Source organism: Vibrio agarivorans (assembly GCF_030409635.1).
Taxonomy (GTDB): domain Bacteria; phylum Pseudomonadota; class Gammaproteobacteria; order Enterobacterales; family Vibrionaceae; genus Vibrio; species Vibrio agarivorans.
The window spans coordinates 2,474,278-2,531,948 of sequence record NZ_JAUFQF010000004.1 but is presented as its reverse complement, the minus strand read 5'-3'; the positions used below and the strand labels follow the sequence as shown (position 1 = coordinate 2,531,948).

At 43.0% G+C, this 57,671-nt stretch carries 42 protein-coding genes, 3 tRNA genes and 4 pseudogenes (2 of these 49 only partly in view); 31 read left to right on the top strand and 18 right to left on the bottom strand.

Annotation, left to right across the window (positions count from 1 at the left end; genetic code table 11):
* From QWZ05_RS20135 to ssb, 20 genes and pseudogenes are all read left to right on the top strand, one after another.
* Nucleotides 1-920 carry the end of a chemotaxis protein gene (locus QWZ05_RS20135; protein ID WP_290300291.1) on the top strand. 1,147 nt of this gene lie to the left of the window's left edge, so only the last 920 of its 2,067 coding nucleotides appear in the window; its start codon lies off the left edge, out of view; the stop codon is at nucleotides 918-920.
* Nucleotides 920-1,576 carry an OmpA family protein gene (locus tag QWZ05_RS20130; protein ID WP_290300290.1) on the top strand — a complete coding sequence of 219 codons (657 nt, stop codon included), beginning with the start codon at nucleotides 920-922 and terminating at the stop codon, nucleotides 1,574-1,576. Before QWZ05_RS20135 ends, QWZ05_RS20130 begins: the two co-directional genes overlap by 1 nt.
* Nucleotides 1,569-3,590, top strand: a complete 2,022-nt coding sequence (locus QWZ05_RS20125) for an EH signature domain-containing protein (RefSeq protein ID WP_290300289.1) — start codon at nucleotides 1,569-1,571, stop codon at nucleotides 3,588-3,590. The genes QWZ05_RS20130 and QWZ05_RS20125 overlap by 8 nt, the downstream gene beginning before the upstream one ends.
* 82 nt (nucleotides 3,591-3,672) lie before the next feature.
* Nucleotides 3,673-4,821, top strand: a complete 1,149-nt coding sequence (csm6, locus tag QWZ05_RS20120; RefSeq protein WP_290300288.1) for a CRISPR-associated ring nuclease Csm6 — start codon at nucleotides 3,673-3,675, stop codon at nucleotides 4,819-4,821.
* Nucleotides 4,822-4,833: 12 nt separating this feature from the next.
* Nucleotides 4,834-5,067, top strand: a pseudogene (locus QWZ05_RS20115) (hypothetical protein); the annotation flags it as partial.
* Nucleotides 5,068-5,323: 256 nt separating this feature from the next.
* Nucleotides 5,324-5,662: a hypothetical protein gene (locus tag QWZ05_RS20110; protein WP_290300286.1), complete on the top strand. Its 339-nt coding sequence runs from the start codon at nucleotides 5,324-5,326 to the stop codon at nucleotides 5,660-5,662.
* Between the two features lie 57 nt (nucleotides 5,663-5,719).
* Entirely contained in the window at nucleotides 5,720-9,112 is a 3,393-nt protein-coding gene (locus tag QWZ05_RS20105) for an STY4851/ECs_5259 family protein (protein ID WP_290300285.1), read from the top strand.
* Nucleotides 9,113-9,127: 15 nt separating this feature from the next.
* Nucleotides 9,128-15,355 (top strand): DEAD/DEAH box helicase, encoded by a 6,228-nt coding sequence (locus tag QWZ05_RS20100; RefSeq protein ID WP_290300284.1) that lies wholly within the window; start codon nucleotides 9,128-9,130, stop codon nucleotides 15,353-15,355.
* A 287-nt stretch (nucleotides 15,356-15,642) separates the two neighbouring features.
* Nucleotides 15,643-16,767: pseudogene (locus tag QWZ05_RS20095) on the top strand (IS3 family transposase).
* A 472-nt stretch (nucleotides 16,768-17,239) separates the two neighbouring features.
* Complete coding sequence (locus tag QWZ05_RS20090) at nucleotides 17,240-17,416, top strand: hypothetical protein (RefSeq protein ID WP_290300283.1); 177 nt, start codon at nucleotides 17,240-17,242, stop codon at nucleotides 17,414-17,416.
* Nucleotides 17,417-17,473: 57 nt separating this feature from the next.
* Nucleotides 17,474-17,830 (top strand): hypothetical protein, encoded by a 357-nt coding sequence (locus QWZ05_RS20085; protein ID WP_290300282.1) that lies wholly within the window; start codon nucleotides 17,474-17,476, stop codon nucleotides 17,828-17,830.
* 472 nt (nucleotides 17,831-18,302) lie between these two features.
* Nucleotides 18,303-18,764, top strand: coding sequence for a GNAT family N-acetyltransferase (locus QWZ05_RS20080; protein WP_290300281.1), 462 nt, complete (start codon nucleotides 18,303-18,305; stop codon nucleotides 18,762-18,764).
* A 219-nt stretch (nucleotides 18,765-18,983) separates the two neighbouring features.
* Nucleotides 18,984-21,227, top strand: coding sequence for an McrB family protein (locus QWZ05_RS20075; protein WP_290300280.1), 2,244 nt, complete (start codon nucleotides 18,984-18,986; stop codon nucleotides 21,225-21,227).
* A 2-nt stretch (nucleotides 21,228-21,229) separates the two neighbouring features.
* On the top strand, nucleotides 21,230-23,791 hold the full coding sequence (locus tag QWZ05_RS20070) for a nuclease domain-containing protein (protein WP_290300279.1): 2,562 nt from the start codon (nucleotides 21,230-21,232) through the stop codon (nucleotides 23,789-23,791).
* Nucleotides 23,792-23,941: 150 nt separating this feature from the next.
* The gene (locus tag QWZ05_RS20065) at nucleotides 23,942-24,385 is read left to right on the top strand and encodes a hypothetical protein (RefSeq protein WP_290300276.1); all 444 of its coding nucleotides are present in this window, start codon (nucleotides 23,942-23,944) and stop codon (nucleotides 24,383-24,385) included.
* Nucleotides 24,382-24,660, top strand: a complete 279-nt coding sequence (locus QWZ05_RS20060; protein ID WP_290300274.1) for an RNA-dependent RNA polymerase family protein — start codon at nucleotides 24,382-24,384, stop codon at nucleotides 24,658-24,660. The genes QWZ05_RS20065 and QWZ05_RS20060 overlap by 4 nt, the downstream gene beginning before the upstream one ends.
* Nucleotides 24,661-24,828: 168 nt before the next feature.
* The gene (locus tag QWZ05_RS20055; protein ID WP_290300271.1) at nucleotides 24,829-25,545 is read left to right on the top strand and encodes a hypothetical protein; all 717 of its coding nucleotides are present in this window, start codon (nucleotides 24,829-24,831) and stop codon (nucleotides 25,543-25,545) included.
* An 81-nt stretch (nucleotides 25,546-25,626) separates the two neighbouring features.
* The gene (locus QWZ05_RS20050) at nucleotides 25,627-26,865 is read left to right on the top strand and encodes a hypothetical protein (RefSeq protein ID WP_290300270.1); all 1,239 of its coding nucleotides are present in this window, start codon (nucleotides 25,627-25,629) and stop codon (nucleotides 26,863-26,865) included.
* A 170-nt stretch (nucleotides 26,866-27,035) separates the two neighbouring features.
* Nucleotides 27,036-28,238, top strand: a complete 1,203-nt coding sequence (locus tag QWZ05_RS20045; RefSeq protein ID WP_290300268.1) for a PcfJ domain-containing protein — start codon at nucleotides 27,036-27,038, stop codon at nucleotides 28,236-28,238.
* A 4-nt stretch (nucleotides 28,239-28,242) separates the two neighbouring features.
* Nucleotides 28,243-28,770, top strand: a complete 528-nt coding sequence (gene ssb, locus QWZ05_RS20040; RefSeq protein ID WP_290300266.1) for a single-stranded DNA-binding protein — start codon at nucleotides 28,243-28,245, stop codon at nucleotides 28,768-28,770.
* 378 nt (nucleotides 28,771-29,148) lie between these two features.
* Here the strand turns inward: ssb and QWZ05_RS20035 are convergent.
* Nucleotides 29,149-29,337: pseudogene (locus QWZ05_RS20035) on the bottom strand (transposase domain-containing protein); the annotation flags it as partial.
* A 47-nt stretch (nucleotides 29,338-29,384) separates the two neighbouring features.
* On the opposite strand from QWZ05_RS20035, the pseudogene QWZ05_RS20030 reads away from it, so the two are divergent.
* Nucleotides 29,385-29,567 (top strand): annotated as a pseudogene (locus QWZ05_RS20030) (IS110 family transposase); the annotation flags it as partial.
* A 2-nt stretch (nucleotides 29,568-29,569) separates the two neighbouring features.
* Here the strand turns inward: QWZ05_RS20030 and QWZ05_RS20025 are convergent.
* Both QWZ05_RS20025 and QWZ05_RS20020 read right to left on the bottom strand, forming a co-directional pair.
* Nucleotides 29,570-30,747 (bottom strand): IS3 family transposase gene (locus QWZ05_RS20025; protein ID WP_290300264.1). Its coding sequence is split into 2 segments (ribosomal slippage): nucleotides 29,570-30,480 and nucleotides 30,480-30,747, totalling 1,179 coding nucleotides; the frame shifts between segments, so codons are not numbered across the junction.
* A 924-nt stretch (nucleotides 30,748-31,671) separates the two neighbouring features.
* Nucleotides 31,672-31,748, bottom strand: a tRNA-Val gene (locus QWZ05_RS20020).
* 491 nt (nucleotides 31,749-32,239) lie between these two features.
* On the opposite strand from QWZ05_RS20020, the gene QWZ05_RS20015 reads away from it, so the two are divergent.
* The 4 genes from QWZ05_RS20015 to QWZ05_RS20000 all read left to right on the top strand — a co-directional run bounded on the left by QWZ05_RS20015 (nucleotide 32,240) and on the right by QWZ05_RS20000 (nucleotide 36,123).
* Nucleotides 32,240-32,566 carry a hypothetical protein gene (locus tag QWZ05_RS20015; protein WP_264877519.1) on the top strand — a complete coding sequence of 109 codons (327 nt, stop codon included), beginning with the start codon at nucleotides 32,240-32,242 and terminating at the stop codon, nucleotides 32,564-32,566.
* A gap of 286 nt (nucleotides 32,567-32,852) precedes the next feature.
* Nucleotides 32,853-33,764: an HNH endonuclease gene (locus QWZ05_RS20010; protein ID WP_264877518.1), complete on the top strand. Its 912-nt coding sequence runs from the start codon at nucleotides 32,853-32,855 to the stop codon at nucleotides 33,762-33,764.
* Nucleotides 33,765-33,915: 151 nt separating this feature from the next.
* Complete coding sequence (locus tag QWZ05_RS20005; RefSeq protein WP_264877517.1) at nucleotides 33,916-34,749, top strand: hypothetical protein; 834 nt, start codon at nucleotides 33,916-33,918, stop codon at nucleotides 34,747-34,749.
* Nucleotides 34,750-34,953: 204 nt separating this feature from the next.
* Nucleotides 34,954-36,123, top strand: coding sequence for a hypothetical protein (locus QWZ05_RS20000; RefSeq protein WP_264877516.1), 1,170 nt, complete (start codon nucleotides 34,954-34,956; stop codon nucleotides 36,121-36,123).
* A gap of 204 nt (nucleotides 36,124-36,327) precedes the next feature.
* Here the strand turns inward: QWZ05_RS20000 and QWZ05_RS19995 are convergent, their stop codons facing one another.
* A complete protein-coding gene (locus QWZ05_RS19995; RefSeq protein ID WP_290300262.1) occupies nucleotides 36,328-37,485 on the bottom strand; it encodes a hypothetical protein in 1,158 nt (385 codons plus the stop codon).
* Between the two features lie 237 nt (nucleotides 37,486-37,722).
* Here QWZ05_RS19995 and QWZ05_RS19990 point away from each other — a divergent pair.
* A protein-coding gene (locus tag QWZ05_RS19990; protein WP_290296012.1) for an IS3 family transposase occupies nucleotides 37,723-38,900 on the top strand; the annotation gives its coding sequence in 2 pieces (ribosomal slippage) (nucleotides 37,723-37,990 and nucleotides 37,990-38,900; 1,179 coding nt in all).
* On the opposite strand, the gene QWZ05_RS19985 is transcribed toward QWZ05_RS19990, so the two are convergent.
* Entirely contained in the window at nucleotides 38,873-39,955 is a 1,083-nt protein-coding gene (locus tag QWZ05_RS19985) for a hypothetical protein (protein WP_290300260.1), read from the bottom strand. The two genes, QWZ05_RS19990 and QWZ05_RS19985, sit on opposite strands and share 28 nt — an antisense overlap.
* A 386-nt stretch (nucleotides 39,956-40,341) precedes the next feature.
* Entirely contained in the window at nucleotides 40,342-40,653 is a 312-nt protein-coding gene (locus QWZ05_RS19980; RefSeq protein WP_264877660.1) for a helix-turn-helix domain-containing protein, read from the bottom strand.
* A gap of 93 nt (nucleotides 40,654-40,746) precedes the next feature.
* Between QWZ05_RS19980 and QWZ05_RS19975 the strand changes: the two genes are divergently transcribed.
* The 3 genes from QWZ05_RS19975 to QWZ05_RS19965 all read left to right on the top strand — a co-directional run bounded on the left by QWZ05_RS19975 (nucleotide 40,747) and on the right by QWZ05_RS19965 (nucleotide 44,401).
* Nucleotides 40,747-41,352, top strand: a complete 606-nt coding sequence (locus QWZ05_RS19975; protein ID WP_307726636.1) for a capsular polysaccharide export protein, LipB/KpsS family — start codon at nucleotides 40,747-40,749, stop codon at nucleotides 41,350-41,352.
* Nucleotides 41,353-41,499: 147 nt separating this feature from the next.
* On the top strand, nucleotides 41,500-43,332 hold the full coding sequence (locus QWZ05_RS19970) for a GlyGly-CTERM sorting domain-containing protein (protein ID WP_290300258.1): 1,833 nt from the start codon (nucleotides 41,500-41,502) through the stop codon (nucleotides 43,330-43,332).
* Nucleotides 43,333-43,486: 154 nt separating this feature from the next.
* Nucleotides 43,487-44,401: a trypsin-like serine protease gene (locus QWZ05_RS19965; RefSeq protein ID WP_290300256.1), complete on the top strand. Its 915-nt coding sequence runs from the start codon at nucleotides 43,487-43,489 to the stop codon at nucleotides 44,399-44,401.
* A gap of 90 nt (nucleotides 44,402-44,491) precedes the next feature.
* On the opposite strand, the gene QWZ05_RS19960 is transcribed toward QWZ05_RS19965, so the two are convergent.
* Nucleotides 44,492-44,911: a hypothetical protein gene (locus tag QWZ05_RS19960; protein WP_264877512.1), complete on the bottom strand. Its 420-nt coding sequence runs from the start codon at nucleotides 44,909-44,911 to the stop codon at nucleotides 44,492-44,494.
* A gap of 1,320 nt (nucleotides 44,912-46,231) precedes the next feature.
* Here QWZ05_RS19960 and QWZ05_RS19955 point away from each other — a divergent pair.
* Nucleotides 46,232-47,164 carry an integrase domain-containing protein gene (locus tag QWZ05_RS19955; protein WP_290300253.1) on the top strand — a complete coding sequence of 311 codons (933 nt, stop codon included), beginning with the start codon at nucleotides 46,232-46,234 and terminating at the stop codon, nucleotides 47,162-47,164.
* A gap of 291 nt (nucleotides 47,165-47,455) precedes the next feature.
* On the opposite strand, the gene QWZ05_RS19950 is transcribed toward QWZ05_RS19955, so the two are convergent.
* The 6 genes from QWZ05_RS19950 to QWZ05_RS19925 form a co-directional block, all read right to left on the bottom strand.
* Nucleotides 47,456-48,160: a hypothetical protein gene (locus QWZ05_RS19950; protein ID WP_264877510.1), complete on the bottom strand. Its 705-nt coding sequence runs from the start codon at nucleotides 48,158-48,160 to the stop codon at nucleotides 47,456-47,458.
* Between the two features lie 240 nt (nucleotides 48,161-48,400).
* A complete protein-coding gene (locus QWZ05_RS19945) occupies nucleotides 48,401-49,702 on the bottom strand; it encodes a site-specific integrase (RefSeq protein ID WP_264877509.1) in 1,302 nt (433 codons plus the stop codon).
* A 3-nt stretch (nucleotides 49,703-49,705) separates the two neighbouring features.
* On the bottom strand, nucleotides 49,706-49,915 hold the full coding sequence (locus QWZ05_RS19940) for a hypothetical protein (protein ID WP_264877508.1): 210 nt from the start codon (nucleotides 49,913-49,915) through the stop codon (nucleotides 49,706-49,708).
* A 1,191-nt stretch (nucleotides 49,916-51,106) separates the two neighbouring features.
* A tRNA-Val gene (locus QWZ05_RS19935) sits at nucleotides 51,107-51,183 on the bottom strand.
* 36 nt (nucleotides 51,184-51,219) lie between these two features.
* A tRNA-Val gene (locus QWZ05_RS19930) sits at nucleotides 51,220-51,296 on the bottom strand.
* Nucleotides 51,297-51,534: 238 nt separating this feature from the next.
* Nucleotides 51,535-52,728, bottom strand: coding sequence for a class I SAM-dependent methyltransferase (locus QWZ05_RS19925; protein ID WP_290300250.1), 1,194 nt, complete (start codon nucleotides 52,726-52,728; stop codon nucleotides 51,535-51,537).
* Between the two features lie 170 nt (nucleotides 52,729-52,898).
* On the opposite strand from QWZ05_RS19925, the gene yccX reads away from it, so the two are divergent.
* Complete coding sequence (gene yccX, locus QWZ05_RS19920; RefSeq protein WP_264877506.1) at nucleotides 52,899-53,171, top strand: acylphosphatase; 273 nt, start codon at nucleotides 52,899-52,901, stop codon at nucleotides 53,169-53,171.
* An 85-nt stretch (nucleotides 53,172-53,256) separates the two neighbouring features.
* On the opposite strand, the gene QWZ05_RS19915 is transcribed toward yccX, so the two are convergent.
* The 5 genes from QWZ05_RS19915 to QWZ05_RS19895 form a co-directional block, all read right to left on the bottom strand.
* Entirely contained in the window at nucleotides 53,257-53,586 is a 330-nt protein-coding gene (locus QWZ05_RS19915; RefSeq protein ID WP_264877505.1) for a TusE/DsrC/DsvC family sulfur relay protein, read from the bottom strand.
* 112 nt (nucleotides 53,587-53,698) lie between these two features.
* On the bottom strand, nucleotides 53,699-54,361 hold the full coding sequence (locus QWZ05_RS19910; RefSeq protein ID WP_164648179.1) for a Bax inhibitor-1/YccA family protein: 663 nt from the start codon (nucleotides 54,359-54,361) through the stop codon (nucleotides 53,699-53,701).
* A gap of 299 nt (nucleotides 54,362-54,660) precedes the next feature.
* Nucleotides 54,661-55,407, bottom strand: coding sequence for an amino acid ABC transporter ATP-binding protein (locus QWZ05_RS19905; protein ID WP_264877504.1), 747 nt, complete (start codon nucleotides 55,405-55,407; stop codon nucleotides 54,661-54,663).
* 19 nt (nucleotides 55,408-55,426) lie between these two features.
* Entirely contained in the window at nucleotides 55,427-56,524 is a 1,098-nt protein-coding gene (locus tag QWZ05_RS19900; protein WP_264877503.1) for an amino acid ABC transporter permease, read from the bottom strand.
* A 1-nt stretch (nucleotide 56,525) separates the two neighbouring features.
* Nucleotides 56,526-57,671: the 3' portion of an amino acid ABC transporter permease gene (locus QWZ05_RS19895; protein ID WP_264877502.1), read on the bottom strand. It continues 60 nt past the right edge of the window; only the last 1,146 of its 1,206 coding nucleotides appear in the window; its start codon lies beyond the right edge, outside the window; it ends in the stop codon at nucleotides 56,526-56,528.

Genomic DNA, 57,671 nt, shown 5'->3' with positions numbered 1-57,671 from the left:
AAGGAGCGATGTCTACAATCGCGAAAGAAGTCCAAACATTGCTTGATGGCGCTTCGAAAGGTCTGGAAGAGCAGAGGGATGCCTTTGAACTCAGTGCGGGAAGAGCTTCTGCAGCTTTCGAAGGAATCAAAACGTCAATGGATGGAGCGCTAGACGAAAGGCAACAAAAAGAACATGCATTGTTCGACGGTGTGGAGACTCGAATCAATGCACTCATCGAAGGTTCAAGTGCTGCATTCAAACAACAAACAGATGTGTTGGAAGCTGTAGGTGACCAAGCAAGTAGTTTAATGACTTCAGCGAAGCAAGAGTTGGAGTCAGGCTTGGGCGACATTGATGAAAAAGTTAAGTCGATGTCGACAACTGTTCAAAAAGAACTAGAAGCTTTCCGACTGCAGTATCAACAGAATCTAACATCGTACTTCGAGCAGCAGAATTCGCTTCTAGAAGGCAGCTTGAGCAAGCAACGTAATGGTCTCAATGAAGTTGTAGAGAATTTCCGCAAAGTCTTTGAGAGCGAATACCAAGCCCGCCACAATCTGCTTCAAGAACTCACAGCACAGTATCAAAAGCTAGAAGCATCAGCTCAAACAGTTGAGCGTGTAGCGAAGGCTATTGGGTTAAATGAAGCGTCGAGAATGGCAGAGCTTCAAGATGCTGCGCAAACAATGGGAAGACAAATCGCACTATTGAAGAAAGAGTATGCAACGGCTTCTGCGTCGTTTACCGATGTGACAGAGAACCTGCCGAAAGCCATGGACGAATACTTCTCGCGAGCAAATGAGAGCTTTGAAACTTTCTTCAATGATTTCGACCAATCGGCAAGCACGATCCATAATAAACTGTCACAAGCAGCTGGCTACTTGATTAACGCTCAAGTTCAAAATCGAGAATTTGAAGCAGATAGAGCGGAGGCTTGATGAGGAGTTTATCCCACTCACCAAGAACTGCAGATGCAGAAGAGTCTGGTGTATGGCTCTCGGTCGGGGATTTAATGTCAGTCTTGCTGATGATCTTCGCCTTGCTGCTCATCAGCGCCTTGGTTCAAATTTCTGAGGTATATGAAGAGAGTCAAAATACTCGAATCGTGATTATCAAAGATATCAACGATAAGTTGAATGCCGAGGGAATTGGTGTCCAAGCTGATCCCGAAACAGGTGATATCTCAATTACGGATTCAATCTTATTTGACCTCAACGACTATAAATTGAAAGCGTCAGGGCAAGAGTTTTTGGAAAAGTTCATTCCAATATACTCTGATGCGATTTTTCAGTCTCAAGCTACCGCTGACGAAGTTAGCCGAGTTGTGATTGAGGGACATTCGAGTTCCGAAGGCGCGTTTGACAGGAATATGGAACTGAGTGTTTTACGCGCAAACAGTGTTATCGCTTTCGTTAACTCAATGGAATTTAGTAATAAACAGCGCTTCTTCGATAAGGCGGTAATTTCTGGACGAGGCCCCATTGAAGCTCGACAAGACGCAGCCGATGCGGCTGACCGTAAGGTGAAGTTCCGCTTTCAGTTCAAAGATGAAGAGTTTCTTGGCAATTTCTCAGAGGTGAAAAAAGTTGAGTAGTTCAGGTTTTTCGTTCTCACAGCCGAGATTACCTAGCTCAAATAAGTTAACCAGCCATTCATTCGATGAGTTTCTGGAACTAGGAATTACTGACGACAGGACACCGAGCTTTCCACCAAAAACACTCATGCAAATAGTGGCGCTCGTCTCTGCTCAAAGGTCAGACGAAGTTCATGTTTTCGAATGGTTAGAAGCGATTGAAAGCGAAGTCCAGTGGAAAAACTTAAACGAGCAAGAACGTGAGCGTGCTTGTGTTGCGGTCTGGACCGGTGTTGGTAGTCAGCTGGTGCTTGGAGATATTGCGCTGTTCAAGATGGGGCTAGCGTTAGATGGAAAAGCAACGAGTGTAGTTTCTGAACTTGTTGAATCGATAGATATAGCGAGAACCGTGCCTATCTGGAGTGCGATAGATCAAGCCAAATTGGATTGGCTGTTGGCGCTAAAAACAAAAGATTTTGATGAAATGGCATCGCTTTGCTACCAAGGTAAACAGACTTTAAGTGGCTATATTAAGTTTTTGAGGTTGCCTCAAGCTAACAGTTACAAGGCAGAGTTGGCTAATTGCCTGCTAAGTCCAATATCGGATGGGAATCTATCAGATTTTGATGATGTTTGGCTTGCCAACAACTTTTACGCATTAGACACCACTCAACAAAGAGTTGATTTTTGTGAGCGCTTTATAGGCAAGCTTGAACAATTCGATTACGGAGACCAGTGTGCTGAAATCATAGAAAATCACTGTTTTCCTCTAAAGAAAAACAGCTACTGGCCTCAACTTGGTGGCGCATCAAAAGCAGTGTTAAAAAAGAAATTTGGTTTAACAAGTTACTTTGATTTGCATGCAATTTCTGCTGCCCTCTACTCTGAAGAGGCGGCTATTCAGCTTGATTTTAACGATTACCAAACCCGCCAGATTAGAAGTCGTTCCAAGTTCTGGTCAAATTACAGTAGTCGATTTGAACGAGTCAGGGTTTTACTTCCGAGCGAGAGCTATAACTGGGTTGAGTCTCAAAATGGGGGCCTGCCCGAATTCGTACATGTGTTGCCAAACTCCACAAATACAGACAGTGAGATCTATATCTTTGAACTAGATAATTTGCTTGTTGTTGAGTTTCTTCGAGGAACCATTGCAGAAACGCGATTTTATAAAAAGAGTGACTGGAATACACAAAAGTTGTTTGATAGCGAAGCTCTGACAAGTGAAGACATTCGCACTATGACTCAGCTTGAAGTACATGACCACCTTGATTTTTGGCAACACTATTGTGAAAAGCTTCTTAGAACCAAGTTTAAAGTCCTTCCAAATAATGGCACTAAATCCTTCAAAGGTTTATCGAAAGCACTAGGCCAGTACTCCGAGAGCAGAGGTCTTCCAAAACCAGACGAAGGGATGGTTCAGAAACGTAAGGCGAGTTTAGAAACGTGGATTGAAAGATTTTGGGAAGCAGAGGTTAAAACCGGCAAGTTTGGTGAGTTGCGTGGGCTGGCTCAAAAAAGCACTTTGTATTTGTCAAAAGCGATCATGGCTAAGCAACTTGGGAACCAAGCAGATTACGAGTTATTCATAAAAAAAGCTGCCAATCAAGGAAACCCAGAAGCTATGTGGCAGCTAGGAAAAAATATGCTGTTAGGCACAAATAGTGACGCGAGAACTCGAAAGTATGGAGAGGATTGGGTGTCCAAAGCTGCTTCGTGCGGGCATCAAGAGGCAATGGAGACTGCTAATCGTTTCAGGATTTCTTTTCAGGACAGTATGAAAGGCTCTTCAAGAGATAGTAGTGCGTTCATTAACGGTGCTCGAGACAAAGCTGAGTGGGATGAAATGAACCGTGAACGAAGTCGCTATTTGAAAAGTAAACATCAAAAGGAAGAAAAAAATTATCAGGAAACTGTGGATGTTCTCGAAGAGGTCTATAAGCCTTCGTGGAATAATAGAGATAAAGAGGAATGGAGTTCTATTAATCGAGCCAGAGCCAAGCGACTGCGAGAAAAGTTCAAAGTGAACGAGAATTAGCTGAATCATACATAGTTTCGTTAATGAGGCTCTGAAAGTTCAGATTTCAAGGCCAGAGTAATTTCTCATTTGAGTGAATAACATGAAAAACATTTTGCTTTCAACTACAGGCGCAAGTCCTCAGGTATTAACAGAAACACTCTATGCCATAGCAAAGAGCGGGCGGCCATTTCCAGATGAAGTGTATGTCATCACCACACAAAGCAGTAAAGATGTTTTGCTCAATGGTCTAATTCGAGACGGTCATCTAGAAGCGCTGAAAAACGAATGTCAACTGCCAGAGTTCACCTTTGATGAAAGCCATGTTTGGTTGATAGAGGATGATAAAGGCGAGTATATCGACGACGCCAAATCCATCGAAGACCAAACCTTTATGGCTGATTTCATTACCAAAAAAGTGTTTGAGTTAACTCAATATGACCACACGGCAATTCATGCGTCGCTAGCTGGTGGACGAAAAACTATGGCATTCTATTTTGGTTATGCGATGTCCATGTTCGGGCGCTCGCAGGACACATTGAGCCACGTGTTTGTCGATGATGCTTACGAGTTTGTTAGAGATTTTTGGTATCCGACCAAGAATCAAAAGTGGGTTACGGGTAAAAATGGCCAAGGTGAAGTCGATGTAAGTCAGGCGACGGTAACATTGGCAGAAATTCCATTTGTTAGGATGAGAAATGCCGTTGACCCAACAGTGCTATCCACTATGGCTAATCTTTCTTTTAGTCAAACGGTGGGCATGTTGAACTCCTCTCGAGAGGGAGAGCTGTCCGTTACCATCGATGGCTCATCCAAATTGATTTCCACATTAGGCATAGATGTTTCACTGACAGCCAAAGAGCTGGCGTTCTATCTTTGGCTTTTAGACAAAGGTACTGAGGGTTTACTTGTTGATCGATACTTTGAAGATCAACAGACGCACAGCATCGATTTTCTAAACACTTACCGCCAGTTCGCACGTGACCCAAGGGTATTTGGCACCTTTGGCACCACACCTGAAGATTTTGCAGAGAGCGATTACTCATCATTATCTGGTATGAGCAAAGACTTCCTACAGCCCATTTGTTCGACCATAAATCGCAAGCTTAAGAAAGCCTTACCAACTCAAACAGCAGGTATGTTGGAGGTAACGTCGATTTCTGAAGGCGTAAACCAGCGTTATTCAGTTGCACTTTGTCGTCCAGATATCGAAGTGACTGTCATCAACAAGCATTGTGAATCTGAGAGTTAAAGGAAAGATACTATGGCTAAATCTAACTTTGAGTTCCTGAAAGGCGTTAACGATTTTCTATTTGCTATCGCTCGTGCCGCAGAAAAAAATTATCCTGATGACCCGAATACAACTCTGGTCAAACTCAGAATTTTCGGAGAGTCGACGGCAAAGCACCTAGCAAAACTGCTCGATATTGAGATTCTCGAAAATCAAAACGATCTACTACGCGAATTAGGCAAGATCCCTTTTGTAGATGACAGCATCAAGATGGAGCCGGTGATCTTGTGCTGATTTACCCACGACATGATGGATTTCAAGAGCCGATAGAGTTCTCATTTGAGTTTACTAAAGACCTGCGGTTGTGGGTTGTCCCGTTTGAAATAGAGCAGGGCGGACTTAGTCGATTGATTACCAGAGACTATCACCCATTTCACAAGCTTATGAAGAGTGAGCCCCCGCATTTGTGAGTTAAGCTCTGAGCTATTGTAATGCTCAGAATTGTAATAAGAATGAACCGCTAATGATTAGAGACAAACTATTAGACAGGCTTTTACTCGAATTTGGTGAACCAGCACGCGTCACTAAAAAGGTAAATGCATGGCATATCACAAGTCAGTTCGGCATCGTGATTGAGGTCGACACGCCAAAAGATGGGTCGTATGCCAATGTCTGGTTACCCGAACCATTTGGTGAAGTGACATTACCAGAGATCCCAACAACGCATTATTCCGAAGACAAAGGGCGCCACAGCAACACGTACAGCACGCCTGGTCTAACGCGAGGGGAGTCGGCGCTTAAAATCAAGGTACAGACCTTAGAGCATATTGAAATGTTTTTGGGGTATTTGTTGCCGCAGTAACGGCTCTGTTTTAGTCAATTAGAAAAGTAATAATAACGTCAGTTAGGTAGGGACAATATGAACACATTCAGACACTGTATTCGGTCAATTTTGTCTTTTAGAGATTTAGACAAAGTGACGGGACAACCACTTTATAGCTATAAGCTCAGCGATAACGAGTTTGAATTATTGAAACAATCACTGTCAGACAGTTTACGAAGCAATAGCATATCCAGTTACGTTCCGACGGCTATCAGTTCTGAATGGTCTGGGGCCTTTGTATTGTTTGCCTCGGAGTGGTGGCGCAGAGAGTTTTCAGGTGGACATTGGAGTTGGGAGCCTGTTTTTGGTGCTTTAGGTATTCATGAGTCAGAGCTTTCTCCAGCGCAGAGAAGTCGTATGGTAGCCGCTGGCTGCCGCTACTGGCGAAGGCCAATTCTAATGAATGCGCAAGGTCATATGTTTCTGGGAACAGTTGCTGTTGAAGGGGGACTGCCGCTGCAGTTGGTGACCGATTCAAACAGTAAACTCGCCTATTACTTTGAACAGGTGATTCAAGACTTTGGTAAATACACATTATCAAAGCCTGATTCATTGGCGATAGCAAAAGCACATGATCATCATATTGCGTCTTCATTTAGAAACGATGCGGTTTACTCAGTGGTCGGTAAGATCGCTGAAGCGATTTTTTCTTTGGCCGATCAGCATGACCTAGGTAAGCAGGAAGATCCCTTAATGTATCTTGACGTCGTTGAGCCCAACTGGGTAGATAGGCTGCCACTCAACATAGAGCATACGGTCGCTAAGAGCTTGTTAGACAGGGCGTTAGGTAAAGCGATTGTTGTTCAGCGTAAAATGCCGGAAACGATTCGTTTACTTCGCTCGTTAAAGCCACAGCACAACAGGCATGCTTTTACGGTCGATGATATAAGTGAGGTTGAAGTAAACTACGTTTGCTCGTTAGAACTAACGTTGCGTTCTCGCGTCAACACACTTTACATTCAGCAGCTATTTAACATGGCGAGCTTACCTGAACGTTTCAGTCTTTTCTCTGTAGGCAAAAAACCGCTTCTTGTGGCGAAGGCCTTTCGCCCCAAAAATACCCCGGATAGATACTTAGTAGATGTCCTTGAAAGCCAGCTGCCTGCAGATTGGTTTAGCTGTGAAATAGAGTTGATGGCCAGAGATGATCAAGGTGAGACGTGGTTTGCTCCTGTAATTGGAGGTAGCTCGGCATCTGATAAAGAACCTTGGGTATTCATCGAGAAAGAAGAGCAATGGGTGTTCTCGGGCGCAGGGGACGTTATCTGTGAGGCCAGCAAGGCAATCATTGCGACTCAACAAGGATATGTTGTCGAATCGGCTTCAGAGCAATGCGAGGTCATAGCCAGTTCTGCTTTGCAAGATGTTCGTCAGCTTACATTGCTTCGAGAGGCTGGTCGATACAAGGTCGGTCAGTATCAAATCGTACTTGGAGGTGAGAGGGTTCAACCCAAAGAGTATGTGTGGCAAGGTGACGTTTTACCATTTCAAACAACGCCACAAAAAAGCTTCATAGGCACCCCAAAACTTATAGAACTGAATGAGCAAGGTGTTCGAACTCCGATACAGGATAGCTCGGTTCATTGGCACGATCTGAACAAGCAACAATGGTCCTCTTTGAGCACACTACCATCGGGTAAAAGTGAGGTTCGATACACAAATCAGTCAGGTACCAACAAGCACTTTCGAATTGCTAGTGTTCCGAGTGATTTTCGAGTTGATTTAATTCCTGCTAAGGATCTTAGCCAAGGCAGAGTAATCATATCAACCAGTTGTCCCCCTTTGGTAGCATTGGCAAAAGACAACCATGATCATGTCAAAATGGAGTTGTCTTCAACGGAGCAAGCAGTAGTTCTCGAACTTAGTGCCAATGGCGCTTACCCGCCAGCATACATAGATCTCGAAATTTGGTGGCAAGATAAGCCTAAATCTATAGAAATGAGATTGCCTTTCCCTAGTAAGGGAGTGTGTTTACTTGACGCTAAGCAACAGAGAGTCGACAACCACAGTGAGATCTTGGTTGATAGCTTGAGTAGCTATGAGTTATACGGTTGTGGATTAGACGGTGAGATTGAGGTTCAGTTCTCGCTGAAAGCTAAGGACGTCAGAGGTGCCTTTGCTCGTTCTGCTTTTTATAAAACGGTGCTCTCTTCGGTCGAAGATATGTCTGCTGGTTTATCACTCTCCGCATTTCGTTCTAGCATTCAATCTCTATTTGCACTTTCGACAAGCCTGGACGCAAAAGTAAAAATGGAGGTTATGCATCATGGCCACGAAGTTTTTTCCGTTGATCTCGCACTGTATCAATGTTCACTCTTACCAGACCGTTCTAATAGCCATGTAGTTTTGAGCTCAGCGGCGAACTCACACCTAGATAATATCTCAGCTATAGACTTGTTTACCATTCCCCTAGGACAACCAGACCAGACGCCTATTCCACTGAAACTAGAGTCTGTAGATGATTCTGAACGCTATTGTTGGCATATGCCTGACGAAGAGCTCGAGCCGGGCGCTTGGTTAGTTTATTGCAACGAACCTAAATTTGGCATTCGACCTGTTATGTGGACGAAAGAACTACAACTTCTTCCGACCCCTAAAGGCGCTTTTGAAGCTGCTGCCGGCATTAGTCGAAACATTGATCGCATCAAAGCCTTCAGTCATGCAGCAAAAGAGTTAGCCGCTGACTACTCATCGGTTGAGTGGAAGTACGTTCGAACATTATTAGCTTTCAATCAAGTACCTTTGACGACCTTCGATTTATGGCGCGGAGCCTCTCAGCAACCTGAATTCATGCTTGCGTTGTTACTGCAGGCTAACAAGTCAGAAATCGAAGCGGTATGGCAGATGGATACACAGTTTCCTATGTTGTGGACTTCACTCGATATTCAGCAGTCTATTAAAGTAGTTCGAGCCTACTATGACTACTTGCTGGACAAACTAGGTGGAGAGGGTATGGAAGAGCTGGTCCAAGACAGGATTATGAAAAAGCTATCGGAGTTAGAATCTTTCTTTCCTAGCCTTTCTTCGCTAATACAGTTATTAGGCGTCAAGATTGCTTTCAATTTAGAGAAGTCCTTTATAGAGGTCGGTGATTATACCGCTCAACTGCGAGCCATACGTGGTCAATTGGCACAGCGGAAGTGTGAAAATGAATGGCCATGCCATAACGCGAACGATGTGTTTGGGCGGGTGATGCAAAGAGTGCACAGACAGATCGTAGAGCTGTGTCTCACTGGTGATTACTCATTTAAAAACAATGTAATGAACGCTCCCGTCCTGCTTGCACTGGCGACGGCTGGACATGCTGATTTACGAATGACCGCTGAGGTGGTTCATGCGATGCGAGAATATCGTAGGTTTGATGAAACCTACTTCGATGAAGCGTTTAATCTGACACAGAAATTAATTATTGGTTTGCTCAACGTTTAGTTTGGAGACAGCGAAATGGAATATTTTGAATCAATTATTGATCAGCTAACGAAGCGTGCTGCGAGAGCAACACTTGGGCAATTTGGACTTCGCTCTAAACCTCTCAGGGAGTTTCTATGGAATGCCTTTAGTCAATCGCCGGGTAACGATGGGGCATTTCTAGGGGACCCTGTGTTCGAAGCAACCTTTGGTTGGAAACCACACACTGAACCCATGACCGCCTTATCAGGCAGACTATTGGAGAGCCGTCTGGTCAGTGCGATGGAAAATCCTCCCAAAGAGCTTCGTGATGACTATAAGTTCGAGAGTAGTTGGTATCCCTATGCCCATCAATATGAGGCTTGGGAACATCTCTCTAAATCAGAACCTCGGTCAGTGATTGTTAGTAGCGGTACTGGCTCAGGTAAAACAGAATGTTTCCTTGTTCCAATTCTTAACGACATTGTAAGACGCCAAAGCAAATCAAACGGTGTTGAGGCGCTGTTCTTGTATCCTCTAAACGCTTTAATTAACAGTCAGCGCGATAGACTTGCAGCTTGGACACATGAGCTTGGCGCTGATGTAAAGTTTTGTTTGTACAATGGCGAGACTAAAGAGAACGTGCCCGCTGCCAAGCAACGCATCCAGCCGAATCAACAGCTTTCTAGAAAGGCATTACGTTCCGACCCAGGACAAATCTTAGTTACCAACGCGACGATGTTGGAATACATGTTGGTTCGTCAAAAAGATGAGCCCATTTTAGCTAAATCCAAGGGCAAGTTGCGTTGGATTGTCTTAGATGAAGCTCACACATACATAGGTTCTCAGGCTGCAGAACTATCTCTGTTGCTACGAAGAGTTATGCATGGTTTTGATGTCACTCCAGATCAAGTTCGATTTGTAGCGACCTCTGCGACGATAGGCGGTAAGGATTCAGACACCGAACTGAAAGCATTTTTGGCGGATGTGGCTGGTGTGGATATATCTCAAGTTTATCTTGTGAAAGGCCATCGTGAAGTCTCGTCTCTTTCAGAGCTTGAGTCGCCATATGCAATGGATTTGGAAGCAATAAATGCCATTGCCAGCATGAGTGAACGATATAGGGCGCTAGAGTCGATAGTGCCGCTTCGCATTCTTCGTCAAACCTTAAGTGCTGATGACAACCGCTTGTCACTCCTTCAAATAAGAAAACTCCTATCAGCAACAGATGAACTGCTGAGTGAAGAAATCACACTTAAATGGTTAGACATTTGTGCTTCAACCACAGATTCCAGCGGGATGGCCTTTATTCCATTTCGTATGCACCTTTTCCATAGAGTCTCGGGGGGCCTTTGGGCGTGCTCAAATCCGAGTTGCTCTGCAAAAACGAACACGCCTCTCGATAGCATAGAGTGGCGCTTTGGCAAGGTGTACATGTCACGTAGAGAAAAGTGTTCGTGCGGTTCTCCTGTGTTTGAAATGACCAGTTGTAACGGCTGTGGCACAAGTCTTCTATTAGCAGATGAAAGTATTGCGAAAGAGTCTGGTGATACCGTTCTAAGTTTGACCAAACCAGAATCCAGTGTGGACGATTTCTCTTTGGATATTGAGTCCGACGACATCGATTCGTATGAAGATGCTGACGCTGATGATGGTGACGTACACTCTAGGTTGTGTATTTTAGCGGAGCAACCATCGGATGAGACGGGCTCTTACTGGCTGAATAATGATCGAGTTTTGAAAAGCGCGAGCTTTAAACAGGCATATTTGGTCAACAAAGTCGAAGGCTATGAGAAGTCCAACGGCAATGGTTTGGGGTTGCGATGCCCATGCTGCCAACATACTAAGATCCAGAACTTTGAATTCTACCGCCATTTCCGCAACGGTGCGCCATTCATGTTATCGACGGTGATCCCTACCTTGCTAGAGTTCTGCCAAGATGGCAAAAAAGAGCAACTAAAAGGTCCGTGGAACGGCCGTCGGATGATTACTTTTACAGATAGTCGGCAAGGCACAGCTCGTTTTGCTGCTAAATCACAACAAGATGCGGAAAGACAGTTTCTGCGAGCAGCTCTATTCCATTTAGTCGCGGATAGAACACTGAAAAGTGGTACTTTGACCCCTGAGCAACGTGCAGACCTTGAAAAATATAAAGCTCGATTGGATACGTTCAAAGAGTTAGGTGATGACGACATGGTTGAAATCATTGAGGAAAAAATTGCGTCGCTAGCAAATGCTGGTGATGTTTCTATTCCTTGGTCTGATGTTGAGCATGAGTTGGCCAAAGAGAAGGAGCTTCAGTATTGGATTAAGGACTCTTATCAGCGCTTTGATGAGCAAATGAGTATGGTCAAGAACCCGCTATTGCTTGCGAGATTGCTGTTATTGAGAGAGTTTAATAGCCGACCAAAGCGACAAAACACCTTGGAGACATTGGGGCTCATTCGATTGGAGTTTGCTGCCATAAAAGACAAAGGCAACACAGCACCACCAGAGTGGAGGCAATTAAACTTCTCAGTAGATGAAGCTCAAAAATCGTGGGTCGACTTTCTGACACTATGCCTTAACTTCCATGTGCGAGCTAATAAAGCGATTTCTCTCAGTGAAGAACAGCAACGTTGGATTGGCGCTAAGTTCTCTCCCGGATTAATTATAGCGCCGGATGATGACAGTCAATATCGTAACATTCAAAGTTGGCCTCAAGTTAGAGGTGGTAGTGTACAACCACGACTTGTAAGGTTGTTGGTCACTGCATTTAATCTTAACCTTGACGAGAAAGAGGACAGGGTAAGTATAAATATCATTCTGCAGGAAGCGTGGAAGGTATTACAACGTCACGTTCTCTCTGCCAGTGGAGATGGCTATCGACTCGAACTCGAGAAACAGGTCAGTTTTAGCCTTACAAAAGACAAGTGGCAGTGTCCTCATACACAAAAGATCATTGATACACCCTTACAAGAGGTGTCACCTTACCTCAATGTTAAGGGAGCTCGTCAAGGCCAGCTTTGTCGCCTTCTACCTACGCCTTCATACCCGTACCCTTATGGACGAGACGTTGAAGATGGCTCTCAGGTAACTCTGGAACAAGTAAGAGGTTGGCAAGAAAACGAAGAGGTAACGTTCCTACGTCGCGAGAATGCTTGGTCTGATATTTCAGACAGAATTGTAGAACGAACACCATACTTCAGGGTTGCTGAGCACTCTGCACAGTTACCTGCGAGTTTACTAAGAGACTACGAGGACAAGTTTAAAGTAGGAGCTATTAATGTTCTTAGCTGTTCCACTACGATGGAGATGGGTGTAGACATCGGTGGTATCTCGGTCGTTGCCATGAATAATGCGCCGCCAAACCCTGCTAACTATCTGCAGCGAGCGGGTCGAGCTGGCCGCCGTGGAGAGAGCCGCTCCGTAGCACTAACGCTCTGTAAGAATACTCCACATGGTGAGCATATATTCGAGCAAACTCGTTGGGCTTTTGATACCCCTATCCATGTTCCCAATGTTTCACTGTCGAGTGAGTATATCGTTAAGCGTCATATCAATGCACTATTGCTTTCCGTATTTTTGAGGACGCGTCCCCTTAGTGACAATGCGCTGCGTTTGAGCTGCGGTAATTTCTTTATTCCTCTCCATGATAGCTGTCCAGCCCATGCAGAGCTGTTTGCAAGTTGGTGTCGAACGGATGCTTTGAATGAGATTGAAGCAGGCTTAGAAACACTTCTTAAGCGCACAATATTGCAGGAAACAGCGAAGCACCAACTAGTGAGAGATGCCGCTAGTCAAATTGAAGACATTCTAGGGCGCTGGAAAAAAGAACACGAGTTGTTGATTGAACAAAGCGAGGAGATAAAGAGTGACAGCAATAGACTATCTACTGCTCAAGCTGCTGTTGAAACTCAAATTCAACGCTTGGAAGGGGAGTATTTGCTGTCTGAGCTGGCTCGAAAAGGCTTTTTACCTGGATATGGCTTTCCTACGGATGTTGTGTCGCTTAACAATGACAATATTGAATCGATCAATCGCCGCAAAAACGCAATACAAGCAGCAAAGCAAGCGAAGTCTGCGAAGGATAATCAGCTAGAGCATCGTATCGATAACTTATATAGCGCCAGAGACTATCCATCGCGTGATCTGTCTGTTGCTATCAGGGATTACGCACCGGGAGCAGAAGTTGTTCTGGACGGCCGCGTTTATCAATCTGGTGGTGTCATTCTCAACTGGCACAGCCCTGCATCGGCAGATCAAGTCAGTGAAATCCAATCTTTATTGTGGGCATGGCGTTGTAACCATTGTGGCTCTAGCGGGGTTGACAGAGCACTGCCAACCAGTTGTAAAAGCTGTGATTCTGAGTTGGAACCGAATACTTACCATCGTTTTATCGAGCCGGGTAGTTTTGCGATTGATATTCGTAACAAACCACATAACGATATCTCAAAATTGACCCATATCCCTTTTCAAGATCCGTGGGTGACTGTTGAGAAAAAAGATTGGGTAGAAATGAGTGTAAACCCAAGCGTTTTGTTTAAATCTAGCCATGACGGCCATGTCTACTACCACAGTACAGGTTTATCTAATCGTGGATACGCTCTCTGCCTAGAGTGTGGTCGGATGGAGCCTATGCCTGATGATGACTCCGTAACGGCTCACAAGGTTCTTGAAGGACATACGCGTCTTCGTGGCGGTAAAGGTGAGTTAGAGCGTGAAAGTGAAGTCTTCTGTGGGGGCAATGAGCGAGATTTTGCGATAAAAGGACCAATCGAGCTGGGTCACAGTACACATACTGATGTGTTTGAACTGCTGCTATTAAATGCGGACGGTTCTGTCTTGAGCAATAGAACCATCGCTCGATCCATTTCTGTTCTGCTTAGAAATGAGTTGGCAGAGAAGCTTGGTATTAACAGTGATGAAATTGGCTGTACGACAAAGCCGGTTAATTATGCTGAACAAGAAGCTCAAGCTATTGTGCTTTACGACTCAGCAGCTGGAGGCGCGGGTTTTTCAATCAAGGCTTCTGAGTATATCGTTGAGTTATTGCAGAAATCTAAGCGTAAAGCGGTCAGTTGTTCGTGTGATAGGGCATGTCACCGTTGCTTAGTTGATTATTCTACTCAACACGCGCTAGAGCTATTAGATAGAAGGGCTGTGATTGGCTTTTTAGATAATGACTTTTTTAATCGAATACTACTACCCAGCGAGTTTGAGCTTTTCGAACGTGACAACCAGAGAGAATTAAAACCACTGGGTGTTGCCATTGAACAGGCTATTGCACATGTTAGGGGGCCTGTCCTCAATGTATATATATCGAAGAAAGCACTGGCAAATCTTGAAGCTTGGCCATTAATTAACTCAATTTATGATTGGGCGAGAGAGCGAAGGCTGAACTTAGTGCTGTCAGAGAGCGAGTTGTCTCATTTAGACATTTCAGAGCAAATTAGTTTATCTTGGCTTTCAAGTCACCCAAACATTGCTTTGAAGCAAACGAAAAATGTAATACCAGACGGCCAGACTATATTCGCTGAAGTTGTAGAAGACGATCTAGCTCAGTGTTGGGGTATTATCGATGAGCATGAGTCACAGTTGATAAAGGGCTTTAGAAAGACACCGACACTAGCGGAGTGCGTCCTAGACATCTTAAAGGATCCTGAAAAAGTGGGGAGTGTTTCCATTCACCAAGAACTTGATGGACCAGCAGATCGGTTCGGATCCCTATTCTGGACAAGCGTGCTTAGGTCATCTGATCTTCTAATGAAGAGAATGCAGAAGCACAAGATAACAGAAATCATATATCAAGATAGATACCTGGTGGCACCTCTTCCTATGAGCCTATGCCTTCGAGCAGTTGGTGCCATACTTGGTCATTACGAAGGATGCCGAGCTAGTATAGTAACGGGAGCACTGAAAACAGAAGCTGAACTAGAAAAAGAACCGTACAGGAAGAATCAAAGCGAAAATAAAACTATTCAAGATAACTGGCGAAGTGAGGAAGAGCGTCAATTAGTTTTGGATGAGGCCATTTATCAGTCTGGTTTAGATATCGCGTTTAAGACAAGAGACAAGTATTCGTTACCTCATGCCAGAACTATGTCGCTAGTTTTTGATGATGGCGTGACAGTGCAGATTTGGCTGGATCAAGGGTTTGGGTATTGGTGGGTTGATAAATATTCTAACGAGAATGGGCTAGACCCGCATGAGCCAATAGAGCATTCGGCTCGTGACTTGCTATATGCTGATTGGAAACTGCGAAGTGGTAAGTGGCCGACAGCGATATTTTTCTCGGGTGATTGAAGAAGGACACTTGCTAGCCATTAACTCTGACAATAGGCACCTAGTATTGAGAAATACAGGCTAGGTGCCTATTGTCTGCTCAAGCAAAGCCAAGTTCGGCCATGCTTTCTACGCATAAAGTCTCGATAGATTTGATTGATGAAAGTTGTGCCGGATTCATTTGTCCACCGAAAACTTGATAGGTAAATGAACTAGCAGACTTGAACGAAGAAGTGGCCCCCAATTTTCGGACATGACTTTAAGTGATTGATCTGTTTGTATAGTACCTAAAAATACTGGAATAGATTATGACTAGAAAACGTAGAAACCACTCACCCGATAAAGCTAAGGTAGCGCTTGATGCTGCTAGAGGTGATAAAACTGTCGCTGAGTTAGCTCAGAAATACAACCTTCACGCTAACCAAATCTCTACATGGAAAAAAGAACTGCTCGAAAATGCAGCCATGATTTTTGCCTCTGAAAGCCAGTCAGGCAAGGACAGCTCTGAAGAAGTGGACAAACTGCACGCTAAGATTGGTCAATTGACGATGGAAAATGATTTTTTGGCCAAAGTGCTCGGTCGTTAGACCGAGCCCAGCGAAAGAGCTCGCTGGTTAAATCCACCCAATTGCCAATAAAGCGCCAGTGTGAGCTTCTCAGTATTGCTCGCTCTACTGCTTACTATCAAACCATAGGACTCTCTGCTGAAGAGATTGAACTGCGCCGCATGATTGATGAAATTCACCTTCAGTATCCGTTCATGGGGAGCAGACGCATTCGAAATGAGTTGGCTAAAAAAGGCCATAACGTTAATCGTAAACGTGTCGTTCGTCTCATACGAGACATGGGTATCGGGGCTATTTACCCCAAGCCTCGAACGACCGACCCTGGCGAACAAAGCACACAAGGTTTATCCCTACCTTTTGCGTGATATCGAAGTCACTTACCCGAACCAAGCTTGGTCGATTGACATCACGTATATCCCTATGGCTAAGGGGTTCCTGTATTTAGTCGCCATTATCGACTGGTATAGCCGAAAGGTGCTCTCTTGGCGGCTATCCAACACGATGGACACGAGCTTTTGTATCGAAGCCCTTGAAGAGGCGCTTAAACATTATGGACCGCCAGATATCTTCAACTCAGATCAAGGCAGTCAGTTTACCAGCACCGAATTCACACAGAAGCTAATCGAGCATGGAGTCAGGATAAGCATGGATGGGAAAGGACGCTGGGTCGACAATGTTTTCATCGAGCGATTATGGAGAAGCCTGAAATATGAGGAGGTTTACTTAAAAGCTTACACCACACCCCGAGAAGCAGAGCTTGAAATCGGCCACTACATGGTGTTTTATAATGAGGAGCGTAACCATCAGGGACTCAATGACCTCACCCCTGATGAAGCCTACTTTGGTAGGCAGAGATACGCTGCATGAGCTGGATCAACCACTTAAGAAGTTAGCTTATGTGTCCAACCATTGGGGTCCACTTCTATTATTCTCGGCAGCTTACTATCTTTGAACATTGTATATTGTCATGGTTTGAACACTTGACGACGCATCACAAGGAAAGGGTATTACGTTATAGAGCTGACCACTCACGGATAAAGTATAAAGAGATCGATTTTATTGCGTCTAGCGAGCATGGTCACAAATTCTGTGAGCCAAAACTGAAAAAAATTATAAAGATACGCTGGGTTTTAATGAATCTGATTTGCGTCAGTTGGATGCGTCAACACGTGGGGCACAAGGAGGATATCCACTCAATGGGGCGCTGGCCATTTCAATAGACATGGGTTTTATCTACACCGGTGAATCGGGTGTTAAGTCTAATAGTAATGCTTATACAGCCGTTAATGTATTAGTAGAAAAATTTGAAGAAGTGTCTATCAGGCACCAACGCATCTAGTTGGACTCAAGAGACATTGTCGCCATTGGGTTGTTAGAAAACTGGTTGTCGCAAGAGCAAATTAGCGAGCTTAAAGAGGCTCATGACGCCAACTTTAACCCTATGTCAGTTATGCCAGAGCTGCATGCTATTCCAACTAATACTCCGTTTGTGATGCTAAGTGCATATCAACATTGATCAGGTGGCTTGAATTTTCATTAGCGTTTATGCGCTAACAAATGATAGGAGATAATTATGAGAACAAAACAACGTGTTAGAAATGAAGGTTTTGGAGTACTTTCAAAGGTTCAACGTGATCGCTATAACAATCTAGTGATTACAAACTCTGATGGTAAAAGCTTGAAGATGACTACCAAGTACCCAGAAATTGGGGAAATAGAAGCTAAAGCGACACAGCTCCTTGGCTGCACTGTTGCAGTGTTCACATCACAAACTACGGCTAATTGGTCTACCTTAGAGTACTTTTGTGATCTTGAGAGGCTGGGTTCAACTCGCAGTCAAATGGCTTCAGAGCCCAGTGCCGACAATTTCTGGAACAACATTTCCGGTGAAGATGGTTATATTCGCAATGGGGTGTATGCACCTAAGTAAAACGATCATTCTCACATTTTTATGAGATATAACCACGTTGATAGTTTTTTAGGGGGCGTGGTATGCAACGTCGTTAGGTTAACCTTCTGATGTTAAAGATAATTTACCTGTGAGTACCTAAAGGCTCAAATTTGGAATAGTCGTTATTCCAAATTTACTATTATAACTGTGTAAAATTACACAATCGATGTCATTTGATGTGATTTGATAAATATCTACGCAAACAACGATGTTATTGTCGATGTATAAAAGCCAATAACTAATTGATTGACATTGATCTAGTGTAAAGAATCTATGTGCAATCTATTACGCTACTCAGTGCGTCATGTTGTTAACCTGGTAGAGGTCACTGTGAATCTCATACCTTTGTAAGCTTATAAACAAGTAGTTAACTAACATACATTGAGCAATTATCCCTTGGTTTGGTATCCGAGCTGATACCACATCAATGAAAAATCAAAGGTATTAGTCAATGAACAATCAAGAAACCGTTGAGCTAGCGTTTACAGTTTTTCAACGAGCAATCAACAAGAATCTGATTTCGCTTACTAAGTGTGAGCTACACGAGGACCTGTATATGCATTTCGATCAACCAGAAAGTCAAACACGGTTCTCTTACGCACTGCTTGCAAATGGTGGAAGAGTAAAAGCGTATTGTGTGGCTGTTTTAGGTCAGCAGTACGAAGGAAAGCTATGTTTCGATGTAGGCGTGACTACATTTAAAAAATTCAGAAGTCAGGGGCATGGAACCGCCGTGTTGATGAAAGCTATCGATGAGCTAAAAAATGGATTAAGCCGTAATGGCGTGAAAGAGTTTTACATAGAGCTAAAAGTAGACAAAGGAAACGAAGTTAGTCACAAACTTTGTCGAAAGATTGCTGACGATACAGTTGAAACTGAGGCTGGTACCAATTATTTGAAACTAGTGTCCTAATCCTTTGACTAAGGTTCCTTTCAAAGATACTTAAAATCAATAGGCAACTCATAGCTCTTTCAATAAGTATAAACTGTGGGTAAATAGAGCCTCTTGAACTCAAATATACATAAAGTGAGCTCGTTCAAATTAACGAACATAAAGCTCAACATATAATCAAAGTCAAAGATTTGTGCATTTGAACGCTCGACTAGCGAAAGTGATTGATTAATTTAAAAAATGAAAAATTTAATTAATAGTAATGCTGATGTGAAGTTGACCTTTCATATAAATGAACTTGTTGACCTAACTGATGATCAGTTATTGGAAAAGCTTAAGAGTTCATGGGGCTTCGAAGGGCAACCAATTTCAGTCTGGGGACGACTTAGACGTGGTGACGGGATGATTGAGTATCAGTTAGATAGCATTCATCACGCCGTAACAAACGAGCGACTAGAGTATCCACTCTCAGCTCGTTTTCCATTACAGAATGGTGTTTTTGTTCATGCCAGCGCAGGGCGGTACTACCACGACGGTACTAATAATAACTTTATCAAGGCCGAGTTAGATCTCTCTCCAAAACGAGAGCGGGAAAAGCACGAAAACCCTTTCGAATTGAATGTTGTCTCTAAATCGATAGAGTTATTGGAAGATCTTCCGATAGATAGAAGTGAGCTAGCAGAACTTGAAGAGGGCATCCAAGGCCTGGTGTTTGGTTCGCCTGAGCATACGATGATAAGTCGTTCTGTTTATCTTAAGGAAGTCGAACGTTTGCAATCTGAGTTTGCAGAGAACAAAAAACAACACAAGTCGGAACTCTCGAGCATAAAGCGGATTTTTGATGATGTGAACAGCCAGCTGTCAAAGAGTCGAAAACAAAAAGAAGCATTTGATTCAGAAAGTGAAGCTTTAGTTGTAGAGATTAGCGCCCAACAGAAAGAGCTCGATGAAATGAAATCTCTGCAGGATCAAGTCGAAAATGAACATCAGCGTGCAACAGCTGAACTACGAATTAAATTTGAAAGGCTAGAGCAAGAAATGAGTAAGAAAATCGAACGTCTAAAGCAATTTGTTGAAGAAAAAGCGGGCTTTCTTAAAGATTTCGAGTTTATCGATGAAGATGTTTACGCTGACCTATCGGGTAAAAGGCCGACTCTAGAAAGCAGTGAAAATGGCTTGAGTTTTTCTAAAGACTTTGACTCGGACTATTCAAACCTAACGTCCTATTTGCAAGCTTACCTGAAAGAGCAGGGGCAGTATTACTCACGTCATATCGTTGAAAACTACTTAACGTTATTGCGTACTAATGACCTGATTATCCTCGCAGGTGACTCAGGCTCAGGGAAAACCAGTCTTGTGCAGTCGTTCGCAGAAGCAGTGGGTGGTATAGCTAAAATTATCCCAGTAAAGCCGAACTGGACCAGCTCAGAAGATCTACTGGGTTACTACAATCCACTGGAGAAGAAGTATTTAGCAACCCCTTTCCTTGAGGCCCTGTTAGAAGCGAATCAGAATCCAGAAACGCCATATTTCATTTGCTTAGATGAGATGAACTTGGCTCGTGTTGAATACTACTTCGCTGATTTCTTATCTAAGCTTGAAGAGCGCAAACAACAGCCGGAGATCCAACTCTACTCTGATGATGAAGCAGCTCATGTGCTTTCAGAGTTACGCGGTGTGGTTTCCATTATCAGCGGCGCGAAAGAGAAACATAACAAGAATGGCATCGTGGATTTTGTTGCTCTCATGCAGGATGAAGAAGTTAATGCTGAAATAAAGCGAGCATTTGGATTCAGTGACAAAGACTCATTGATCAAATACCACGGTGATGTAAGAAGAATGCTTGCGGGAGTCATCGGCATACCTTCTACGATTACAATTCCAAAGAATGTGCGCATCGTTGGGGCAATCAATATTGATGAAACAACTCATTATTTGTCACCTAAAATTCTCGACCGTGCTCATATCATGAAGTTCAAAAGTCCATTACTAACTGACTGGACCGCGATTGAGCAAGAGATTGAAAACTACAATTTAGAGGATGTGAGTAAACCAGTTCGCCTTTCTATTGATGAGCTCGGTGTTCGAGAGGCGTACCCAAACTTCACCCCAGCCGATGAGTTCTGCCGCCTCTTTACTGACTTTAATAGAGAGCATTTCCATCCATTGGGCGTTGAATTTGGTATGCGTACTATTCGACAAGGTCTGAATTACCTAGTGTTGTTTAAAGAGGTTAACCCAGATAATCAGCTAGCATTGAACAATTTCTTGCTACATAAGGTGTTGCCAAAATTCACATTTGATGGCTCTAAACCGATTGGTGACTTGGATAAGTTGACTCATATTGAGCGAGTTTTCTTAGCTCAAGTAGAAGATAAACTGTTAGAACTGACGGTAGCAGATGAGTTTTCTGCACTTCAAGCGATTAGAGATATAGCTGAGGCTGCAAAAGCTAACGATGACGTAGTGAATTACTGGGCGTAGCAATGAGCAGTGCGGTGTTTGAAGTCAAATATATTGAGACTCGTTGGCATGACAAGGTAACACTAGTTGATGTCGTTGAGTCTCAATACTCGCTGCAAATGGATGAGATATCAAACGATAGCTTTGATGCCTACACTACTATTTACCCAAAGGTAGATGATTTGCATCGCTCTCAAATCGCTATCTCTTACCTAGATCGACGTTTTATGTCGCCACCCGTTATTGTAGCCGCCGATGGAAAGGTAATACCGTTAAAAAAAATTGTCCACCCTGAAACAGGGAAGATATGGTGGATTGAACAAGGTGATTGGAATCAGCAAAATAAAGCTTGGTTAACTAATACCCATAGAACAGCGGGTTCGATTCGTTTTCGAATTGGCAAACAGTCTCTTAATCTACACATCACATTGAGTGGTTCTTCTAAAGAAGAGTTGGATAAGTACCTTGTCGACTTTAAATCTGACATGTGGGAATTGGTGTTAGATGAGAACAGCTATATCCAAGGTGAAGCAAAGCAGGGTACCGTCGGCAGCGTTGATGAAACGACACTAAAATTGGTTGATTCTATTATACATGCTGCACGTAACGTGTTGAAGCAGCCAAAATCAGAGCTTCGAGAGATTCAAACTCTTAAACCAAGGCAAGCAGTAAAACCCGTCCCTCGTACTTTTATGGAAATTGCTACTAAGGGAAGCTCACGACTATTGACAAGTCGAAGTACTAAGCCAAATTTCAATGTTTCTGAAAATAGTTATGTGCTGTATGTCCTTATGGCGACACAGCGCATTATCTCTCAGTTATGTCGTGTTTCCTCTAGCAAAACGGAACGCTATAAGAATGACCTGAAAAAGCTTGATGAGCGCCTTGATAGCTTAAAAGACCATAAAGTTGTAAATCGAGATCTTGTTGTAAAAGATTACAAACGTGCCAAGAGTGAACAAGATATCGACTATATAAATAGCGACCTGGCGGCTCGGTTAAGTCATATTAATTCAAGCAAGGCTCATCCTGGAAAAGTTCTGTATATACGCATAGAAAATGAGAATAATTGGGGTGGTAACTTTTGTAAGGTTAAGTTCAACTTCAATGAAGATTGGCGCCCGTATCCAGGGTTTAGGTACTCATCTGTCGACTTAAATGGGGCGTACAAAGAGCTGTTTAAACCGCACACCGAATACAGGTTATTGGCGGAATTCGCTACGACAGAGTTTGGTGCTGGCGTGAAACTTACACCTGTAGCTATTTCTAGTATTAAAGTCATTAATCAACCTCGGTGGTTGCAATATCGTCAGGATAGATTTAAAGCCATGGAACAGATGGCTATTTCTTTAGGGAACAGCGGATGGAAGAAACCACTATCCGCACAAGAGTTAGATGAGCAGAATAAAGAGCGTATTTCGATAGAAACTCGTAAACGTTTCTACAGCCAACACCTTCTTAATGTTACTTATGTTCAAGAATATTTAGCCCCTAAAGAAAAGCAATTGCGCGACTTGGTAAAGGGACTCATTTTTTTAGGGATTAAACCGAAAAGTACTTTCCCTAACTCGATGACGTTCGTTCAAAACCCTAGTTACCAAACTGTCCACGCTAGTTACAAAAAGTTTAGAGAGCAGGTTGGTTTGACTGATGAAGACATTCTGTTGGCTCTTGAAGAAGTTGACAGCATCGGGCTGGTTAATATTCCTTTGCTTTACGAACGCTGGTGTTTATTGCAACTAATTAAGTCGCTAACCCATAGTTTTAGGTTTGTTGCCGAAGAAGGATGGAAGCGTAAATTACTTAAAGTTCTTGTAGGTGGTCAGAGAGAAAATGAGGCAATTAGTTTTTCAAACACTCATTCCAAACGTAGAGTGGCACTCAGCTATGAACCCAGACTCACCAATGGAAGAACCCCTGACTTTGTTTTGGATATGGAGTTTGTGTCAAAAATAGGTGTTGAATCGAGTAAAAGAGTAGTACTTGATGCAAAGTTTTATTCTCGTGCTTTTATGAAGCTGCGTGGTGGTTTGTCTGGCGTTGTAGAAGAGCTCGCACTGAAAAAAGACTATTCAGAACAAGGTCAAAATCAAGTGTTTGTGTTGCATCCGACAAAAGAAGCGTTGTCTGATCAAGGAGGGCCTGTTTCGCCTCAAGCTTGGGGAGAGGTATCTTATTTGGGCGAGCTGCGTTTATTTGAATGGGAGCAACGTACCTTGCCACACCAGTATGGTGCCGTATGCCTTAACCCATTAATTTCGCATCAACATGCCGATGAGATGCAAAGGTTAATGGGAATGTGTCTTCAGTATGAAACCACCGCTACAGGAGAAAATGACGATGTTGATAATCCAAATATCTGTATAGGATGTGGTTCTACGTCATTGAGATTTGTTCAGCACACGCAGACAAACAAGGATAAAGTTTGGTATCAATGTAGCGAGTGTAGTTTGTTTACCGTTTACAACCACTGTGGAAGTTGTGGGCATCGATTAATTAAAAATGGTGAATATTGGACGTATCACGCAACGATGCCTTTGCAACCTACCAATATAAAGTGTCCACAATGTGAAGCGCCCGTTTAATGGTTTTGACTGACAAGGAGAAGGTCGGACAGATGGTGTGCCATAGCGATGAAAACACTAATACGCCACTCGAACTGTTCTATATGCCGCAGCAACCGATTTGTTGTCATTGGGCGTGCATCAAAGATTTATAAAGGAAGAAGCATCAAAATGTTAATGCAACAGCTAGCTAGCCGTGAAAATGTCACTCGAGCGTTTGAAAATGCTCTTACCGAGCGCTTTACTGACGAACACGCCATGTTTCAGTCAGAAAATACTCACGCGAAAGCGAACAAAAATGAAATTATCGATAGCCTAATTGAAGAACTCAAGAATCAAGCAAGCTATCAACCAAGGCTAGGGTTTTATTACGAAGTACCCAAATCACCGCTTGTTGACCGACCTGTAGTGTATTTACCATTTGAAGAATTAGTCGTTCATTACGCTTTTATCCAGGTCATTGCTGACGTCCTCGACCCGCAATTGTTGGGGTGTTGTTTTGCGAATCGTTTAAATCGGAGACCGAAAGAGAAGAGGCTTTCGCAAAGTTTGCAGACGTTGGGTGGCCAAGGTACAACAAGTGGCAGGAAAAGAGTGCTGAAGACAACACAGTGATGTTGGTAACTGATCTTTCGAGCTTTTTCGATAACATTGATCGCGAGCTACTATTGAAAAAGATTGCGAGTGGCTTAGGCACTGCAGTTGATTCGAGCTTTCTTAGATATTTTAATCGTGTACTTAGTCAGCCAGTTATCCGCTACTCAACAGCTAATGGGATTCAAGAAGAGGTGTTACTGACCCGCAATAAGGGGATAACTACCGGGCCAGCTTGCAATGGTGTGTTAGCAAATTTTTATTTAATGGATGTAGACCAAAAAGTTGCATCATAGCCTGGTATTAGTTTTGGTCGTTACGTCCATGACATAAAAATTTTCGGTCAATCTAAACCTGATGTTCTCAATGCATTTAAAATATTGCAGTCTGAGCTCTACAGCCTTGGGTTAGCCATCAATAGTAGTAAAACTCGGCTTTTGAATAGTCAGCCTGAGATTCTGAAGTTGCTCACAAAGGAGGTAGTAGTTGGGCATGACTACCATGGAGAGCCTGAAATAGTCCAACAAACATCAACAGTAGAGCTAGCTGAACAGGAGCTTATTCTTGATCAGTCATTCGATGAACGTGAGATTGTTTTTGACTGTGATAAAGATGTCATTGACTCAGAGACTGCTAAACAATTTTGCTTTTATTTGAGTTCTCAAGACGAAAGAGACTGGACTGAAGCGGACATACTTCGACTTATTCAGATTGTTAAATGCTTTCCATCCTCGATTAAACACGCTGCTTGGTTGATGGTTGCTGCGCTCAATTACAGCGAAGAAGACGCTTTTGATACCGCATGCCAGTTTGTCACTAAAGAGCTTTTGCAATCTGAAGAGATACATGAGTTTGGAAAATCTCGTGTATTGCATCACTTGCTTAAGCAGAGAGATAGGTTCAATCCCTATCTCTCTGATATCGTGGGGTTGGCAAGTGATTCAACATTTAGAAAAGCAATTGTTCAACAAGCTCAATCGGCACAAAGTACGTTGTTGCGAATTTACGCTAAAGAGACGTTGTTTCAACTGATAAATGAAAATGAAGAGTGTACGAAGAAACAGTTTATCAGCGCCTATGTTGCAAAAGGAATCCGATTAAACCAAGCAGAGCTGCGAGCGATGGGGGTATTCGAGCCTGTAGAGGTTTTCCGTATTCCACCTGAGGGTTTTGAACTCTAAGGTATTTGTGGGTAATCGCTGTGTTTTGACGGCCAATGTTTCAACTATAGATCGTCACGCGATAAACATGGGTATATTGCAATGTTAGACAAATTTAACCAAGCTCATAAAGCAGGTAGGGATTACCTTCGTTCTGTTGCTGATGAAGTAGAGTCATTAGGTCGCAAAGCAAAGGGCATGTACGACAACCCAGAAGAAGCGCTTGAGCGCACGACAGAAGCGGTAAAGGAATATACTGAAGCAGGAAAGAAAAAGGCACGCGCGGTTAGCCAAAAGGCAGAAAGCACGATACGCGAGCCACGTGAATCATGGGGGAAAGTTGTCGAGTCGACCGAACAAGTCAAAGATGACGTGGTAGAAGGGCTAAGCAAAACGGCTTCTGATCTATCAGGTGGGATTAAAGGTGCATTTATCTCAAACAACCAATATGCGTTCTACGAGCGGGCTCGATTCTATCAAGGTACTTACATAGAAAAGCTCATTAGGACCAGACCTGCCTTTGACACCACCTTAATTATGGGTGAATCGCTAACACAGTTTTTGACAACCGGTATATATAACCCAGATATCATTCAAGCATATGAAATGGCTTACCCAAATCTAGCTGCAGAGTTTAGCTTGGCTGAGAGGGTGGTAGACATGTCACCTGAGCAGTTGGTTGGATTGGTGAATGGCATAAAGGGGAAGCTGTTTGAAATTCAGTATGTAGACCTGCTCAATGATGAGCTTTTGCCTGAAGGGGTATTTGCTCAGTTGTCAGAAAGTGCAACCGAGCCAGGTTGGGATATTCAAATCGTTGACGGCTACGGTTTTGAAATTGACGTTTTGCAAGCAAAAGCGACTTCTTCTGTTCATTATGTTCAACAAGCGCTGGAGCGTTACCCTAATATAGATGTTGTGACCACCGAAGAAACATTTTTGAAGCTCGCAGAAATGGGTGAAGTTGAAGGGGTGATTAACTCAGGCGTCTCTAATGTTGAGTTACATGAGTATACGGAAACCTCAATACATGGAAGCGAAGGAGTCTTATTTGATCACATACCAGTCATTTCTTTAGCAATAGTTGCTTTCACCTCCTATGACGAAATGGGTAATTTTGATGTTTCTGATTTTACACATCGAGGTTGTCACGCATACATCACATATCTGATCAGTATCGGCGTCATGTCGGCATCAGGAATCTGGCTCCTGGGGCCTTTGGCTTCCAGTGGTGTAATGGGAGTGCTAAATCACTATCGAGAGAAATACTCCAACTTAGATAAGTTACAACGTAGCTTTATTGATAACGAAGCCTACATCAAGCGTGTTGAGCACTGTTAGGTCACAATAACACGCAGATCTATGTTTCTTAACTGAAGGTTTTCGGTATTTAATAAGCTTATTATGCGCATTCAGTAGGTGTACCTTGCTATTGTCAATTCTACACAACCTGTACGACAACCCTTGGCCGAAGCATATGGTCACACATCTTGATTAATTGTTTGAATATCGTGCAAAACGATAGTGGTGATAAATTGAACGCTACAGTTTTAAAAAATGACATGGACATCGAGTCGTTCTCCCTAGTCACGATTCCCACAACGCTACTTGGCTATCACTATGATATTAAGATTTCGCCTTGGAGTGACGGATTAACCGCATACCGCAGCCATTCTAATGAAAAATTAGAGCGGATAGAGGGGGGGATTGGTGTTGGACTTAATTTCATTGAGGATGGAGAAGCAAAGCAAAGATGGGAGTCTCTAGTGCCTAAGGGGCTGTTAGAACAAACCGAATTGTTTCCCGAACATCAATATCAAATGCTCTGGCTTGCTGCCAATAGCCAAGAAGCGAGTGAGATACTAGCGGTTAGGCCTCTGATTCTGGCAATGATCTGTGAGCATCATCCCGTAGATAATGAGAAGGCACTTAGTATATCAACGCTTGGGCAAAGACAGATTTTGCAACATCTAGGTCTGGCTTCAACAAAAGCTGCACTTAGGTTTATTGATAAGTTGGATCTTACCTTTGAAAGAACAAGTGAAATTTTCCATGTGATGAAAGTTCTGGATACTAGAACGAATTATTTCAAAAGATTTAGTCACTACAACAAAGTCAATTTTTCAAGCTTGTCACTTGATAATACTCATCCGTTTCTAACCGGGACACACTTAGGAAGAGCGATAGGTGAAGAAAGTAGTGCAACGCGTCTAAAGCTCACTTTGTGCATTGAAGATTCACTTATGCTTGGTCAGGTAATCGGTGTGCAAGACCCGATGTCTGTTATTGTAAATCTGAGAACATACGAAGACTTAACTCGTTTACATGATGAATGGGCAACACGCAGAAACGCAATACGTGCTGAAGAAATGAGGCCAGTAGATGCGGATAAGCCTTATTCCATTCATTTTTCTGATTCAGACAGTGTTACGCAAATTGTTGATTACTATGATCTGTGTAAAGAAGGCGATGAAATGCGCCACTGTATTGCTGTTTACCACAATCGAATTGCGCAAGGGCGATACGTGGCACTCAGGCTTTCTCATCCAGAACGCATGACGGTTGGGATAAAAATCGAACCAAATAAACTATTTCCTTATGAGATTGACCAGATAGCAGGTATCAGAAATAAGTTACCTACTGAAGAAACCCGCAATGCAGTATTCAAATGGCTGCTGAATGAACGTAAAAATCACAAACTTAACGAGGAGTAACCCAATGGCAAGTCGTGGAATTAACAAGGTTATACTAGTGGGTAACGTCGGTCGTGACCCAGAGATTAAGAGCTTTTCGAATGGTGAGAGTGTAGCGTCATTGTCGCTTGCAACTTCAGAGTCTTGGCGTGACAAGAATACGGGTGAAAATAGAGAGAAAAGCGAGTGGCATCGCGTTTCTGTATTTGGAAATACCGCAAACTTTGTTGCTAATTATGTTCGTAAAGGAAGTCAGCTTTACATTGAAGGGCGATTACAAACGCGTAAATGGCAAGACCAAAATGGGCAGGACCGTTATACAACCGAAGTTGTTGTTCGCTGGCCTAATGGTGCATTGCAGATGGTTGGTGGTGCTGGTGCAACAAATGAGAATAGCTCAAGTGCCGGCAATGATAGCAAATCTCCGGCGATTCCGCCGGTTGGTACAGCGCCATCTTCAACCAAGACAGAGCACTTAAACGCAACAAGTTATGCACCGCCATCTAACGCATCTCAATGGGATGATATGTCAGACGATGACATTCCGTTCTAGTCGTTTTTTCAGATTCATAACATAGAATCACACAAACATAGCTTGCCCTAATAAAGGAATCGTGATGAAAAATGTCTTAGTAGCAGTCACAGGGACAAGCCCTCAAGTACTAACCGAAACAGTTTATGCTCTGCATAAGCAAGGGCGAACCATGCCTCAGAGGTCTTTGTTATTACCACTGCTAACTCCAAAGTAACCCTTGAGCAAGGGTTGTTATAGGAAGGGTAGTGGCAACAGAGTGATTACGAGTTGACACCTAAAATGACCAAAGATTTTGTGCGCCAGTCATTAAATTGTTTCCATAAATCGCATGATGCATCGCTCGTGTCTACTGTAGTGGAACAGTTGTAAGCGCCCCACGATCCCACGTGGCGCGCTTTAATATGAGAAGTTCCAGGGAAGTAACGAGTCGATATCGGGCTCTGGCTTGGCAAACTCTTTCAGGCAATGGACCATGTAGTTGTATAAGATCAGGTCATTCGCTTTCGCTGTTTCGATGATGCTGTAGAGCATCGCGCTGGCATCAGCACCCCGAGAGTTGTCTGCGAAGAGCCAGATGGTATGACCTTATATACTTAGACTTACCTACTGGTGCGTTTTTGGAGGTAATCAATATGGAATCCGTCAACTATTCTGCTTATATTGGACTTGATGTGCACAAGGACACAATTGCTGTTGCGATTGCAAGTCCAGAGCGGCAGGGAGAAGTTCGATTTTATGGGAATATTTCTTCAGCAAAAGATGCCGTTATTCGTCTAATGAAGAAGCTAATCAAGCTTCACGGTACGATCTGTAGTGGTCAACTAAAATTGGCCACCGCTTTATAAGTTTCCCAGTACTGCCTCTCCGATTCATTCGGTGTTAGGCCACCATTGTACTCGTGCGGTCTGATTTGGCTGTAATATCTAATGATGTAGCCAACAATGCTCTTCCAAGCTTCGGATAAACTACTGTAGCCACAAGCTGGCACCCACTCAGTTTTTAGGCTTCTAAAGAAGCGCTCCATTGGACTGTTATCCCTGCAATTTCCTCGTCGAGATAGACTCTGTTTTATCTGATATCGCCAGAGCGTTTGGCGGTACTTACGACTCGTATAGTGACTGCCTTGATCGCTGTGAAATAACACATTAGAGGGCTTACCGCGTGACTCATAGGCCATCTTAAGTGCTTTTCCTGTCAGTTGGCTATCGGGTGAAAATGACATCGCCCAACCGATTGGCTTACGTGCAAAGAGGTCGATTACAACGGCAAGATAACTCCAACGATTTCCAGCCCACACATAGGTCACGTCACCAACCCAGACCTGATTAGGCGCAGTCACAGCGAACTGTCTATCTAAATGATTTGGGATTTCAATGTGCTCCTGAGCTGCTTTGCTGTAGCGGTGTTTGGGAAGTTGTCGGCTAACTAGCCCAAGCTTTTTCATCAGTTTAGTGGCTCTGTAGCGAGAGAACTTGATGCCCGAGTTCGTTATGATACTCGCAATAGTTCTAGCACCGGCTGAGCCGTTACTAACGCTGTGAGCTTCTTGAACTAGGGCTCGTAGACGAACATCTTCTTCAGATTGAGTCTTGGGCTTCTTACACCAATACTTAAAACTGCTTCGATGGATACCGAACACTTTACACAGCTTGGCTACGCTGTAGCTCTGTTTGAGTTTCTCGATTATCGAGAATTGTTCAGTGAGTCCGACATCAACAGAGCAGTAGCCTTTTTTATGATTTCATTGTGCTCTTCCAGCTCAGCAATCCGCTTTTTAAGCTCACGGATCTCGATCTGTTCGGGGGTGAGCGGTGAAGCTTTTGGCGTGACACCTTGCCTCTCTTGCTTGAGTTGTCTCACCCACTTGTCCATGGCTGACTTGCTTACGTTCATCGCCTTCGCTGCTTCAACAACGGTATAGCCCTGGTCAGTGACTAACTGAGCGGCCTCTAGCTTAAATTCGGGACTAAAAGTTCTTCTTGTACGTTTTGTCATAGTTTCACCTGTTGTGTACGAGGTGCATTCTAACACCTCTAATCAGGTGGCCAAATTAACTATGCCACTACATCATGAATTACTCATCTTTGGCTGTGCACTGTACAAGCCTATGCTGCGACATCATGCAGAATGAGAAATTTAATAGCTTATCTCATGATGATATCAACTGGCTTTATGATGAGGTATATGAGCTTATAGCGCAACGAACAGAACTATGGCCTAACAAATATCCGAAAGAGCATGAGTTTGTCCGTGCAGTAACACTTGGTGTGCTCAAAGCACTTCATTTTTGTAAAGATAGTTCTAAAGCAAGAAATCCGACTTGGTTATTGAAAGCAATGCAGTCAAGGATATCTTCGACCTGTAAACGACTTTACGAGAAGAGAAAGGTAAGACGACGTTATCTAGTTTGATGATAATCATTCCATATTTAGAACCGCATATTGAATATTTCATATGCGGTTTTAGTTTGTGTTTGGATATGCAAAAGTATGAATTATATTTCAATGGTTAGTTTTGTCTTCACAGGTGATTCTAAGTTGTAGCGAACTGCCAGTGAAGCAAGATACTTAACAAAATGATCTGATAACGCAGTGGCCAGTGATGGTAGAGATCAGCCCAAGGATTACCGAAAATAATCATGACTCCTATTTTTTATGGACACCGGAAACTAGGCGGAATTTTGGTGTTTTGGCACCATATCGGTAAGCAGTAAATTTTCATTTGGTCACCATTTTGGACACCAGTTGGTCACCGCACACTTTTTGCTGATTTTGTTAAGTTTTGGAAATGAATAAGTCGGAATGAAAATTCTCAACTAGAAAAGGGAGAAGTAGGGTGGTTACAAAGAGTGATTCGTAAAAAAATGGATAGTGCAGATACAACAACGCCAAGCTAAGTGCTTGGCGTTGTTATCTAATTTGGTGGATCCGGGCGAACTCGAATCGCCGACCCCCGCCATGTCAAGGCGGTACTCTAACCAACTGAGCTACGGATCCAGATTGTGTTCTTTTGCATTGTTATGCAGTAAGGAGTGGTGGGTCCGGGCGAACTCGAATCGCCGACCCCTACCATGTCAAGGTAGACATGCTATCTAAGATAAACTTATATATTTCAATGGTATAAACTTAATCATGGCTGATTTTTGTGCAAAAAATGCGGTCTAAGTGAAAATGTCGAAAGTTTAGAAAACAATAACTTAATACTACAAAAGTACTGTATTTTCCCACCCAAGGAATGCTCAAAAGAGGGGCATTTTCAGTGACTTTTCGAAAACAGGTGTCGGCTTTGGTATTCCTAGCCGTGGTCTAAACGAGTGGCTTTCGTGAGAGTCCGTCAAGTCTTGTGTTTCTGCATAGCCATTCTCAGGGAGAACTGAATAATTACCTAAGAATAAGCACAACTAGCCACGGTTATACGCTTAAATTATAATCCATTGCTCCAATTACAAACTAGTAAATCAACACACCAATTTAGGATCCCCAAGTCTATGTCGGAAGAGTGGTACTTTGATTTTTCACAAGTGAAAAAAACACCATCAAAGCAATCAGATGAGAGTTATACGCCTGATTATGAGCAACTATTTAGTAAGGCCTTGACTAACTTAGCTTCACAGTCCTCGGAACGCATTACAAGGGCTGCAAACAAAGTAGACATCGAGACGTTGCGTAAAATTTACGAGGTAATGGTATCCGTTCTTCAAGAAGCACAGGAGAGCAAGGTTAGTGATATGGCAGTCTCAATAGCAGAGCAGGGTATTAGCGCTGAGGAGCTAGTCGCATATTTGAATATGCAAGCGGATACTAAAAGAAAATAAGCCTATGAGCGTTGCATTTTTCATTGGTTTAACACCTTTGTTATTGTGATTCGTTTGTATGCTGCATGGTAACCGTTATGTTGTTGGTTTTGAATGTTTAAGTCTTAAAATTCTGACGGTAATCTTGGGTAAGTGATGCCTCTCTTTTGCCCCATACCAATTTAAGAAGCTTTTCTATCACACTCTAAGGCTGACTAATTGACCTACATTTTCTAAACAGTGTAGTGTCTAGAGGAGTGAGTGAGCTATCACCTGAATTTAAACCTCTTATTCAATAGGCGTTTGTATGGCATTTTACTGGGTAAATCTTGGCGATTCTTTTGACGAAGTGAAAAAACATAGCTTCCTTTGGGCCCCCTCACATACTTTTAACAAGGGTGGGACTAAAACAGTTAGCGCTGGGTGGAAACACGTTCCTAACGTAAAAAAAGGGGATGTAATTCTTTGCCATGAAGATAAGCACATCATCTATTTGGCTCGTGCTACAAGTGATGCTTATGAGGCACCTAGACCGAAGGACCGTACTTTTGATAAATGGAAAAAAGAAGGTTATAAGATTGAGGTTGACCTTACCATTCTAGATACACCGTTGAATAATGCTGAGTTTAAATACGATATTCTCGGCCGATTCAACGAACAATGCAGCCCAAAGCTTTTTGGTTCGAACGAACAAGCAACACAAAGCTACCTAATATCAATCCCTAAACATGTAGCAGCTTTAGTTCTTAACTGTGTTGGCAATGAACTTATTAGCTTCCTTGAAACTCCAAGTCAGCCAGGTAAGAAGAAAAAAGCCTCCCAGGAACGCGAGAAAGAAGCGCGAACAAAAGCAAGAATTGGTCAAGGCCAGTTTAGAAAAGACGTTCTTGCAATTTGGAATAATACTTGCCCGGTAACCGGGGTAAACTCACCTAACCTTCTAATTGCATCACATATTCACTCTTGGCTGTTAAGTGATAACGATGAAAAGGTAGACGGCTACAATGGTTTTCCACTTTCCCCAAACGCTGACAAGCTTTTTGATAAAGGATTAATCTCGTTTGCCAACGATGGCTCACTTCTAGTTAGCCCTCACTTATCAACTACTACGTTAACCGCCCTAGGTATAAGCAAAACAACCCAAATAAATGGGCTAACTAAAAAGCATCAATTTTACCTAGAGAAACACCGTAGTACATATGGATATGAACGTGAATGAAAGAGTTGTCCACAGCGCACAAATCGCCACATTGGGGGGGGGGCAGAGTCGTATAACCCGGTTAACAACCCGTTTTATCGACGATTACTAATCTAAACAACAAGCAGGCTGTTATCTGTATCTTTTCTAAAGGTTTTATATGATCCCTCACATGCAAAGATGGTCAAATTGGTATCCATTGTCAGGTGAAGCCGATGTTTACCAGAACATCCCTACCAAGCAGGCTGGCCTATACCGAATACGCTCACCTCAAAGGCGAGAGCTAATTTATATCGGTCAAACAGGCCGCTGCCTACGAGAACGGCTACGTGCACTGCGAAAGGGCGCTTACTCCCAGAGCATGCCTTACAACGACCCTCACACTGCTGCACCAAATCTTTGGGTATGGCGGCAAGAAGCAAACCTTGAGTTTGAGTTTTCATTCTTAACCACCGCTGTCGATACCCCACTAAGGCAGGGGCTAGAAGATTACTTCTTATGGCGACATCGCCAAGAAAAAGGGTGCTCAACGTTATGCAACTATGGCCGATTTCACAAGTCATGGATGAAGCCAAGTAACAAGAAACAAGGTCGTATCGGTAGAAAGCTCGAAGCAAACCAGTTTAATCCTGCTGGCTTATCGAGCAGTTCTCCTCTGGTGCAACTTGGTGCAAGTTTTGATGAAAACTGGATGAGTTTAAACTGGTCAGAGCCAGAGCCGCTTGAAAGCTCTCACATAAAGCCACTACCAAACCATGCTGCGATCTACCGCTTACTAGATGTTACCTCACGAGAGGTTATCTACATTGGGGAAACTCAAAGTCTTGCCCACCGATTGAGGACACACACTAAAGGGAGCTGGGGTGTGAACCCTGTTTTCTTTTCGTTTGCCGATGACATCAATCTATCGGAGTCACACCTAAGACATGAGATTGAAGTCGACCTAATTGGTGCGTTCTATCAGGAGCGAGGATGCGTTCCATTGTTTCAGTATGGTAAGAGATAAAAGAGACCTCTAAAACGTTAATGCCCCAAAGTGTGCCAGCGTCGATAGAAACAAGTGCTTTCACTAATCATAATTGCATAATGAAATCTAATGTGTGGAGCAAGTAGAAAACCTGGACCTGTCTACCTACTCTACTCGGATACCATTGACTGCGTTAGCTACAAAAATAGCTAGCCCCTTATTATGAATAGTCAGGAATGACAAATGACTGATACTAACGCCACCACAAGAACCACATCAATATCCTCAAGTGCCGAGTGTAATAGCGATTTTCATAAAATTGAGGTCGTCGATACCAATAACTATCAAACCGTGCGAGTTAACCTTCAGCAGCCTTGTGCCATTGAATCTGACAAGGATCTTAAAGAATATGTTTCCGAACTGGCGCAGTTTGATACAGCTAGTGAATCAAGTTTGTTTATCTCTGTCATGAATTGGGTTGCTGCTCAATGGCAGCATGACGGTATGAACGAACCTGATAGCAAACTAACTTCTTTGGACTTACTGAAAAACGTTCATACTAAGGGAGAGAGGTATCGGTGTGTTGAGTATGGCAAAGTTATGGCGGATATCCTTGCTGCACACGGTCACCAATCAAGGTCGGTAGGTCTACAAGCGAAAGACGTTGCGTACGGCGGCTTTGGGAAAGGTCATGTCGTGACGGAAGTATGGTCTAATGAACAGAATAAGTGGTTATTTTTCGACCCGCAGTTCAGTGTCTACGCAATAAGAGAGAACGAGATACTTAACGTTTTTGACATGTTCTCTCTGAAAAATCAGCAAAAAGAGTCAGAAATAACATTTGTTCTTGATCCAGATCTGGCGCAGTTAAAAGGTATCAAAGTCAATGAAGTAACTGCTGGTTATTGGGGATTTATCCGTAATTACTTAGGGTTCCACGTAACTAACTCAACAGGTAGAGAATCATATGAACAACTATATTTGTTAATGGAGGCTGATGCACCAGCTCTAACCTTTCAAGGAATGGGAGGCACTATAAAACGTGTCTTTACTCAAGAACCCGAGCTTTCGTACCCAAAACTAAATCAGACAACAATTTCATTGATGCCATTGCCGAGCAAAAAAGGCAACTTCCAAAGCATTTGCGAAAAGTTCGACATAACCACAGACGAGCAATACGTAAGCAATATGTGGAGATTCGCAGCGGAGGGAGAGATCGCTATGGAGCTAGATTGCAATATGGCGAACCTCTGGAAATACCAAGTCAAAGAAAATGATAGCAGTTGGGTTGACCTTCCATCTAATGAGCATTTTTGGAAGCTAACTGTCGGTCAGAATAGAGTTTCTGCCAGAGCGATATCTACACAAGGTATTTTGGGACCTGAGACCTTTATTGAAGTAGCTTACAGGTAGACTCAATAGCCTAACGTACCACACTTATGCCCCTTTCTGCGTTAGCGAACAGGTCTCCTCCTACCACCTAACACTTGGGCAGCGATAGTTTTTATAATGGCTATCTGTGATGCTTCAATTTAGTGTAAACGGAAAAAGCCTAGTTGCTAACGACCAGTTTTTCGGGGAAGGTTACATTCCTTTCCCCCGTCCCCCTTTGTTTAATTAACAGTAAATGTGTGCATCTACTTTAACAGTGACTTCACATTCTTTATCGATGAATTCGAATTCAAACGCATTACCCATGTTCTCATCTAATGGCGTCAACTTTTGGTTAATCTCAGGGTTGTAGAGCGTAACAAGGGCTGGACTTTCTTTCGTGTCATAAACGTAGAACGCATCCAGAGGCTCATCGGAAAAAACTAAATGACGTTTGACATCTCTATAGTCATCTATGTCTTTTGAGCTTGTAAAGTTTTGCCAGTCCTTGTGAGTCATGACTAATAGGTGATTGTTTTCTAAGTCTTCAAATTCCAACTCGGATAATGATGAGCCTTTTTGGGTTATAATTGTTAGGGCTATTGTATTGTAAATTCTTTCGATAAACCTATAGCTACTAAAGCCGTATCCTACCCCCGTGTTATCCAAGAACCTCTCTCTTCCGTGTGAATATGAAGGGAGCTTGAAAGGCACTTGTTTATCTTTGCTCAGCGATACGAAACTAAATAGTGGAAATTTGTTAGCTAAATCCTGCCCCTTCATCAAAATACCATCTATGTATGACTGCTTGATTGCTTTGCTTAGGGGTTGTGATTTTCTAATTTCTATTAACTGATTGTTTAGATATTTTTGGATTTCTCTGAGGATAGGGATTACAACTGAATTGAAGTCAGCTTCTTCATGTTTAATGTCGAAGTGATTACAAAATGCTTTGGCGTAAACAGGTGATTTTGCATAGTAAGTCGCCTGTTTTAGTTCGTTGAGCATTCGGTTGGCAATTTGAATACTATTCTCGCCCATGTTTAGAGAGCTTGTGATTGCGCTAATACAGGCGTGTAAATTCTTATCCAGATTTTGGATTCTCCAAGAGTAAACAGCATACATAACTAGAATTGGAACAGCTCTGACGTACGCGTGGCTAAGCTCTTCGGAATTCAAAGAGCTATAACCCTGAGGCTTCCCTAACTGCTGTATCATTGAATTCAAAGAAGCAGGCAAAAGGTTAACGCCTAAGCGGCACGCTCTGGAGTGGGCTGGGCTGAAACTTTCGTGGCAGTCGAGAATGCAGCTCCACTGGCTTTTATTTGCAAGTGCTCTTAGCGTATGTTGAGCTGTTCTTTTGGCTGCGTTTTCTCCAACTTCCTTAATGATTTCGGATACCATGCGTTGCTCATACTCGACTGTAATTCGCTTAATTTCCTCTAGCCTCGGTTCTGAAACTGAAGGAGTCAACGCATCTTGAACGTACTTATCTAAAAGTAAGATGAAATGATTGATGTAGTCCTGAGGGTTTGTTGTGAGAAGTTCTTTATGAGTTTCTGTAAAACTTGTAGTGGCATAGTTAATTTGGCCACCTGATTAGAGGTGTTAGAATGCACCTCGTACACAACAGGTGAAACTATGACAAAACGTACAAGAAGAACTTTTAGTCCCGAATTTAAGCTAGAGGCCGCTCAGTTAGTCACTGACCAGGGCTATACCGTTGTTGAAGCAGCGAAGGCGATGAACGTAAGCAAGTCAGCCATGGACAAGTGGGTGAGACAACTCAAGCAAGAGAGGCAAGGTGTCACGCCAAAAGCTTCACCGCTCACCCCCGAACAGATCGAGATCCGTGAGCTTAAAAAGCGGATTGCTGAGCTGGAAGAGCACAATGAAATCATAAAAAAGGCTACTGCTCTGTTGATGTCGGACTCACTGAACAATTCTCGATAATCGAGAAACTCAAACAGAGCTACAGCGTAGCCAAGCTGTGTAAAGTGTTCGGTATCCATCGAAGCAGTTTTAAGTATTGGTGTAAGAAGCCCAAGACTCAATCTGAAGAAGATGTTCGTCTACGAGCCCTAGTTCAAGAAGCTCACAGCGTTAGTAATGGCTCAGCCGGTGCTAGAACTATTGCGAGTATCATAACGAACTCGGGCATCAAGTTCTCTCGCTACAGAGCCACTAAACTGATGAAAAAGCTTGGGCTAGTTAGCCGACAACTTCCCAAACACCGCTACAGCAAAGCAGCTCAGGAGCACATTGAAATCCCAAATCATTTAGATAGACAGTTCGCTGTGACTGCGCCTAATCAGGTCTGGGTTGGTGACGTGACCTATGTGTGGGCTGGAAATCGTTGGAGTTATCTTGCCGTTGTAATCGACCTCTTTGCACGTAAGCCAATCGGTTGGGCGATGTCATTTTCACCCGATAGCCAACTGACAGGAAAAGCACTTAAGATGGCCTATGAGTCACGCGGTAAGCCCTCTAATGTGTTATTTCACAGCGATCAAGGCAGTCACTATACGAGTCGTAAGTACCGCCAAACGCTCTGGCGATATCAGATAAAACAGAGTCTATCTCGACGAGGAAATTGCTGGGATAACAGTCCAATGGAGCGCTTCTTTAGAAGCCTAAAAACTGAGTGGGTGCCAGCTTGTGGCTACAGTAGTTTATCCGAAGCTTGGAAGAGCATTGTTGGCTACATCATTAGATATTACAGCCAAATCAGACCGCACCAGTACAATGGTGGCCTAACACCGAATGAATCGGAGAGGCAGTACTGGGAAACTTATAAAGCGGTGGCCAATTTTAGTTGACCACTACAACTACTCATTTCCTTAAAATGAGCAGAGTTATGACTGCCGAAGAGTTGAGAAAGTTCATAAATGTCATTATCGAAGTGACTTTCAAATGAAATAAAATTTCTATAGTTATCTATCAGCTCAGGAAGTAGCTCTGGTTTCTTGTCTACTAAAAAGTAGATTAGACTGCGTACATGGCTATCTATGAATGCGATAGTTTGAGGATTTTGAATGTCCCATGTATGTATGCTTATCAAAAAATCAGCTCTCAGAAGCCAGTATTGACCAGTGTTTAGCTCTTTAATGCTTTCTTCATAGAATCTTCGACTGAACATCTCGAAGACATCGTAATCTTTCATCTTTCTATCGAAGAACAAAACTAAGAGCCTACCGTAATCTCTTTGAAGTGACACGTACTTGTCTCGACTGTTGGTATTTCTAGCTGATGTCAATGTTGCTGCTAAACTATCCACAAGCCTTTTAATAGTAACGGTGTCTATTGAGCAATCTTGATTCACACATGTCTTTTCTATCAGTTCAAATAGACGGTTCTCTGTTGATTTATCCGAGGTGATTGCTGTGTGTTCAATGTTATAACAGGCAATTTGAACTAGCAGCTCTACTTCGTCTGAATGGTTGGTGTTGGTGTTGGTGTTGGTGTTGCTGTTGTTTTTTGTTCGGAGTTTAGAAATTAGGTGCTCAGTTACTAGATTATCTGACCGTGTAGCGAGAAATACGGTTTTTATGAATTTAAACTCTTTTACCAGAAGTGCAGACGTTATCAGAGAGAATAAAAACTCCGTGAATAGAACATAACTATCTTTAAAGAGAGTTTTGTCAACTGAGCAAACAAACAATGTAAAGCTAATAAGAGCAATCAAAGTAACTATCAACTCTCGAAAGAGCAATTGAATTTTAAAGCCCATGATCTGCTCTATGGAGTCCATGTAGTGAGCAGAACCATAACGATTTTTTACACGGTTTAGAACCTCAAGGGCTATTGGCATTGTAAACGCTGAAAATGCTGTGAGAACAGCAATCAGGTGTGTTGTTATGCTTAATCTATCCATTTGCTCAGCCTGACAATTAACTTACTGTGCATCTCTGCACGGTTAAAAGATACAGCACTATAGTCTCATGACCTTTTAGTGGTTAGAAAAATCAAGTTAAATCAGTGCTATAACTTGGATAGATTAGCATAAATGAGGCTAGTTTGAAGGGGGGCGGTAATTTAATCACTGGGACAGACACTTTAAGATACTAAGCATTCTCGCCATGAATAAGTAATATCACACCTTATGGCTACATTAGCAATAGTCTCAACAGCGACACCGTCTACTTCGATTTGCCTAAATTCAGGTTATCCGAAGTAGGTGGATTTAATCCGAATCACTAACTCGAAAATGTCCAAAGGTGTGCTGACGGGGCATGTAAAGAAGTGTGCATGTTCCATCAGCTAGAAATTATTTTCTGTTTCTGCCTGTTCAAGCAATTGAGCAGCGAGAGCGAGAACTCTCTGTTTATCACCATCTGATAGTTTGTTCAGGTTAATCGCCAAGTCAGCAGAAAATTCATCTTCACAAAAAAAGTAATATAAAGGTACACCAAGCTCATCGGCAATGAGTTTTAGGTTTTTTATATCAGGTGTATGAACCCCTTTTTCATACTGGTTCATTCTGGCGCTTGCGGAACTTTCTTCCATACCTATTCGCACTCCCAAAGCCTTTTGGGATAGTTTTGCTTTTTTTCGCGCTTCTTTGAGGCGGATTGGAAAGAGGTCGCGTTTGTTACCGACTTTCTAGCTGCGTTGTATAACCTCGTTGTCAAAATACTCATTACCGTACGCGATAACGTTAAGTTCATGTTTTTTCTAAAGAATACGCAATCCCATATAATATGTGTACCATTACCCGCTCTCGATCACATCCCTGATATGAAATCCGATGCAAGAGAGAAAATTGGTGTTTTTTTACGCTACGTTATGAGTACATTTGCTTACCAAAAACAACAAGATGCCGTTTTGGTGATTAAACAGCATCCACGTGATCGACTGGGGGTTTCGTATTCACTGCTTATTGAGCAGTTAACGGAATCCTTAGGACTGAAAGGGAAGGTTTTTTACGGTCGAGAATTTGCCATATCGCGAGCATTAGGTGCTTCGAATGGGTGTGTTTTAATGGGTAACACTGTGCTTGGATTTTACGCGCTATCAAAATCCGTGCCCGTGAAATTAATGGGTGAGTCAGTTTATGCGCTGTTTCCTGGCGTGTTGTCGACTCAATCGTTAGAAAGTTTTATCAGAGAGCCAAGGATGGTTGATGATGAATCGGTTGTCAGGATGTTGAACTGTATACAGCAAGAGACTCAGCTCGCGGGTACCTTCCGCAAATGTAAAGGGTCATTGCTGCTGGACATCCACCAGCGTATGCAATCTGTGTGGGACACTCAACACAGAAAAGAAACCTAGCTACGTTTGACTGTTTTACGACTTCATCTAAATACACAGCGTCAGTCAATCTGGCGACTCCAAAATTTGCACAAGATGTGCGAATGGGGCTCTTACCCAAAGAGATGTTGCCAAAACGGCATATTTAAGAAAAATTTGGAGTGTATTATGAAAAAGATGCAAACAGTTGCCGTGTTGGCAGCATCACTTATGTCAGCAGGTGTTATGGCTGATGAATATCGTACGCCAGTTGCGGCAGAGGACTACACTGACAATGTAGTGCACCTGTCAATTCCGGTAGGGTCATACAGCAGCAATAAATGCGGCGGTATGTTACTTGGTAGTAAGTACATCATGACAGCTACCCACTGTACGTGGCGTAACAATGGTGAACCTATTACTATCAAGCAAGGTTTGTCTCGCAGCGAACCTGATGCGTCGTATGAGCGTCAAGTTGTTGAGATTAAGGAGGCTATTTATAACCGTGAATACGTAGAGTATTTAAAGTTGTACATAGATTATTATTTGAACGACGTTAAAGGCTCTATCCTTAATGAGATGGGTGAAGATGTTGTAGAGCCAGAATATGTGTTTAAAGACTTTGATACATATGATGCTATTGTCGCTCAGGATCCTGACTACAAACTGTCGTCATCGATACAGCGTGATTTAGCAATATTAGTTCTTGATGAAGGTGTTCCTTATGCAAGTTCGGCTGTTATTAAACCAAACTTTGAGTACGGAAGTGAAGAAACACTTTATGATATTGGTGAATCATTTACGTTCCGAGGATGGGGGACACTAGGAAGTACAGGTGCTACATCGAATGTAATGATGCAGTTTGAACTAGAGCTAGAAAGAATGACTCACCAACCATACATGATGGTTGAAGTTGAAGGTGACCAGAACTCAATGGGAGATCAATTAAGAATCCCATTACCCTGCAAAGAGACTGCAGATAGTTGCTTTTATTCTCCACAGTATAAAAACACTTTCTACAATCCGCTTCAATCTGTAACAGATGGTGATTCCGGAACCCCTCTTATTAAAGATGGAAACGTTATTGGTGTTGTCAGTACTAACTCACTCGAAAACCAAGATGGGTTACGAGCTCGAAGTGACTTTGTTACTTTCGATAGTTACATGAATTGGTTCGTACGAACAATTGATGAAGTTACGTATCCAACCAATCTTACACTTGATGTACATACTGAAAGTGATGTGACATTCGATGTTCAGAACTTCACTGCAAGTGATGTGGATTCAGTTCTCACTTCTGGTGAGTACGTGAACGGTGTGTTTGTTTATACGGACTGTGGTGTTATCGAATCAACTAGCGCTTGTAGTGTCGAAATCACTGCGCCTGATATGACGTTAATGCCTGGTGAAGAGCTAGAAGTCGATATTCAATTATCTTCTGAAATCTTCATTCCTGTGACACTATATTCAACTGAATATAAAATCGTAGAGCCAGGTGATCCTACTCCTCCGACAGATCCGATTGACCCAATCGATCCTACTGACCCAATCAATCCAGATAATGGAACTGATAAAGGTGATGAAGAGGAAGAGACTGACATCGAAATCGGAGGTAAACCTACTGATCCGGACGAAGGTAACGGTGGCGATACTGATGAAGGTAACGGTGGCGATACTGACGAAGGTAACGGTGGCGATACTGACGAAGGTAACGGCGGCGATACTGACGAAGGTAACGGCGGCGATACTGACGAAGGTAACGGCGGCGATACTGACGAAGGTAACGGCGGCGATACTGACGAAGGTAACGGCGGCGATACTGACGAAGGTAACGGCGGCGATACTGACGAAGGTAACGGCGGCGATACTGACGAAGGTAACGGCGGCGATACTGACGAAGGTAACGGTGGCGATACTGACGAAGGTAATTCAACTCAAGGTGGTGGCTCAGGTGGTTCTATGGGGCTCTTTACCATTCTAGCGTTGATTGGACTTGCTATTCGCAAGAAGATTGTCGCTTAAGTTTGTATCTTAACTAACTAAAACCCTGGATTTTTTCCGGGGTTTTTCCTTTTTCCGTCTGCTATTTCTTAGTTGAACGGAAAAAAACTCGCACTTCTAGCTTTTTCTCTGTAGTTGATTCTACGCGATGAATATTCTTAGATGGAGATTCATTGTGCAAAAGACACACCTTACGTTAGCTGCTGGCTTGCTTACTGCAACTCAGGCCTTTGCAGCACCAACAATCACCCCAGTGCTAGGTGGTGAGACCGAGCCTGTCACCGAACAGGAGTACCGAGACTATTACGTCAATATTGAGGTGTTTATTACTGACTACACCTATAAATTGTGTGGCGGTGTTCTCATTGGCGGTGACTATATTCTTACTGCAAAACACTGCATCGATAACGCCACTGGTTTTATGAACGTAAAGCAAGGTATCGACCGAACCGACCCAATTAGCATCACGCGTGATGTTGGCTATGAAGAAATCAATACATTCCAATACAAGTATTACGCGGATGCATTGGAATCAAGACATAAGATCTACACCGATACCCTCAAAGGCAAGTTCCTAGACGATCAAGATAACGATAAGTTGTACTTCACCGATGAGGTGCTTTACAACGAGTTGGCTGTTCAGTTAATTCGCGACGACGGTGACAAGTACCTACAAGGTAGTTACGCAGACTTGGATCTGGCCCTTGCTAAGCTCTCTGAGCCAGTTATGCACTCATCGGGTGTTATCGTTGAACCATCTTACGATGTTGCAACTCATCAGTTTAATCTGCCTAAAGACACTGAGTTTACCTTCATGGGTTGGGGCCTGACAGAAGATGACGCGCTGTATAATCCTGATGTTCTGCGTAAAGGCACATTAAGCTACGCTATTCCTAACTTCATTCCAGTCAAGTTTGTGGATACGGGTGAGTTAGACTCTATGGGCGAGCCTATGCACATCAAACAAGAATGTACGGCGGACGATCCACAGTGTTACTACTTCCCAGCATTCCGCAGTATCTACCGTGGCCCTGAGCGCGAGCAGAAGGTATTGCCGGGTGATTCTGGTTCGCCACTTGTAAAAATTTAGCCGGACACGCGTGTCCAGCTAAATGTATTCGAGCTAATGTGCCATTGTGCCAAAGCCAAAACCGTTGGTAGGGCTTTCTAGGGTAAGGTCTTAGTTAGTCCTTTCAACAGCGTACTCGTCACTACTATATTCAAACTCTTTATCCATTAACTCATCATAATACTGCTCAATTAACAGGTTAAGGCAAATCTTACGCTCTTCTACGGTCATTTTTATGTACTTATTTGCAAAAGGGCCCTCGTAAATTTCGAGATGACTTGCTTTAACCGCCATGTTAGTTGCGATGCGGTCGATAAACATTTCGCGAGATTGATGGACCTGATAACCAAGCTCGCGGCTATCAAACATCTTAACTGCGAAAGCTTTACCTTGTTCGCTTAAGCTATCCCACATGTGAGAGATAGCTTCAGTATTTTCGTCTACCACGCCTGTGCACATACGATGAATAAAGTCGAGTTCTCCGCCTTGCATTAACTCTTCTGACACCGGTTTAAACTTCTTTTTCTTCATTTCTTCACCTTTTTAATCAGTTTTTATGAAACAGGACATATCGCTGTTTCAGATTTCACTTGGTTTAGGCTTTCAGGAAAGAGATTGAGAAAATGAAGAGATACAAAACTGGTGTACCACAGGTTGGAGCTGTCTATTTTTGTTTAAACTATTGATTTATTTGGATTGATGCTTCCTATAGTTTGACGGTGTTTTTTCTGCCACGCTAAAGAATCGCAACTTAGTTTTGCATAGAAGTTAGTGAACATAATCAGAGTGTCTTTCGGAAATGGTGTCGAATCACTCACAAGGAAAACAAGCACTAACCGCGGGAGACCTAAGAAAAGAGCTAGTAGGGAATGAAGCTAGCCTCAAGGCCCTCTATGAACCATAGAGGGCCTTGTTTGCGTTTATATCAGTAAGCCGACCAAGGCGCCGAGTAAACAGGCGTGCAGAATGTAGACTCTTTGAGAGTCGGGTAGCTTTCGTTTCGTTCGTAACATCTATTCTCCCTTGTGTAGTGACTGCCTATTCAACTCATTTTAGCTCAACTCTTAAGCGCACCAAATCCAGCCAGTGTTTCAATGCCTCATCATCAAGTACGCAAAAATAGCGCATCTCGTTTCTATTGGTTTTGTTCCTGTCCTAATGCAGTTCGATGGTGGCGAGTCCACCCAATTGAACTTGAAAGAGAGGTAAGGAATATGACAAACAAGAGTGAAATAAAACTCAACAAATCAATTAAGAAACAAACAATCACGCCTACAGGCAGGCGAAGGAGAGGCGTGTTTTCTCGTCGTCTAATTTAGTCAGAAATTAGACGACGAAGCCAAAGCGGGAATAGCGCCTTTAATCGCTGGGGCGCCGAGAAGTTCCCTTGAAAAGTTTTTGAAAGTTAACAGTGCTATTGGCGGTAGAGCAAAGCAGTAAGCCTCATTTTGAGTGGCGTTACTGCTCTAATTGCCCTCTCTATGCATAGCATTTTAAATCAGCGAACAAATAGCATGAACCAAGGTAGAGGATGCAATAAGCCACAAATGCTGCAGTCTTCAGCGCTACCTTTAGGACCGAGGATGCAATACGCCCTTTTGACCTCAGCAAGTGAGGAAACGGTCACCCAACAAGAGTGAGGATGCAAAAAGCCCATCGGACTTCAGATAGGAAGGAGCACTTTTGTAGAGACGTAATCATTCATCGAGACAGGTAGAAAGCCTGCGCACTCATGCTAGAGGAGCAAAAGCACAAATTAATTGGAGGAGCAATACAAAGAAATACAGTGGTCATCGAATCAATACACTTCGAGATTTTACTAAGGCGAACTATAACCTCGGCTCAAAGGACATGGTGAAAGCGTTAATCAATGCCAGTTTAGAAGAGCAGGGCGGTGTTAAGTCGAATACTCACCGTACGCGCTTGCCAGCGATACGCTTGTTTGGTGCGTTTATCAAGCAAGAGTTGGGTGTCAAAAGGTTGAACTACATCGAGCAGAGTCACCTATTCGCGTTCGGCGAGTATTTGAGAGACAAGTTCGAGGAAAAGGGCGAGTTAACTGCAAGTAGCGCACGTGACTACCTTAGTCACATTAATTGTGTGCTCGCTCAGGCAAGGGGGGATGAGTCACTGACAATAAACGCGACTAAGGATTTACTTTTTCCACCGAAGTCAGGCATTGCACTCAAAGATGGCTCTGTAGCCCAGAGCATCCACAATAAAGTCGTTCAGAGCTCAAGTACCGAAGTTGCCTTAATCGCTCGCTTACAGCGGGCTTGGGGAATGCGCTTTCGTGAAGCGGCCCTTTTTTATGCGAGTCAGGCCGTAAAACAAATCAATGAGCATGGACAAATCGAAATATCACGGGGAACAAAGGGAGGCCAAGCGCGTTGGGTACCATTGGAGAATCCAGCCCAAAAGAAGGTCCTTGAGGATGTTGCGCATTACCAAGCAGTGGTAGGGCATGACAGTTTGGTGCCGAAGGAGATGAGCTTCAAAGCGTTTCAGAGTATGGCCTGGCGCGAAACCAAAGCAATTGATAATGGATACTGTAGTCATGGTGAACGTAAGACGTTTGCGATGAGCTACTACGAGCGGCATGTTGGCGCAGCTTGTCCCGTCAGAAGTGGCGTAGCCCATGGGGCTGAGCACTATCGATATTTAAGTCACACCTTAAGCATTTCGATAGAGCAGGCGAAAGCGAGAGATAAAGTCGTCCGTCTGCAACTCTCAAAGATACTTGGGCATCATCGTCTTTCCATCTGCAATGCTTATTTGGGGTAGCACTGTGAATCGAGAGAGCTATCGACAAATTATGACGATAATGTCGTTTTACAACAAGAAAGGCATTGGCTACCGGAAAGTCCAACTCAGAAGACTTGTCGCGATTTTTGATGACATATTTTGCCATGAGCCCTATTTAGGAGAAAGAATCACCTCAGTGGGTCGAAGGCAGCTTATCGGGTATTGGGAAAGGACAAAGCATGAAAGCACTCAAGTCCGACTGGAAAAATACAGAGTGCTGACGCTTTTTTATGCCACCGCTCATATCAACGTTCGGGTTCCGAGGCCACGCTATAAGGTTTGAGTGACGCTTTCACCGCTATGCTTTCTTACAAACGCTGGGGTGAGTATCCGCGTAACTTCCATGGCAATCAGCAACTCAATTAACAGTACGACGGTAGGGGATGGGATACGTCCGTTAGCAACTACCGCAAAAACGAGCAATCCTGTTAACATCATGTAATTTAGAGGATTTCGACATACTCGCACTTTGTCCTCCTGGTGAACTTCAAGCTGTAATGCTGTGGTAAAGAAGCCAATTAGAAAAGAAATCACTATCGGTACACTGAATATTGCAGTCAGCACTGAAGTGAGCACGATGGCTCCGCTCAGTTCGCTATCGCGGGCGTTTGACGGCTCGATAAGCTCATATAGCATCGTCATATCAAGAATGTTAGGCGCTCCATAGAGCACACCAATAAACAAAATTGCAGCAGAGACACTGAACAGTTGGTTTACAGGGTGATACAAAGACCAAATCCCACAGGCTAGATATTGCTTTGATGCATGGATTAAGAAAGCCATATGGAAGGTAAGATAAGCGCCAAGCACGCTGACAAAGGCAAAGTAAGCAGGAGCAGTGTGCTCGTTGGTGAATAAACCAAAGCCCATACTTAGCATGTTGTACAAGAAGATATACGTGAGCCCAGCAAGCGCTCTGAATGTCATAGCGGCACCGCGCTCTGCGATGGTTTTTAGCTGAATTAGTTTGTTCATAGTGCTCTTCCTTTTTGATTAGAACACTATCCATTATGTAATATATTGGTAGTTGACCAAATTTCCGATAATTTAATAATATTCCTATGATTAGTGTAACTCTTAGATTAAATTAAAGGAGAAGGAAGAAAATGCTACTATAGGGAGAATTAATAACGGACCAGTTAAGGCCGGACAGTTATCTGATACTGAATAGATTACTGTCCGGTGTAAAATTTATGTAGTAATATAATATTCTGGTTACTTTTTACTGCATTTTAAAGGGACCACTATAGAAGGTACGTGATTCCATTTTACTTTGGATTTTCTAATATAGATGTTAGTGGTTTTTTCGCTGGAATGACCCATGACTGTCGATGGTTCATAATTTGAATCCTCCATTATTGTTGCTACTAATGGTCTGATTTGACTAAAAGTAGGGCGTAGCGATTTGTCTAGTTCGGCATACAAGTTGAGTTGGTCGCGAACTTTTGAGAATTCTTCACTAATCAAACGCTTTGAAACTTGGTATTCGTGGTCACAGTCTTTTGATAGCTTGTTGTTCCGTAAGCGCATACGTTGCACGATATACGGACTAGAAATGCCTTGTGTTTGAGAAAGCTCAACAGCATATTTAATTTCCTCATTGACAGGGATGGCAATATATGAAGATTTATTCTTCTTTGTCTTATTGCGATGAATATAAAGTGTGCCAAAGATAATATTGCCACTATCGTCTATTTCAGGATCGTCAAACCACACAATTCCGCATGTATTAGGTTCCGGAAAAGGAATGTCTCTTTTAATTCGGTGAATTTCATTGACTGTATGAGTGCTTTGGGATGCTAATATCATAGCCACTTTCAGAAAAATAGGTGCATGTTCATATATTAGGAAAAAAGCTTCCTCTGATAAGTCATGACGTTTTCTTTCTTTATCCTTCTCATAGATTGGTTTCAACATTTTATCACTCATAAAATTATGTTCAATTGCGTCTTGATCCTTGAGGAATGCAAATAGTTTTTTCACAAGGGCTACTTTTTTATTGTAGACCTCTTTGGACTTGCCACCATAAGAATTTTCAATAAATTCAATGATATCTTCATACTTAAGTTTACATGTCAGTATGTGCCCAAGGGCTGCATTTAGCCGCTCTATGTCGTTAATCTTCGTCTGTTTTACTTGTGTGCTATTATCGTTATCATTGATGCTTTCCTTAAATTTATCAAGCCAGTGAGATAGACTTTTCCCTTTTCTAAGGCTTTTACTTTTGACTATAAAATTAAGTAATTGGCTATGACTTCGGTATTCATTGTTATATGCAATAACAGCTTCAATTATCTCTTTAAATTTATATTCAATAGGATATAAGATTTTCTTTCCGTTAATTAGGGTGAATCGATAGCGAGTAGCCCCATTTATTATTTCTCGATACAAATATCGAGGTAAGCCAGAGTTTTCCTTCTTACGATTTCTACCAATATATAGCTTTGGTTCAAAAGCACTACAACCATGCTTAAAGAAAAATTCAATTAAACTTAGAAACATATGAATGATAGCCATATTCTATTTCTCCATCATTTTTAACAGTTCATTGACTCGACTGGAGTGGATAAATGGACAACCATCTTCTGGTACAATTACGAACCAGATCCCACTTGGTGTTTTTTCACCCGCTAAGTGACCGTTTCTTAACCAGTTCCGTATGGTTGCTAGTGTAAGGTCAGCATCTGGATAGAATAGATCTTTGAATTGTTTGACAGTAATTTTTTTCATGTTCAATTTCTCTATGAATGAGATTTTTCTATGTTGTGTAAGGGTATTAATACCTATTTTTTTATTGATTGCTGAGGTTGTCGATAAATTTGCGTACTGGATCGTAAATAGTGCTCAGCACGAGCACTGACCAAGAAGTAACCGAAATGAAAGAAATTTAATACAATCAAATATATAAATTGTTTGCATATATAGAATATCAACTTTAGCTATTAGTCGGCATTTTTCCTGTAGCTCGAGTAGATATTAACAGCTAGTTAACTTACACCAAGTTGTGGCACATTGTGGACGTGTAATTATGTGCAAGAAATCTTATTAAATGTAGATGGGAGAATCTGAAGTCATGAGTAAATTTGAACGAGAGACTCAAAGATAAAGGAAGTTAACTGCAACACGATTATACATCCAATTCTTAAGCTAAGGACATTTAGGCTTCGTCACATTTTTATTGGCTGAAGTGTATGAAGTTTTTCAATCCGAAAAGTCTCAACATCGCCAAACCAAGGAGTCAGGACAACAGATTTAACGTCGAGTTGTTGAATGTATAGAGCAAGGTAGTAAATCACGCTAACTAAGACTGCCGGTGTGGTATCAGATGCCCCAAGAAAGCGCGTATAGGTAAAGGTCTAGAGTTAGCACAAAAGCACATAAAAACGGACTATAGAACTTGTATACGTCAGATATTAACCACAGTCTCCCAGCTCCTTCAATAACGGTTCACATTATGAGAAAGGAAAACATCGTGTTCAATTGGCTTTAGAAGAGGTACTTTCAACGATATCGGCTGCTTATAAGTAAACGTAACGAGCAATAAGATATTGCGTGAACAACCTTTTGGGAATCCAGGACAGTAATCTTGATGTTCGATTGTATTGAAGTTTAGGGTAATAAATATGTTCGACAAAGCCCTTATGCGAGAGGTGAGGTGCGGGTTACTCTTCGTTAAAAATGAGAATGTGGTGAGAAATACAACACTACTGGATTTTCCCAATTTTTTACCAATATTTTACCAACACTTGTAGAGTCTGCTAGAAAGTATGAATCTGTCCAAACGAATGTTCATTCATGACATGAGTTTCTGTATGCGGAAAATTAGACTAGAAAATGGATTGAAGAAGTTGCAGGTAACCTTCAGAAACAACAAAGCCCGCTATAAAAGCGGGCTTTGTTGTTGTTCTATAAGAACGAATATGGTGGATCCGGGCGAACTCGAATCGCCGACCCCCGCCATGTCAAGGCGGTACTCTAACCAACTGAGCTACGGATCCAGATTGTGTTCTTTTGCATTGTTATGCAGTAAGGAGTGGTGGGTCCGGGCGAACTCGAATCGCCGACCCCTACCATGTCAAGGTAGTACTCTAACCAACTGAGCTACGGACCCATTCCTTAAGAACGAGATGGATATTAACGGCTCAGATGAAAGGGTGCAAGCGTAAAATCAAGGTTTTGTGACTGTTTGATTTTTTTGTGAACAGGTTGGTGGGGGAATGAGCGAAATAGGTGCCACCAGCACTGTTAAATGAATGTTTTGAGAGAACTTAAACTGAAGTATGTGATTTAGGCGGAAGGATGAAGGTAGAAGGAGCGAAACCGCTATCCTTCTACCTTCATCCTATTTTTTATAGAACCTTACAAGCAAACCCTTTCAAGTAGAAACCTTCAGGGTAAGCGGTATCGGTTGGGTGATCGGCAGCTTGCTCAAAACGCTCTACGAATTTTACTGAACGGCCAGCATCTACCGCAGCGTCAGCAATGATCTTTTGGAACAGGTTTTGGTCCATTAGGCCTGAGCATGAATATGTCAGAAGCGTGCCGCCTGGTTTAAGAATTTGCATCGCTAGCATGTTAATGTCTTTGTAGCCGCGACAAGCGCCGTTGAGCTGTGCTTTGGTGTCTGCAAACTTTGGTGGATCCATGATCACGACATCAAACTTAGTACCTTGATCGCGGTATTCACGCAGCAACTTGAACACGTCTGCATTTAAGAATACAGCGCGTTTCTTAGAGATATCGAAGCCGTTTTCAATAGCGTTCTCTTTGGCTCTATCAAGAGCAGGTTGAGACACGTCGGCGTTTATCACGCGTGAAGCGCTGCCTTTAAGTGCATATAGACCAAATCCGCCTGTGTAAGAGAAGCAGTTTAAGACTTCTTTATCTTTCACGTACTTCATTGATTGCTGACGGCTGTCACGTTGGTCTAAATAGAAGCCTGTTTTATGACCATTTTGGATATCAACACCAATCTTGATGCTGTTTTCTTCAATCCATACATTCGCCGGAGGCATTTCACCGTGTAATACACCTGTTACTTCTTCTAAGCCTTCTTTCTTGCGGATAGCTACGTCAGAGCGCTCATAGATATTGCAGTCAGGGAAGACTTCTAAAAGAGCCTTCACTAATGTGTCGCGATGCAAATCTGCACCTGCACTAAGAAGTTGGCAAACAAGGTAGTTGTCGAACTTATCAATTGTAACACCGGGTAGGCCATCATTTTCAGCGGCAATTAGACGAAACCCCGTTAGACCATCACGTTTGATAACTTCTTCACGTAAAACGAGTGCATCACGAATGCGCTGCTCAAAGAACGCTTGGTCAATGTCCTTTTTTTCAAATGACCAAACGCGGGCACGGATTTGAGAATTTGGCGAATAAGCAGCTTTAGCGAGCCATCGCCCTTTAAAGCTGTATACATCAACGGTTTCCCCAAGCTGTGGTTCGCCTTCAACTCGCTCGATACCGCGTGAGAAGATCCAAGGGTGACGACGTTGAAGTGATTTTTCACGACCGCGTGTAAGATAAATCGCTGGTTTCATAAGTGAACTCGTAATTGAACAGTGATGGGGAAAATGGTCGGCTATTTTGTATAAAGCTTAGAACAAAAGCAAGGTATGAGGCTGATCTCACTCTAAATTGAGGCTAGATGGGAAGAATCTTCTATAGCTTCTACAATTAATGCATGAAAACAGACTAAGTCGGGGGCTACATGTCACACATATCGCGTAAGTTTATTGTATCTGGAGTGGTGCAAGGGGTTGGGTTTCGTTATCACACCTGTCATGAAGGTTTAAAGCTTGGTTTAAACGGATATGCGCGAAATCTTGCGAATGGCAACGTAGAGGTGTTGGCAACAGGTGACGATGGTGCTGTAGAGCAACTCGAAATGTGGCTGAGTGCTGGGCCTAGAACCGCCTCGGTTGATTCGGTCGTGAGTGAGCAGGTCGCATTGATAGAAATGAGAGGGTTCGAGATTCAATAACTAACTCGCTAGAACTATAGCCACCAAACATTATAGTCACTAAGGCCGTCAATTTGACGCTCTTAGTGACGCGGTAACTTAAGTATTATAGGCATTTCGCCGGCTTAGGTAATCCTGCAAGCTTCGTTGCTTGCTTTGCAGGCCCTTGCTTAAATAGCTTAAACAGGTATTTACTGTTGCCTTTTTCTGGGCCGTGTTTCTTTTCCATCGCTTTGACGAGCATACGTACTGCAGGTGAGGTGTTAAACTCTTCATAGAAGTCACGTACGAAATGCACCACTTCTAGGTGTGCTTCGGTTAGCTCAATACCTTCCATTTCTGCTAGCACTTCAATCATTTCTGGCTGCCAATCAGTGTGGTTGAGCAGGTAGCCTTGTGCGTCGGTTTCGATCTGTTTCTCTTTAAATACAAACATAATTCATCAGGGTATTAGTGTGACACTTCGCAAGTGTAAACCCTATTGAAGTGATTGAAAACAAAAAGCCCGAGCAAATGCTCGGGCTTGAATTTGAGAGTAATCGTTGAGATTAGTCGTCGTTCATCACACCTAGGATGCTTAGCAGGCTGATGAAGATGTTGTATAGCGATACGTATAGGCTAACCGTTGCTGAGATGTAGTTTGTCTCACCACCACGAATGATAGATTGCGTTGTTAGTAGAATCACGCCTGTTGAGAACAGGATGAACATCGCGCTCATTGCTAGGTATAGCATCGGCATCTGTAGGAAGATGTTCGCTACCATGCCCACTAGAAGCACAACGAAGCCAGCCATTAGCATACCGTTTAGGAATGATAAGTCGCGCTTAGTTGTTAGTGCGTAAGCTGATGCACCCATAAATGCCAGTGCTGTGCCACCTAGAGCAGTCAGAACCACATCACCCATACCAGCACCGATGTACATGCTAAGGATAGGGCCTGTTGTGTAACCTAGGAAGCCAGTAAATAGGAATGTAAAGACAAGACCCATGCTGTTGTTACGGTTCTTCTCTGTTAGGAATAGTAAGCCATAAAAACCAACCAGCATCAGGATTAGACCTGGGCGAGGTAGGTTCATTGCCATTGAAAATGCAGCAACAACTGCTGACCAAAGCAGTGTCATTGAAAGTAGAGCGTAGGTGTTGCGCAGTACTTTGTTCGTTTGTAGAGCACTCTCTTGAGTCGCTGTACGGCTAAACATAGGGTTGTTCATAATCTTCCTCGTAAAAGAATGATAGTTATTTACTCCCTTTATGGGGGTAAAGCTTGAAAAAATCAAGCCCAAAACCAATAGGGGTATTATTTATTAGCCACAAAATGCAACTAAGGATCAATTGGTTAATGATAATGGAAATGGTCTTTCTAATCGTTACTGAGTTGTAACAGGGTGTGACTTAAGGATAAAGGCGTTGCAAAATACATTTTGCGTAGTGAATTCGATGTTTGTCAGAGTCGAAGCAGATAGGCTGAAGGAAGAAGGATTGATCCTTCTTCCTTCAGCCTTGAGTTTGGTTAATGATGCAAAATCTGCGCTAAGAAGTTTTGCGTTCTATCCGACTGCGGGTTCTCAAAGAAGTCTACGGGGTTGTTTTCTTCGATGATTTCACCTGCATCCATGAAGATGACTCGGTCTGCAACCTCTTTGGCAAAACCCATTTCGTGGGTCACGCAGAGCATGGTCATCCCTTCGTCTGCAAGCTCTACCATAACATCGAGCACTTCCCGTACCATTTCAGGGTCAAGTGCTGATGTCGGTTCATCAAACAGCATCACTTGAGGATTCATACACAAAGAGCGTGCAATCGCTACACGTTGCTGCTGACCACCCGAAAGTTGCCCTGGGTATTTATCGGCTTGATCTGGAATCTTCACGCGCTCTAAGTATTTCATGGCGATCTCTTCTGCTTCCTCTTTCGGCATTTTCTTGACCCAAATCGGCGCCAGAGTGCAGTTTTCAAGAACCGTAAGGTGGGGGAAGAGGTTAAAGTGCTGAAAACACATACCGACTTCACGACGAACGGCCTCGATGTTTTTCAGATCTTCCGTCAGTTCATTACCAGAAACAACGATTTGTCCTTTCTGATGCTCTTCTAAACGGTTGATACAGCGAATCATTGTAGACTTACCTGAGCCTGATGGGCCACAGATAACGATTTTTTCGCCTTTCTTTACTTGGAGGTTAATGTTTTTCAGAACATGAAACTCACCGTACCACTTGTTCATGTCATTGATTTCAATTACTAAATCTTGTTGTGTCATAATACGTCCCTGAGTTTCTTTATCGTTTGTGACCGGTATGCAGTTTGTTTTCGAGCCAAATCGAGTATCTCGACATGCCGAAACAGAATATCCAGAACACTAACCCAACAAATATATAACTTTCTGTAGCAAAACCTAACCACTCTGGGTCGGTATTTGCAGCCTGACCAATGCCCAATACATCAAACATACCGATGATGAGTACGAGGCTGGTGTCTTTAAACAAGCCAATGAAAGTGTTCACAATAGAAGGAATGGTAATTTTTAGGGCTTGTGGAAGAATGATGAGCCCCGTTTTCTTCCAGTAGCTTAACCCCAAGGCATCAGCTGCTTCATATTGTCCTTTTGGAATGGCTTGCAAACCACCACGCACCACCTCTGCCATATAAGCGGCACTGAACATCACCACACCGATTAAGGCTCGAATCAATTTGTCTGTGTCTGCGCCTTCGGCTAAGAAGAGCGGCAGCATAACCGAAGCCATGAACAGAACGGTGATAAGGGGGACGCCTCGCCAAACTTCAATATAGACAGTACAAATACTGCGTATAATCGGCATATCGGAACGGCGACCTAACGCCAGCGCGACACCGATAGGGAGTGAAACAACAATACCCACTAGCGCAATGATGAGCGTCACTAGCAAGCCACCCCAACGGTGCGTTTCAACCACTTCAAGTCCAAATACGCCACCGTAAAGAAGTGCTGCAATAATGAATGGATAGATATTAACGAAAAATAGGAAGATCCACGTGCGTTTTGGCGTTTTTTCATAGGCCAATAAAACAGTGAAAACTGCTAAGGTTGCGTAGAAAATGCGAGGGCGCCACAATTCTGCTTCAGGATAGAACCCATACATGAACTGTTGCCAACGCACGCTAATGAAGACCCAACAAGCCCCTTCTCGTGAACATGCATCACGCGTTTCTCCGACCCAATCGGCTTTGAGTATTGCCCAGTCGATGGTCGTCCATAAAAGGGAAATGACAAAGTAGGCAAGAACTAATGTTACGACGGAATTAACAGGTCCATTAAACAGATTGCGCTTTAACCAGCCAACAACACCCACCGTATTAGCCGGCGGTGGAAGATCTGGCTGAAATTGATGTACTTTCATATTATCTCTCCACCAAGGCAACTTTACGGTTGTATAGGTTCATCAGTGCCGATGTAATTAAACTTAACGACAGATAGACTGCCATGGTCATCGCAATGATCTCAATCGCCTGTCCCGTTTGGTTGAGTGTCGTTCCTGCGAACACTGAAACGAGATCTGGATAGCCAATGGCCATCGCAAGCGATGAGTTCTTTGTTAAGTTCAAATATTGGCTAGTGAGTGGAGGGATGATGATTCGCAATGCCTGAGGTATGACAATGAGTTTTAATGTGCGTGAACGAGGCAAGCCAAGCGACATTGCCGCTTCTGTTTGGCCATGGTTAACCGCATTGATACCAGAACGAACGATTTCAGCAATGAACGAGGCGGTATAGATACTTAGTGCCAGAAGCAGTGCAGCAAGTTCAGGAATGATGCTAATGCCACCACGGAAGTTAAAACCTTTTAGCGCGGGATAATCCCAACTTATTGGCTGCCCTGCAACGAAATAAGCGATCACAGGCACAACAACGCATAAAGCAACGGCAATACGCGCAAGCGGTGTTTGCTGACCTGTTAGTTTTTGCTTGTTCTTTGCCCAAACGCTGATGCCTAAAGTGAGAATAACACCCACGATGAGTGCGCCAATCACCAAGCCACTGCCTTGATTAAAGACTGGAGCTGGGAAATAAAGGCCACGTACATTAAGAAATATGGCTTCACCCAAGCTCAAGCTTTGTCGAGGGGAGGGCAATACCTGCAATACCGCGAAATACCAGAAGAAGATCTGCAGCAACAATGGGATGTTACGGAAAATCTCGATGTAGACCGCTGCCATTCGGCTCACGAGCCAGTTGGAAGAAAGTCGTGCGATACCGATTGTAAAACCGAGTACGGTGGCAAGAATAATACCCAATACAGAAACGAGAGCTGTATTAAGTAGCCCGACGATAAACGTTCGTCCGTAGGAGAAAGTCTCATCATATTCGACCAACGTAAGACCGATACCAAAACCCGCTTCTTGATCCAAAAAGCCAAAACCTGTGGCAATACCACGAGATTCAAGGTTGGTGAGGGCGTTATTTACGATGGTGTAGAAGAAAAAGATTAACCCGACAATGGCGAGTATTTGGAAAGTAACCGAGCGAAAGGTGGGGTTATATAGAAT

Coding starts and splice junctions, on each gene's coding strand:
- QWZ05_RS20050 (WP_290300270.1), top strand. CDS start 25,627: ATGTTAGACAAATTTAACCAAGCTCATAAAGCAGGTAGGGATTACCTT.
- QWZ05_RS19900 (WP_264877503.1), bottom strand. CDS start 56,524: ATGAAAGTACATCAATTTCAGCCAGATCTTCCACCGCCGGCTAATACG.
- QWZ05_RS19940 (WP_264877508.1), bottom strand. CDS start 49,915: ATGAAAAAAATTACTGTCAAACAATTCAAAGATCTATTCTATCCAGAT.
- QWZ05_RS19905 (WP_264877504.1), bottom strand. CDS start 55,407: ATGACACAACAAGATTTAGTAATTGAAATCAATGACATGAACAAGTGG.
- QWZ05_RS20005 (WP_264877517.1), top strand. CDS start 33,916: ATGCAAAGATGGTCAAATTGGTATCCATTGTCAGGTGAAGCCGATGTT.
- QWZ05_RS19975 (WP_307726636.1), top strand. CDS start 40,747: ATGTTTTTTCTAAAGAATACGCAATCCCATATAATATGTGTACCATTA.
- QWZ05_RS20000 (WP_264877516.1), top strand. CDS start 34,954: ATGACTGATACTAACGCCACCACAAGAACCACATCAATATCCTCAAGT.
- QWZ05_RS19960 (WP_264877512.1), bottom strand. CDS start 44,911: ATGAAGAAAAAGAAGTTTAAACCGGTGTCAGAAGAGTTAATGCAAGGC.
- QWZ05_RS20065 (WP_290300276.1), top strand. CDS start 23,942: ATGTTAATGCAACAGCTAGCTAGCCGTGAAAATGTCACTCGAGCGTTT.
- QWZ05_RS20105 (WP_290300285.1), top strand. CDS start 5,720: ATGAACACATTCAGACACTGTATTCGGTCAATTTTGTCTTTTAGAGAT.
- QWZ05_RS19995 (WP_290300262.1), bottom strand. CDS start 37,485: ATGGTATCCGAAATCATTAAGGAAGTTGGAGAAAACGCAGCCAAAAGA.
- QWZ05_RS20070 (WP_290300279.1), top strand. CDS start 21,230: ATGAGCAGTGCGGTGTTTGAAGTCAAATATATTGAGACTCGTTGGCAT.
- yccX (WP_264877506.1), top strand. CDS start 52,899: ATGTCACACATATCGCGTAAGTTTATTGTATCTGGAGTGGTGCAAGGG.
- QWZ05_RS19925 (WP_290300250.1), bottom strand. CDS start 52,728: ATGAAACCAGCGATTTATCTTACACGCGGTCGTGAAAAATCACTTCAA.
- QWZ05_RS19945 (WP_264877509.1), bottom strand. CDS start 49,702: ATGGCTATCATTCATATGTTTCTAAGTTTAATTGAATTTTTCTTTAAG.
- QWZ05_RS20130 (WP_290300290.1), top strand. CDS start 920: ATGAGGAGTTTATCCCACTCACCAAGAACTGCAGATGCAGAAGAGTCT.
- QWZ05_RS19985 (WP_290300260.1), bottom strand. CDS start 39,955: ATGGATAGATTAAGCATAACAACACACCTGATTGCTGTTCTCACAGCA.
- QWZ05_RS20075 (WP_290300280.1), top strand. CDS start 18,984: ATGAAAAATTTAATTAATAGTAATGCTGATGTGAAGTTGACCTTTCAT.
- QWZ05_RS19950 (WP_264877510.1), bottom strand. CDS start 48,160: ATGAACAAACTAATTCAGCTAAAAACCATCGCAGAGCGCGGTGCCGCT.
- QWZ05_RS20110 (WP_290300286.1), top strand. CDS start 5,324: ATGATTAGAGACAAACTATTAGACAGGCTTTTACTCGAATTTGGTGAA.
- QWZ05_RS20100 (WP_290300284.1), top strand. CDS start 9,128: ATGGAATATTTTGAATCAATTATTGATCAGCTAACGAAGCGTGCTGCG.
- QWZ05_RS19910 (WP_164648179.1), bottom strand. CDS start 54,361: ATGAACAACCCTATGTTTAGCCGTACAGCGACTCAAGAGAGTGCTCTA.
- csm6 (WP_290300288.1), top strand. CDS start 3,673: ATGAAAAACATTTTGCTTTCAACTACAGGCGCAAGTCCTCAGGTATTA.
- QWZ05_RS19970 (WP_290300258.1), top strand. CDS start 41,500: ATGAAAAAGATGCAAACAGTTGCCGTGTTGGCAGCATCACTTATGTCA.
- QWZ05_RS20080 (WP_290300281.1), top strand. CDS start 18,303: ATGAACAATCAAGAAACCGTTGAGCTAGCGTTTACAGTTTTTCAACGA.
- QWZ05_RS20015 (WP_264877519.1), top strand. CDS start 32,240: ATGTCGGAAGAGTGGTACTTTGATTTTTCACAAGTGAAAAAAACACCA.
- QWZ05_RS19955 (WP_290300253.1), top strand. CDS start 46,232: ATGGTGAAAGCGTTAATCAATGCCAGTTTAGAAGAGCAGGGCGGTGTT.
- QWZ05_RS20085 (WP_290300282.1), top strand. CDS start 17,474: ATGAGAACAAAACAACGTGTTAGAAATGAAGGTTTTGGAGTACTTTCA.
- QWZ05_RS19915 (WP_264877505.1), bottom strand. CDS start 53,586: ATGTTTGTATTTAAAGAGAAACAGATCGAAACCGACGCACAAGGCTAC.
- QWZ05_RS20010 (WP_264877518.1), top strand. CDS start 32,853: ATGGCATTTTACTGGGTAAATCTTGGCGATTCTTTTGACGAAGTGAAA.
- ssb (WP_290300266.1), top strand. CDS start 28,243: ATGGCAAGTCGTGGAATTAACAAGGTTATACTAGTGGGTAACGTCGGT.